The organism is Leptospira ellinghausenii (genome assembly GCF_003114815.1).
In the GTDB taxonomy this organism is placed as follows: domain Bacteria; phylum Spirochaetota; class Leptospiria; order Leptospirales; family Leptospiraceae; genus Leptospira_A; species Leptospira_A ellinghausenii.
This window is the reverse complement of the sequence record NZ_BFAZ01000003.1, coordinates 57,672-115,342: the sequence shown is the minus strand read 5'-3', so window position 1 is coordinate 115,342 and position 57,671 is coordinate 57,672. Positions and strand designations below refer to the sequence as shown.

56 protein-coding genes (2 of these 56 cut by a window edge) are annotated in these 57,671 nt (G+C 38.4%); 22 read left to right on the top strand and 34 right to left on the bottom strand.

Annotated features, from left to right (window positions below):
- The 4 genes from DI076_RS02805 to DI076_RS02790 form a co-directional block, all read right to left on the bottom strand.
- Positions 1–108: the start of an LIC_12586 family protein gene (locus tag DI076_RS02805; RefSeq protein WP_108958519.1), read on the bottom strand. The gene continues 2,082 nt to the left of window position 1, outside the view; 108 of the gene's 2,190 nt are visible here — the first part of the coding sequence; the start codon lies at positions 106–108; its stop codon lies off the left edge, out of view.
- Positions 109–114: 6 nt separating this feature from the next.
- Positions 115–804, bottom strand: coding sequence for a tetratricopeptide repeat protein (locus DI076_RS02800; RefSeq protein ID WP_108958518.1), 690 nt, complete (start codon positions 802–804; stop codon positions 115–117).
- A complete protein-coding gene (locus tag DI076_RS02795; protein WP_174705007.1) occupies positions 804–2,819 on the bottom strand; it encodes an ATP-dependent helicase in 2,016 nt (671 codons plus the stop codon). Before DI076_RS02795 ends, DI076_RS02800 begins: the two co-directional genes overlap by 1 nt.
- A gap of 67 nt (positions 2,820–2,886) precedes the next feature.
- On the bottom strand, positions 2,887–3,483 hold the full coding sequence (locus tag DI076_RS02790) for a glutathione S-transferase family protein (RefSeq protein ID WP_108958516.1): 597 nt from the start codon (positions 3,481–3,483) through the stop codon (positions 2,887–2,889).
- A gap of 132 nt (positions 3,484–3,615) precedes the next feature.
- On the opposite strand from DI076_RS02790, the gene DI076_RS02785 reads away from it, so the two are divergent.
- The 5 genes from DI076_RS02785 to DI076_RS02765 all read left to right on the top strand — a co-directional run bounded on the left by DI076_RS02785 (position 3,616) and on the right by DI076_RS02765 (position 7,628).
- Positions 3,616–4,158 (top strand): NUDIX hydrolase, encoded by a 543-nt coding sequence (locus DI076_RS02785; RefSeq protein ID WP_108958670.1) that lies wholly within the window; start codon positions 3,616–3,618, stop codon positions 4,156–4,158.
- Between the two features lie 158 nt (positions 4,159–4,316).
- Entirely contained in the window at positions 4,317–5,105 is a 789-nt protein-coding gene (locus tag DI076_RS02780) for a FecR family protein (RefSeq protein WP_108958515.1), read from the top strand.
- Positions 5,106–5,112: 7 nt separating this feature from the next.
- Positions 5,113–6,096: an LBF_2017 N-terminal domain-containing protein gene (locus DI076_RS02775; protein ID WP_108958514.1), complete on the top strand. Its 984-nt coding sequence runs from the start codon at positions 5,113–5,115 to the stop codon at positions 6,094–6,096.
- A gap of 61 nt (positions 6,097–6,157) precedes the next feature.
- Positions 6,158–7,399, top strand: a complete 1,242-nt coding sequence (locus tag DI076_RS02770; protein ID WP_108958513.1) for an MFS transporter — start codon at positions 6,158–6,160, stop codon at positions 7,397–7,399.
- Between the two features lie 43 nt (positions 7,400–7,442).
- Positions 7,443–7,628 (top strand): hypothetical protein, encoded by a 186-nt coding sequence (locus DI076_RS02765; RefSeq protein ID WP_100727218.1) that lies wholly within the window; start codon positions 7,443–7,445, stop codon positions 7,626–7,628.
- Here the strand turns inward: DI076_RS02765 and DI076_RS02760 are convergent, their stop codons facing one another.
- Genes DI076_RS02760 through uvrC form a run of 4 tightly spaced genes read right to left on the bottom strand, consistent with a single transcriptional unit; the run spans position 7,629 to position 15,402 of the window.
- Positions 7,629–9,266, bottom strand: a complete 1,638-nt coding sequence (locus DI076_RS02760) for a phospholipase D-like domain-containing protein (RefSeq protein WP_108958512.1) — start codon at positions 9,264–9,266, stop codon at positions 7,629–7,631.
- Complete coding sequence (locus DI076_RS02755; protein ID WP_439957261.1) at positions 9,263–10,687, bottom strand: LA_2168 family protein; 1,425 nt, start codon at positions 10,685–10,687, stop codon at positions 9,263–9,265. Before DI076_RS02755 ends, DI076_RS02760 begins: the two co-directional genes overlap by 4 nt.
- An 8-nt stretch (positions 10,688–10,695) precedes the next feature.
- On the bottom strand, positions 10,696–13,521 hold the full coding sequence (locus DI076_RS02750; RefSeq protein ID WP_108958510.1) for an LIC11755 family lipoprotein: 2,826 nt from the start codon (positions 13,519–13,521) through the stop codon (positions 10,696–10,698).
- Between the two features lie 36 nt (positions 13,522–13,557).
- Positions 13,558–15,402, bottom strand: coding sequence for an excinuclease ABC subunit UvrC (uvrC, locus tag DI076_RS02745; protein WP_108958509.1), 1,845 nt, complete (start codon positions 15,400–15,402; stop codon positions 13,558–13,560).
- Between the two features lie 75 nt (positions 15,403–15,477).
- Here uvrC and DI076_RS02740 point away from each other — a divergent pair, with 75 nt between their 5' ends.
- Both DI076_RS02740 and lepB read left to right on the top strand, forming a co-directional pair.
- Positions 15,478–17,973 carry a methyl-accepting chemotaxis protein gene (locus DI076_RS02740; RefSeq protein WP_167396497.1) on the top strand — a complete coding sequence of 832 codons (2,496 nt, stop codon included), beginning with the start codon at positions 15,478–15,480 and terminating at the stop codon, positions 17,971–17,973.
- The gene (gene lepB / locus DI076_RS02735; protein WP_108958507.1) at positions 17,966–18,496 is read left to right on the top strand and encodes a signal peptidase I; all 531 of its coding nucleotides are present in this window, start codon (positions 17,966–17,968) and stop codon (positions 18,494–18,496) included. The genes DI076_RS02740 and lepB overlap by 8 nt, the downstream gene beginning before the upstream one ends.
- 11 nt (positions 18,497–18,507) lie before the next feature.
- Here the strand turns inward: lepB and DI076_RS02730 are convergent, their stop codons facing one another.
- Positions 18,508–20,181: a GAF domain-containing sensor histidine kinase gene (locus DI076_RS02730; RefSeq protein WP_245918231.1), complete on the bottom strand. Its 1,674-nt coding sequence runs from the start codon at positions 20,179–20,181 to the stop codon at positions 18,508–18,510.
- A 176-nt stretch (positions 20,182–20,357) separates the two neighbouring features.
- On the opposite strand from DI076_RS02730, the gene gap reads away from it, so the two are divergent.
- From gap to DI076_RS02695, 7 genes are read left to right on the top strand one after another with little or no spacing between them, the layout of a single operon-like run.
- Entirely contained in the window at positions 20,358–21,365 is a 1,008-nt protein-coding gene (gene gap / locus DI076_RS02725; RefSeq protein WP_100727225.1) for a type I glyceraldehyde-3-phosphate dehydrogenase, read from the top strand.
- Position 21,366: 1 nt separating this feature from the next.
- Positions 21,367–22,557, top strand: coding sequence for a phosphoglycerate kinase (locus DI076_RS02720; RefSeq protein ID WP_108958505.1), 1,191 nt, complete (start codon positions 21,367–21,369; stop codon positions 22,555–22,557).
- A 1-nt stretch (position 22,558) separates the two neighbouring features.
- Positions 22,559–23,308 (top strand): triose-phosphate isomerase, encoded by a 750-nt coding sequence (tpiA, locus tag DI076_RS02715; RefSeq protein ID WP_108958504.1) that lies wholly within the window; start codon positions 22,559–22,561, stop codon positions 23,306–23,308.
- A 9-nt stretch (positions 23,309–23,317) separates the two neighbouring features.
- Positions 23,318–23,650, top strand: a complete 333-nt coding sequence (gene secG / locus DI076_RS02710) for a preprotein translocase subunit SecG (protein WP_100727228.1) — start codon at positions 23,318–23,320, stop codon at positions 23,648–23,650.
- Positions 23,610–24,278: an LIC_12096 family protein gene (locus DI076_RS02705; RefSeq protein ID WP_108958503.1), complete on the top strand. Its 669-nt coding sequence runs from the start codon at positions 23,610–23,612 to the stop codon at positions 24,276–24,278. The genes secG and DI076_RS02705 overlap by 41 nt, the downstream gene beginning before the upstream one ends.
- A gap of 37 nt (positions 24,279–24,315) precedes the next feature.
- On the top strand, positions 24,316–25,434 hold the full coding sequence (locus DI076_RS02700; protein ID WP_174705013.1) for an LIC_12097 family sensor histidine kinase: 1,119 nt from the start codon (positions 24,316–24,318) through the stop codon (positions 25,432–25,434).
- The gene (locus tag DI076_RS02695) at positions 25,431–26,423 is read left to right on the top strand and encodes a response regulator transcription factor (protein ID WP_108958501.1); all 993 of its coding nucleotides are present in this window, start codon (positions 25,431–25,433) and stop codon (positions 26,421–26,423) included. Before DI076_RS02700 ends, DI076_RS02695 begins: the two co-directional genes overlap by 4 nt.
- A 6-nt stretch (positions 26,424–26,429) precedes the next feature.
- On the opposite strand, the gene DI076_RS02690 is transcribed toward DI076_RS02695, so the two are convergent.
- The 14 genes from DI076_RS02690 to rpsF form a co-directional block, all read right to left on the bottom strand.
- A complete protein-coding gene (locus tag DI076_RS02690; protein ID WP_108958500.1) occupies positions 26,430–27,497 on the bottom strand; it encodes a hypothetical protein in 1,068 nt (355 codons plus the stop codon).
- 3 nt (positions 27,498–27,500) lie between these two features.
- On the bottom strand, positions 27,501–28,754 hold the full coding sequence (locus DI076_RS02685; protein WP_108958669.1) for a nicotinamide-nucleotide amidohydrolase family protein: 1,254 nt from the start codon (positions 28,752–28,754) through the stop codon (positions 27,501–27,503).
- Between the two features lie 5 nt (positions 28,755–28,759).
- Positions 28,760–30,535 carry an arginine--tRNA ligase gene (gene argS, locus DI076_RS02680; RefSeq protein ID WP_108958499.1) on the bottom strand — a complete coding sequence of 592 codons (1,776 nt, stop codon included), beginning with the start codon at positions 30,533–30,535 and terminating at the stop codon, positions 28,760–28,762.
- Between the two features lies 1 nt (position 30,536).
- Positions 30,537–30,791, bottom strand: a complete 255-nt coding sequence (locus DI076_RS02675) for a hypothetical protein (protein WP_108958498.1) — start codon at positions 30,789–30,791, stop codon at positions 30,537–30,539.
- Complete coding sequence (recO, locus tag DI076_RS02670) at positions 30,788–31,537, bottom strand: DNA repair protein RecO (RefSeq protein WP_108958497.1); 750 nt, start codon at positions 31,535–31,537, stop codon at positions 30,788–30,790. Before recO ends, DI076_RS02675 begins: the two co-directional genes overlap by 4 nt.
- Positions 31,538–32,002 (bottom strand): rRNA maturation RNase YbeY, encoded by a 465-nt coding sequence (gene ybeY, locus DI076_RS02665; RefSeq protein WP_108958496.1) that lies wholly within the window; start codon positions 32,000–32,002, stop codon positions 31,538–31,540. It lies immediately after the preceding gene.
- Complete coding sequence (locus DI076_RS02660) at positions 31,999–34,365, bottom strand: HD family phosphohydrolase (protein WP_108958495.1); 2,367 nt, start codon at positions 34,363–34,365, stop codon at positions 31,999–32,001. The genes ybeY and DI076_RS02660 overlap by 4 nt, the downstream gene beginning before the upstream one ends.
- Positions 34,362–35,369 (bottom strand): PhoH family protein, encoded by a 1,008-nt coding sequence (locus DI076_RS02655; RefSeq protein WP_108958494.1) that lies wholly within the window; start codon positions 35,367–35,369, stop codon positions 34,362–34,364. Before DI076_RS02655 ends, DI076_RS02660 begins: the two co-directional genes overlap by 4 nt.
- A 1-nt stretch (position 35,370) precedes the next feature.
- The gene (gene aspS / locus DI076_RS02650) at positions 35,371–37,176 is read right to left on the bottom strand and encodes an aspartate--tRNA ligase (protein WP_108958493.1); all 1,806 of its coding nucleotides are present in this window, start codon (positions 37,174–37,176) and stop codon (positions 35,371–35,373) included.
- Between the two features lie 11 nt (positions 37,177–37,187).
- Positions 37,188–38,531 carry a replicative DNA helicase gene (dnaB, locus tag DI076_RS02645; protein WP_108958492.1) on the bottom strand — a complete coding sequence of 448 codons (1,344 nt, stop codon included), beginning with the start codon at positions 38,529–38,531 and terminating at the stop codon, positions 37,188–37,190.
- Between the two features lie 21 nt (positions 38,532–38,552).
- Positions 38,553–38,999 (bottom strand): 50S ribosomal protein L9, encoded by a 447-nt coding sequence (gene rplI, locus DI076_RS02640; protein ID WP_108958491.1) that lies wholly within the window; start codon positions 38,997–38,999, stop codon positions 38,553–38,555.
- A 9-nt stretch (positions 39,000–39,008) separates the two neighbouring features.
- The gene (rpsR, locus tag DI076_RS02635) at positions 39,009–39,293 is read right to left on the bottom strand and encodes a 30S ribosomal protein S18 (RefSeq protein ID WP_174705011.1); all 285 of its coding nucleotides are present in this window, start codon (positions 39,291–39,293) and stop codon (positions 39,009–39,011) included.
- 72 nt (positions 39,294–39,365) lie between these two features.
- Positions 39,366–39,803 (bottom strand): single-stranded DNA-binding protein, encoded by a 438-nt coding sequence (locus DI076_RS02630; protein WP_015678373.1) that lies wholly within the window; start codon positions 39,801–39,803, stop codon positions 39,366–39,368.
- Entirely contained in the window at positions 39,796–40,071 is a 276-nt protein-coding gene (gene rpsF / locus DI076_RS02625) for a 30S ribosomal protein S6 (protein WP_100727290.1), read from the bottom strand. Before rpsF ends, DI076_RS02630 begins: the two co-directional genes overlap by 8 nt.
- Positions 40,072–40,222: 151 nt before the next feature.
- Between rpsF and DI076_RS02620 the strand changes: the two genes are divergently transcribed.
- Complete coding sequence (locus DI076_RS02620) at positions 40,223–40,945, top strand: hypothetical protein (RefSeq protein WP_108958489.1); 723 nt, start codon at positions 40,223–40,225, stop codon at positions 40,943–40,945.
- Here the strand turns inward: DI076_RS02620 and DI076_RS02615 are convergent.
- From DI076_RS02615 to DI076_RS02605, 3 genes are read right to left on the bottom strand one after another with little or no spacing between them, the layout of a single operon-like run.
- Positions 40,900–42,042 carry a CapA family protein gene (locus DI076_RS02615; RefSeq protein ID WP_108958488.1) on the bottom strand — a complete coding sequence of 381 codons (1,143 nt, stop codon included), beginning with the start codon at positions 42,040–42,042 and terminating at the stop codon, positions 40,900–40,902. The two genes, DI076_RS02620 and DI076_RS02615, sit on opposite strands and share 46 nt — an antisense overlap.
- A gap of 3 nt (positions 42,043–42,045) precedes the next feature.
- On the bottom strand, positions 42,046–42,834 hold the full coding sequence (locus DI076_RS02610) for a hypothetical protein (protein ID WP_108958487.1): 789 nt from the start codon (positions 42,832–42,834) through the stop codon (positions 42,046–42,048).
- Positions 42,831–44,825 carry a tetratricopeptide repeat protein gene (locus DI076_RS02605; protein WP_108958486.1) on the bottom strand — a complete coding sequence of 665 codons (1,995 nt, stop codon included), beginning with the start codon at positions 44,823–44,825 and terminating at the stop codon, positions 42,831–42,833. Before DI076_RS02605 ends, DI076_RS02610 begins: the two co-directional genes overlap by 4 nt.
- Positions 44,826–44,863: 38 nt before the next feature.
- Here DI076_RS02605 and DI076_RS02600 point away from each other — a divergent pair, with 38 nt between their 5' ends.
- Genes DI076_RS02600 through DI076_RS02575 form a run of 6 tightly spaced genes read left to right on the top strand, consistent with a single transcriptional unit; the run spans position 44,864 to position 50,731 of the window.
- A complete protein-coding gene (locus DI076_RS02600; protein WP_108958485.1) occupies positions 44,864–46,120 on the top strand; it encodes a hypothetical protein in 1,257 nt (418 codons plus the stop codon).
- On the top strand, positions 46,098–47,228 hold the full coding sequence (locus DI076_RS02595) for a cysteine desulfurase family protein (RefSeq protein WP_108958484.1): 1,131 nt from the start codon (positions 46,098–46,100) through the stop codon (positions 47,226–47,228). Before DI076_RS02600 ends, DI076_RS02595 begins: the two co-directional genes overlap by 23 nt.
- A 7-nt stretch (positions 47,229–47,235) precedes the next feature.
- Entirely contained in the window at positions 47,236–48,591 is a 1,356-nt protein-coding gene (locus tag DI076_RS02590) for a CHAT domain-containing protein (protein WP_108958483.1), read from the top strand.
- Entirely contained in the window at positions 48,588–49,616 is a 1,029-nt protein-coding gene (locus DI076_RS02585) for a hypothetical protein (RefSeq protein ID WP_108958482.1), read from the top strand. The genes DI076_RS02590 and DI076_RS02585 overlap by 4 nt, the downstream gene beginning before the upstream one ends.
- Positions 49,613–50,182: an RNA polymerase sigma factor gene (locus DI076_RS02580; RefSeq protein WP_108958481.1), complete on the top strand. Its 570-nt coding sequence runs from the start codon at positions 49,613–49,615 to the stop codon at positions 50,180–50,182. Before DI076_RS02585 ends, DI076_RS02580 begins: the two co-directional genes overlap by 4 nt.
- 18 nt (positions 50,183–50,200) lie before the next feature.
- Positions 50,201–50,731, top strand: coding sequence for a hypothetical protein (locus DI076_RS02575; RefSeq protein WP_108958480.1), 531 nt, complete (start codon positions 50,201–50,203; stop codon positions 50,729–50,731).
- A gap of 139 nt (positions 50,732–50,870) precedes the next feature.
- Here DI076_RS02575 and ychF read toward each other — a convergent pair whose 3' ends face one another.
- The 6 genes from ychF to DI076_RS02545 are packed head-to-tail and all read right to left on the bottom strand — an operon-like array spanning position 50,871 to position 55,931.
- Positions 50,871–51,968 (bottom strand): redox-regulated ATPase YchF, encoded by a 1,098-nt coding sequence (gene ychF / locus DI076_RS02570; protein WP_108958479.1) that lies wholly within the window; start codon positions 51,966–51,968, stop codon positions 50,871–50,873.
- A 49-nt stretch (positions 51,969–52,017) separates the two neighbouring features.
- Positions 52,018–52,509: a hypothetical protein gene (locus tag DI076_RS02565; RefSeq protein ID WP_108958478.1), complete on the bottom strand. Its 492-nt coding sequence runs from the start codon at positions 52,507–52,509 to the stop codon at positions 52,018–52,020.
- Positions 52,499–53,218, bottom strand: coding sequence for an RluA family pseudouridine synthase (locus DI076_RS02560; protein WP_108958477.1), 720 nt, complete (start codon positions 53,216–53,218; stop codon positions 52,499–52,501). The genes DI076_RS02565 and DI076_RS02560 overlap by 11 nt, the downstream gene beginning before the upstream one ends.
- On the bottom strand, positions 53,202–54,077 hold the full coding sequence (locus DI076_RS02555; RefSeq protein WP_108958476.1) for a DUF2797 domain-containing protein: 876 nt from the start codon (positions 54,075–54,077) through the stop codon (positions 53,202–53,204). The genes DI076_RS02560 and DI076_RS02555 overlap by 17 nt, the downstream gene beginning before the upstream one ends.
- A 3-nt stretch (positions 54,078–54,080) precedes the next feature.
- Complete coding sequence (locus DI076_RS02550; RefSeq protein ID WP_108958475.1) at positions 54,081–54,677, bottom strand: LIC_11883 family protein; 597 nt, start codon at positions 54,675–54,677, stop codon at positions 54,081–54,083.
- 9 nt (positions 54,678–54,686) lie between these two features.
- A complete protein-coding gene (locus DI076_RS02545; protein WP_108958474.1) occupies positions 54,687–55,931 on the bottom strand; it encodes an exo-beta-N-acetylmuramidase NamZ family protein in 1,245 nt (414 codons plus the stop codon).
- A 51-nt stretch (positions 55,932–55,982) separates the two neighbouring features.
- Between DI076_RS02545 and DI076_RS02540 the strand changes: the two genes are divergently transcribed.
- Positions 55,983–57,209 (top strand): lipoprotein LipL46, encoded by a 1,227-nt coding sequence (locus DI076_RS02540; protein WP_108958473.1) that lies wholly within the window; start codon positions 55,983–55,985, stop codon positions 57,207–57,209.
- A gap of 7 nt (positions 57,210–57,216) precedes the next feature.
- On the opposite strand, the gene DI076_RS02535 is transcribed toward DI076_RS02540, so the two are convergent.
- Both DI076_RS02535 and DI076_RS20265 read right to left on the bottom strand, forming a co-directional pair.
- Positions 57,217–57,585 (bottom strand): response regulator, encoded by a 369-nt coding sequence (locus DI076_RS02535; RefSeq protein WP_174705006.1) that lies wholly within the window; start codon positions 57,583–57,585, stop codon positions 57,217–57,219.
- Positions 57,582–57,671 carry the final stretch of a sensor histidine kinase gene (locus tag DI076_RS20265; RefSeq protein ID WP_245918229.1) on the bottom strand. It continues 540 nt past the right edge of the window, so 90 of the gene's 630 nt are visible here — the last part of the coding sequence; its start codon lies off the right edge, out of view — the gene reads right to left on this strand; its stop codon occupies positions 57,582–57,584. The genes DI076_RS02535 and DI076_RS20265 overlap by 4 nt, the downstream gene beginning before the upstream one ends.

Below are 57,671 nucleotides of genomic sequence, written 5' to 3'. Positions count from 1 at the left end.
AGCTATAAATGAAAATAGAACCCGTTTGTTTTCACGGATTCTATTGAGTAAGAATTCTAAGTTTTGTTTCCACTCAAGGAAACGATGTGTTGGGAAAAAACGGTCCAAAAAATCTTAGAGTTTGCCCTCCGGCTGTAACACTTCCAAACATTCTTTTTGAATGGATTTTAACGTTTCATTGTTAGGAAATTCTTCCAAACCAAGGTTTGCTACTTGTAATCCTTTTTGGTAAAAACCAGTGTTTTTGTATTCGAAACCCATTTTGAGATAGGTCTTTGCAGCCGTCTCATAATAGAATTCGTCTTTTTTCTGATTTCCTTTTGTGTAAGTTTTGGTAAGAGTTGCAAGTGCTGGGTAATATTCTCTTTCTGCCACAAGGGATTGAACTACAAGTTTTTTACGTTCCATTAGGTTCGTATTTTTATCGAGTTTTTCCGATTGGTTTAAGAACTGGATGGCTTTACTATATTCGTTTTTTCCGATATAGGCTTTTCCCATTGCCAAATTCCACTCAGACAATTGCACAGGATTTGCTTTTGCCTGGTTCACTTGGTTGAGAGTTGTGATCGTTTCTTCATAACGACCTAAATCGAGTAATAACTTTCCCTTTTTGATGATTAATTTGTCACGGGATTCGTCAGAGAGTGTAGAGGATTTGAGATCAGCATCGATTGCTTCGATTTGGGCCAAATGAGACCCTGTGTTGATTTTGGAAACTCCTGGGCGGATGGTTTCCTTGTTTGATGCGCAATTTTCAAATGCCACTACCAACAATAGGAGGGTGAGTGGGAGAATCGATTTCATTAGCCTACCTTTAGTTTGTCTAATTCCTCTAAGAAATTCTTAGTTTCTGTGTCTCTATCCTTCGTTTCCATCGGGAAAAAAAGAACAGCGTCCTGAGACAGCTCGTTTAAAAACCGAGAGGGGGCACTCTCGATTTGCTCCCCAAATTTGCGTCTTGTACGAGCCGAAGTCAAGTACAATTTTCGCCTTGGGCGAGTCATACCCACGTAGAGAAGGCGTCGTTCTTCATCGACCACTTCCCCTTCTTCTTCTATAACACGTGAGTTCGGTAAAATTCCCTCTTCTAGTCCCACTAAAAATACTAAATCGTATTCGAGTCCTTTGGACTGGTGCATCGTAAGGAGTTGCACCCGCCTGTCCTCTTCATCTTCCTTTGGTTCGTCTTCCATAAGGAGGACTAATCTTTGTAGGAAGTCAAAAATCGTGGCCTTGCCTTCCCTGCCCTCTTCTTCTTCAAAAAAGGACAACATGTTTACCAGTTCACTCAAATTGTAGATCCGGGCTTTGACCACCTTCTCTTCGGTCTCTTCCATGGAAATTTCCCGCTCAAATCCGATTTGGGTGATCATTTCCCGAAGGACTGGAGCTAGTTTCGGAGACATGGCAAACTTCTTTTTGAAAGCATCCACCATTTCTACAAATTGGTAAATTTCTTGTCTGACCTTAGCCTTTACTTCGGGCAAATAGTCTGGACTCTCAATCATTTTATGGAAGATTTCATACAACGAAAGTTTGTGGGTAAAGGCTTCTTCCTGCAGTTTTTGCATAGTGCCAGGACCAATCCCCCGTTTTGGGTAATTGATGATGCGAAGGAGGGAGTAATCATCCTTCGGGTTTGCGACATACCGAAGGTAGGAGATACAATCTCGGATTTCTTTGCGGTCAAAAAAATTATAACCACCTACTACTTTGTAAGGGATGCTACGGTTTCGAAGTTCCTCTTCAAAGGGTCTCGATTGAAAGTTCGTACGAAAGAGGATGGCAATTTCTTTTCCCTTAAATTCATTTTTGATGAGTAAGGTTTGGATCCGCCCGGCTACAAAGATGGCTTCTTCCCTTTCATCAGCGGTTTCATAGTATTCCACTCGTTCGGCGGAAGGGATTCGGCTGTACAAGGTTTTTTCCTTTCGGCCTTTGTTGTTTTGGATGAGAGAGTTTGCTGCTTGGATGATGAGTGATGTGGATCTATAATTTTCGAGAAGTCTCACCACTTTCGCATGAGGGAATTCCCTTTCAAAATTGAGGATGAGTTGGACATTGGAACCACGAAACGCATAGATACTTTGGTCGTCGTCCCCTACCACACAAAGGTTATCACTGTTCCCTCGAAAAAGAGATAAAAACTCATATTGGAGTTGGTTTGTATCTTGGAATTCATCCACAAGGAAGTATTCGTGTTTCCTTTGGTAATAGGCCGCAATTTCAGGAAACTCAGCTAACAGCCGTTTGGGAAGTAATATCAAATCATCAAAGTCGATTGCATTTTTTTCTTTGAGTCCTTCTTCATACAGGGAAAAAACTTCAGCAGCCACTAAATCAAATTCACCAGAGAGTCCATTGTCCTTGGGGTGGACTTGCGTATTTTTGGCATAAGAGATACGGCGAAGGATTTCTTTTGGGGGAACTTTTTTGGGATCCAGGCGTTTGGATTTTAAAAGGTCGGAAACAAAAGCTTCTTGGTCTGTCCCGTTAAAGAGTAAAAACGTTTCGTTGTAACCAAGTTTTGTGATGTGTTCTTTTAGGATCTTTAGGCCTAACGAATGGAAGGTAGAAAGTGTGATCCCTTTCAGTTTTTCCCTCGGAACCATCTTTCGGAGGCGCTCTGCCATTTCTTTTGCACTTTTGTTGGTAAAAGAGAGAGCAACGATTTTACTGGCTGGGATTTTCACTCCCTCCACCATATGAGCGATCCGGTTGGTAATAACACGGGTTTTCCCTGACCCCGCTCCTGCAAAAACAAGAAGGGGACCTTGGATGGTGGAAACTGCTTCCATTTGTGCCGCATTCAATTTCATAGGGAGTCCAGTAAGGGACATAATCCAGTGAAATCAAATGGGGTCGAGTAAAAAAGGTTTGGGAAGTTTACTTAGGTGCCGTTTCCATCCAAGATTTATTTGGCCCATGGAAATTCAGAAAATTGACAAAAATTTCCTCTTCGAGAATGGGCAAAACAGAACGAAATCGCATCCAATCCAAAGTGGAATACAGCGCGATCTCAGATAAACCTACTTTTCCATCGGAAAAGAAGTGATTGCCACTTAACTCTCGTTTGATGAATTCTAAAATAGAACTGATCCGAAGTGCATTTTTGGTTAAGTAAGGAGCGGCATCCGGTTTGATTCCCTCCTTATTCAAATAAAAGAGGAGAATGGCATTGTCAAGAGCTTGGTCAATGGCTGTGAGTAGATTGGCTTCTCTGTAAAGATGGTCACCAGCTTTCGGACGAAACTTACCATGACCTTTTGTTTCCAAAATATAATCAGTGATAGTATGGCTATCCCAAATTTTGACATCGTCTGTTTCCAAGTATGGAACTTTCCAAAGAGGATTTTTTTCTCGTAGTTCTTTTTGCCCAGATTCTGTCATCGTATCAACCAGTTGGAAAGGTATCCCTAGTTCTAAACAGAGGAATCGAATTCGTCTGACATAAGGGGAAGTGATGCTACCGTATAATTTCATAAGGAAAGGTTTTCAAACTATGCTTCTTCTAGCAAGGAGTAAGATTGAAACTTCTAAAAAAAGCTAGTCAATCCTTCGGACCCAAGATTGGATTGGAGATGGATTAAAACTGCACTAAAGGAACAAAAACAATTGAAAGAACGAAAAAATTGGAAAGACCTATTCCCTACTCCCATTTATACTTTGGCATCTTTCGATATCAAACTACCACGTTCGGAAAAAGAAAAAACCTATTATGTATTAAAATCCAGAAACTGGGTGAATGTGGTTCCCGTCACCAAAACTGGTGAAATTTTACTTATCAAACAATACAGACATGGGATTGGTGAAGACAGCTTAGAAATTCCTGGTGGCATTGTGGATGAAGAAGGACCAGATAGTGAGCTAACATCCGTCATCCGAGAGTTACGTGAAGAAACAGGTTATGCAACTGATCCAAACAAAATCAAATTATTGTCAAAATTTTCTGGCAATCCAGCCATGTTCACCAACTGGTCCTATTCTTACGTAGCCTATGATGTGGAACCTGTGCATGATGTAGAGTTTGATGAAGGGGAAGATATTGAAATTGTATTAAAATCGCCAAAAGAAGTCAAACGGCTGTTACTTGACGGAACAATCCATCACCCCCATATGGCGGCCGCACTCGGGATTTATTTTTTACTTGAAGGTTAGAAACTAACTTTGATAAGGAACAATTTGGAGAGGGTTCGGATGTTTTGGATCAATTCTTTAGATCATTCGAATGCTTTGATGGAAAACTTCGTTTAGAAAAATCCCCAAGATTTACGAAATCGCTGGAAATTTAAACAGAAGTTTGAGAAAGTATGAATATGAGAAAGTCCATCGTACACACTATCCTAGTACTTATCATAATGTTCTGCCAATTCCCTGTCATGGCAGAACCAGATGCGGCATTGGAACCCATCACCATCACTGTCCAAAAGGGAGAAACTCTTTCTCTCATTTCGGAACGCCACCTTTCTGATCCGAAACGTTGGCCAGAACTCTTGAAATACAATAAAATTCCAAATCCCGATTTGATCAAACCAGGTCTCTCTCTTGTAGTTCCTGTTTTTTTAAGAAAGTCAGTGGTTGGTGTTACTGAATTTGTGATGGGACAAGTGGAATGGAATGGAACTGGTGGAAAAGGACCTTGGACTCCACTCAAACTTGGCCAAGAATTACATCCGAATGACCAAATCAAAACCAATGGAAAGGGAAAAACGGACATCCACATCAACCAGGTGGGAATGGTACGCATCTTAAACAATAGCCATTTTGAAGTGAGAGGGGAAGATAAAAAAGGTGGGCCTGTCACAGTGGCACTTTTTAAAGGTAGCCTTGACGCAAAAGTGACAAAAAGTGATCCGCCAACGACGAACCATAAATTCAATATTGTTAGCCCGTCTTCTACTGCCGGTGTGAGAGGGACTGAGTTCCGAGTGGAACTCGATGAAAAATTGAGTTCAACAATCTCTTGTTTTGAAGGTGTTGTGGATGTAAATGCACAAGGGAAAACGGTAGAACTGACACAAGGAATGGCAACCTTCGTCGAAAAAGGAAAGTCACCTGTCCAACCTTATAAAATTCCAGAAGCACCTCGTATCAAAGAAGAATAGAAGGGATATGAAACAAAATCTAACTGTAATTCTCACTTTATTAGTACTGATTTTTAGTGCCGTAGATTCTAAACCAAAAAGGGAACTAAGAATCCTCATCGATGCGGAAGCCGATGCCAATTTTGAATTGGAACTTTGGCAAGAAAAACCAAGCGAAATGGAAGCATCGATAGCGCCAAAACCACCAGAGGTGATTCAATTCAAAGGGAATCGAATCACTGTGACTCCAAAAGATGACTTCGAATACTTTCGTGTTCGCAGGTTAGGTGAATATGGAGCGAAAGGATTTTGGACCCAAGTGTTCTCTACAAATGTAGACCCTGGTTCTCCTTTGTCTGTTCCAAAAGAATTTGTAACAAAAAAAACATTTGAACCAAAACCAGTTCCGAAAAAACAAGTCTCCGTAATCTCTAACGATAGTTTTGTGATTATCAAAGAAAAGGAAGTTGGTTCTAGGTATTTAACGAGAGACCATATCAATGTATCACCTAGCGATGATGCTTCGGGAATTGCGGAAGTTCGTTACCGAGTGAATGATGGGCAATGGAATTCTGCAAAATCTTTAGCTTCGATTCCTTTTACAGAAGAAGGAGAATACAAATTATTTTATTTCTCTGTGGACAGGGCTGGAAACAAAGAACCAATTCAAATAGTAGAATTTACTAAAGATACGAATCCTCCAACTTCCAATGTAGAGTGGATGGGTACGATGACAAAAGGAAAAGGGAATACAAACTTTTTATCCCCAACTTCTGCAATCCGATTGGTAGCAAAAGACAATCGAAGTGGAGTTAAAGATATTCTGTATTCGATCACCTGCCAATCAGGAACTCAATCTGAGTTTAAATCCTTTACAACGGATATCTCCGTATTAGGTTTAAAATCTGAATGTAAAGGTTCCTTCCAATTGTTTTATTATGCAGTGGACCAAGTAGGAAATGAAGAACCAGTAAAAACTTTAAATTTCCAATTGGGAAGTGAATCGAATTAATCCTAATCCGCAATTTGTGAATTGCACCTTGATTTTGTAGGATAACATTGGCTGAATAGAGATGAAAAAAAATCTTTCTTTAGCCATTTTCCAACATAAAGACTTTCGGTTTTTTATTGTCGCTCGGTTTTTTATGGTCCTTGCGATTAATATCCAAGCAACAATCGTTGGTTGGCAGGTTTATGAACTTACAGGTAGTGTGTTGGATCTGGGCCTTGTTGGATTGTTTGAAGCCATTCCTTCCATCCTTGTCTCTCTTTATGCGGGCCACCTAGCAGACCTTAGAGACCGCAGAAATATCATTGTTGTATGTCTGTTTTTTTTATTCGTCTGTTCCCTCACCTTATTTGCATTCACTGGTCCATTGTTTTATCTTTTGGAAACTTATAAGGCATATCCGATATTTTTAGTGATATTGGTCTCTGGGATTGCTCGAGGATTTATTTCCCCTGCTATTTTTAGTTTTGTTACTCAACTTGTGCCAAGAGAACATTACCCACATTCAGCAGCTTGGATGGGAACATCTTTCCAAGCTGGTGCCGTCATTGGTCCAGCTCTTGGTGGAATTGTGTATGGGAGTTTAGGAATCCACTGGGCTTATGGACTAGATTCTATTTGTATTGGTTTACCCTTCCTGTTATTCTTTTGGATTAAAAAACGAAGTTTACCAGAAACAAAAGTCAAAGAACCACTTAAAGATAGCCTGCTCAAAGGTTTAAAATTTGTTTTAAAAAATGAGATCATGTTAGGTGCCATGGCACTCGATATGTTTGCTGTTTTATTTGGCGGAGCCGTTGCTCTTCTTCCTGTATTTGCAAAGGATATTTTATTCGTTGGTTCGGAAGGACTCGGGTATTTGCGCGCAGCACCTTCCTTTGGTGCTTTGATTATGGCCTATTACCTAACTTACAAACCACCACTTGAAAAATCAGGTAAGGTTTTACTCTCTTGTGTATTTGGATTTGGGATCTGTATGTTGGTATTTGGTTTATCCCATTCATTTTATCTCTCTCTTTTCGCTTTATTTTTATCAGGTGTATTCGATAGTGTTTCGGTCGTAATCCGTTCGACCATCATGCAAACGATGACTCCGGAAGATATGCGTGGGCGAGTGAGTGCTATCAATAAAGTGTTTATTGGTTCCTCCAATGAAATTGGTGCATTTGAATCAGGAATTTCTGCTAAATTTTTAGGGACAGTTGGTTCTGTTGTGTTTGGAGCCACCATGACGGTATTCATTGTGATGTTTACGTATCGGCTGGCACCCAAACTAAAAGAACTAGAGCTAAAAAACTGGGTTTAAAAATGCTTGGAAATTCTCATTTCCATGACAAATTGGACAAGCCATGTCCGATTTGATCCATGATTCAAAACTTCCCGAAGATAAAAAACACACTCTAATCCTTCTCATACAAACGATGTTAAATGATGTGAACAAACAGATCACACATTTAGGAATCAATAACTACATGAAATTGCAAGAGGATATCGCCAAAATTTTGGTTCCCATCATAGAAGATAAAATGGAATGACTAGTCATTAGAACATAACAAAGATTGATTCTGTTTTGCCTGCAAACGGTTTAACAGAAATACTATCCATCTTGGAATGGTATTTTTTTGTCTTGTATGGCAAAAGGATATGGTTCGTTTCTCTGTATGAACCCACATCCAAAGATTTTTACCCTGCCTAAAGTTTGTCCTTCCCACTGCAATGGAATTTGGATCAATTGGAATCAATTCTTTCGGATTACTTCCATCCCAAATGGAAATGGAATGGATTTTTTCTCCATTGGAAAGACTCACACGTGTTCCAAGGAAGTAATTTTGTAAACTTAAGGATATATCCGTTCCTTCACTCATTTCCCATATTGGATCTGGTTCGACTTTTTCCCAATCAAACCTTCCCCATTCCTTTTCCAAACCATTGTTTTTTGGAATCCCAACCCAACCTAACGATTGTTGGTATGGTTTTGCAAGGGCATTAGAGTTAGAGTCAAAATTTCCTGTTTCTTGGAAAAACAAATTTGTTTCGTACAAGGGATTATAAAAACGTTTGATCATAAAAGAATGTAACTCCCAAGTTTGGTCTGTATCGGCAGAAACATTGGACGCTATGAGTGGAATGGCATTTGATTCAATCCGTTTCCACTCCTTTAAAAATTCATTCGTAATGAGAGGGTGACTCATTTTGACAAATACTTCTTTGTTATTGTCCCTTGCTGATACAGAATAATTATAAGACCCAACATATACATCCCTTTCGTCGATTACCATTGTTTTGTGGTGTAAGAGTCCACCTTTGTATGCATTCTCTTCATACACAAAGTCGACATTTCCATCTTCCCAGATTTGAGATGGGAAAGGCAAATGTTGGCTTAGATAAATCGCTTCGGGATTTGTTTGTTTCGGTGAGTTATAAATTCCCCAAACCCGCACCCCTCGTTTTGATGCTTCTAATAACTTTAAACTTATGACCGGATCGAAGTGAGAATAAATTAAATATTGGATGGATACTTTTGCCGAATCAATTGCCTCAAGGATCTGAGCTTGGATTTCAAACCCTGCGTCAGGTGAAAATATATATTTTAAGCCTCCAACTTCGACAGTTCCCAAAAGATTTTTACCCTCCAATGTGTAAACAAGTGCATCGTATTCTGGAAGTTTAAGATTTTGGATCCAATAGACATTGTGATCTGTTTCCAATCCATGCGAAGTAAAATTTCCTGTACCAAGGAACATTCTTTTTCGATCGAATAACATAATCTTTGTATGGTGAATCCCTGAACCTTCCCAACGTTGTACTTTGAATCCAAAAGACTCTAGTTCCTTGTAATCCTCATCTTTGTCGCCATAAATTTGGATATTCACTCCAGTTCTTTTTTTGGCATACAGGGCAGAGATGATTTCATAGTCATCAATCGAATAAACATACATACGAATGGATTCCTTCGACTTTTGAATTTCTGAAAGAATCACATCTCTTACGATTCTCTTTTTTTCTTTTGTCACATTCCGACCGGGATAAGAGAAATAAATTTCACTCAGTGGACTTGGAAATAAAAATGCAGACAGATCTAGTTTTGATTTTGGTGAATGGCAATGCAAAACAAACCATACACTAATGATTGGAATAAAAGGAATGAACTTTTTATCTCTATCTATTTTCAAATTTGGTACCTTCCATAGACATATCCAAAATTAGAACTGATACCCATGGATTCCGGTAGATATAACTGAGAAAGCCCAACTCCTAACTCAAACCCTTCCTCACTTTTAAGTGCCACTTCCAACATACCTTCAGCCACAAAAAATTTCTCAAATTGTCTTTTTTGAAAATGGATCCGACCATCTAACAAACCATTTTGGTGGTAAGGCACAAAATAATTTCCGATTAACTTAACAATGACTTGTTGGTATTGGTATGAAAGTACCAATTCCGTTAAATACCCGAAGGCTCTTCCTTCGATGAGGGCAAAGTTCTTCTCATACCCCGATTCAGTGACGGCGGCCGATGGAAACATTCGAAATATCTGTGATAAATAAGGTGTTTGACTCGGGTGTGTACCCATTGATACATAACCTTCTTTTACAATTTGATGGTTTTGATTTGTTTCTGCAGTATCGGAGAGAAAATGAGAACTTCTTATTTTAAATTCACCTAACTTTAATTCAGTGCCAATTTGGATTGCCTCACCTGCAATTGGAATGGTTCCCGGTTTCTCTGCGATTTGGGAACGAGTCCTGTCACTCCCCTTACACCACAAAAAATCAAATGCAAAGGATAAGGTTTCAAATTGTATTCCAAATCCAAAATTCCCGGAAAAGAGAGAATCACCATCTGCAGAATTCTTCTTTGTTTCACTTGGATGGTCTTTTGTGTTAGGCCCAAAACCTCCTAGTTCCAAGTAGTGAAAACCAAGTCGTAAAGAATTAGATTCACCATAATGGATCCCGAAACTATGCCTCCTATGATGAGAACGACTAAACCCTTCATTCTTTTTTTCGGATGTCAAAAATTCCGAAGAAGATTCCGTACGAAGTAAACCATGAAATTGGTCTTTCGAGAGGAGAAGTGATCCAGAATAAAAATCCCAAATCATAAATTGAAATGTAAGATTGGATTCAGGTTTTATTTCTAAAAATAAACCTTCGCCTCCATCGTATTGAGTGGAAAAACTTTTAGGTGAAAACAAGTGTTCCCTTCGGCCCACCCCTAAAAAAAACAATTTGGATTGGTAACCTAAAAAATGATTTTTTCCTAAGTAATAATTTCGTAACCCGGTTTCTGGTCCTGTTGTGAGTTGGACATCAAGGTTCCAGTGGATTTGGTTTCGGTTATTCTTATCTTTTAAACCAACAAAACCTGATTCTCCTGAGCTTCGATTCAAATAGGCATCGTTACGAAATACTTGCCCCCATCTTTGGTTATGAAAATCCCAATTGGGAACTTCCAATGGTTTGGTGTTTTGGTTTTCTTTTAAAAATAATTCATAGCCATAAATGCCAAACTCAAGACCAATTCCATACACTCTTGTAAAAGGAATAAAATTCAAGACTAGGAAATTGAAAATAACGAACGTTAGATAAATTAACGGTTTCAATTTTCCTCACGATAGACTTCAAAGTCATCTGGAGTGGTTCCTTCTGCATTCGTTTTTAACCAAATGTATTCTCCGGTGCTTACAGTCTTATGAAAGTTTGAGGGACTTTCCTTATGTCCGAAAGATGAAATGAGAATGGAAACTCCATTACTCTTTTTTCTCAGTTGGAGGAATTCACCAGAAGAGATTCCATTTCCGATGGTCTGTGTTGTGACAACGGTGATCAATCGATCCGATTCTGAATGAAAGATCGGTAAGTACCAATCTTTACCATCAGGATCCACAATCCAGGCACAACTGGAAGGTGGTAAAACGGTATCGTTTGTTATAAATCCTTTCCCATTTTTACCAATAGGAATTTCATTCGGAAACCGGGATTGGTAAGAAACCAAATCATCCGTTGAAGTTTCATCTTCTATTAAATACAAACTTAAATCCTCTGTATTTCCAGAGCGATTGCATACATAAACCCATTCATTCTGCGAGAGAAAAGGATTCGGATAAATGGCTTCGATTTGAATTGGTCCTTTTTTCTCTAGAAATCCAACTGGTTTGATGAGATTTGGATGAGTGAAATAAGAATACATCTGTTCTTCGGGGTGACCAAAGAGAACATTCGTTACATCTAAGTTAAACTGTAAGCTAAACAACGGTATCACAGAGATTGCCAATTTCTGTCTTTGGTTTCCAAAAAAAATTGAACCAAGATTTCCTAACGCGGAATTTGCCAAGTAACCTGCTTGGTCTTTTAATTTAACAATTTCCAAACTGGCAGTTTTTTCAGAACCTGGACTCCTCCATAACCCTGGACAAGGAATCGAACTTACCATTGAGGATGAAAAAAGAATGGGTGTAATTTCGGGGTGAAGGGAACGAGAACCATCATATGATTTTTCTTTTAATAGGCTATCATTCCAGACAGTTAAATGGTTGTTAGATGTATCTTTGTCGGTATACAACAAAGATTTAAATGATTCACCAAAAAAACCAGAGGGTAAATGGTAAATATTTTCACCGTTACATTGATTTGGTTCGTATCCAAACGTTTCCATTTTTCTACCACTCTGTTTCCAATAGAAATAGTCTTTCTTTTCACTCGATTGAAAGGAACCAATCCCCTCTTCCCCTTCAAAGAATCCGAAATCAAGAAATGGATTTGGGTTTTGTGCAAATTCTAAGAGGGAACTGCCTATCAATTGTATTTGGTTTGATTCGTGTACACCTGGGCTTAGCTGGAATCCAAATGAAAGTAATTTGGAATCACTCGTGATTCGGGGATGTGGAAACTCTTTCTCTTGGACAACAATGGAAAAACGATTTTGGTTTCCTTTCCTGAGCAAATGGTAACGATTTGGATCAAACTGGAAGGAAAAACTCTCTTCTGTTTTTCGATTTTGGATGGAAAAGGGAGGGATTTGGAAGACTTGTTTGGGGATATAAAATGGTTTTTTTCGTTCTAAAAGATTCCAACCTAACCAAAGTTCCCTAGTGAATAGGAATATTCCATTCTGTTTTAGAATTTCTTCCTTTGCTGAAAATGGATAAACATCTCCATTCAAAATCCAATTTAAAGAAGATAAATCACAAGAAGTTCCTTCATTGCGAAATTCAAAATAAGCAGGTAAAGGGAAGTTTGGTACTGATTCGTTTCCCGGATAAAATTCAGTGAGTCGGATCTGACTTGGATTACACTGAGGGATTGGATTTGTCTCGGCATTTTGTTCTAGGTAGTTTGGTATACCAGGATTACCACAAAACGATTCTTCACTTTCCCATAGATTTTTTTGGTCACGACAAGAAGTGGTTCTCCACTGTTTTGCAAAATATTCCCCTCCTTGTTTAAAATCGAACGAGTTATCATACAAAATCGATTCCCCAAATCGGATGGTTTCCTGTGTTCCCAGCTGAGATAAAAATTGTTTGGAAATGTTGATTCCTTGGAATTTTGGATGGTCGGATAAGAGTAAGATTCCATGTGGTAACATCACACGGCTACGTTTTCGAAAGTCTTCCGATTGGAATGTGATTGTGACTCCCTCTTTTTCCCTTTCGAGTGTTTCCGCATAGGGACAAATGACCTTGTCTTTTGTGTTCTCCCATTCTAAATAACGCACATAATCAGATTCTGAATGACGGAAGATTTCAGAGATGTTAGGTGAATCAATCTCACAACTGGAAATCCAAGATTGGTTCTGGCTTAACACCAAATCGAGAATCTTCTCCACATTAGGGCATGGAAATTCGAATACAATCGTTGGGGTTTGATTTTCCGAAACAGAAAGCGAATACGAACGGTAAACAACCTCACATTCTGTATTCGATTTTTGCAAAAAAATAGGATGAGGGATTGCAAAACTTTGGTACGTCACAAGGCCTGTTGAAAACACTTGTTCTTTCCACTCTAAAACGGGAACCATCTCTCTTCGTTTTTCTTTCCATTTCGCAAATGTCTTGAAGGAGAGATTCCAACCCTTTCCAGATTCTAAAAACGTAGGATATTCTGATTTTAGATTTTTTAAAAGAGAAAACCCGGTTTTCCAACGATTGGAACTTTCCTCATCTAATTTGGAACAAATTCTGAATTTTGCACCTAACTCTAATTTGTACAATGAAATGGGAAGTGAATACACACAAAAAATCCCATTTTCATAATGAAACACTTCCTTTGAATCTGGCAGACTGAGTGACGAATCCTTCGATCCATATTCAAAAAATAATTCAGGAATCTCACCTAAGGAATCATCATAAAAGTAAAACGGAGATTGGTTTTGTGAAGAACAAGAAACTACGAAAATAATAAAGATGAGTAAACATTTTTTCACTTAACCTCTCCTTGTCAAAGAAGGAGTTAAGAATCTTTATTTCGGTTCTATTTTTTTTAAAGATTGAATGTTATTATAAATTTTTTCAGCAAGCACTGGCCCAATGCCTTGTACATTTTCCAATTCTTCTTTTGATGCATCCGTGACTTTTTTTTTCGATTGGAAATAGATTAGGATATTTTTCCTTCGACTTGCTCCGATATCAGGGATATCATCCAAAATGGATTTGAGTGCTTTTTTCTTCCTTTGTAATCTTTGGAAGGTAACACCAAACCTGTGGGCTTCATCTCGTAAATTACGAAGAAGTCGCATCATAGGCGAATGGATATCAAAACTATAAGGGTGTTTTTCCCCTGGAAAATAAATCTCTTCTCGTTTTTTTGCAAGGCCTACCATTGGAATATGCCCTAGATCGAGTGCATTCGCCGCTTCGGCAGCTCGTGATAATTGGGTAAGTCCTCCATCGATCACAATCAAATCAGGCAGTGGTTCTTCTTCGTTCACCAAGTGGCTTAACCTTCTTGCAATCACTTCATGGATCATACCAGGATCGTTGATTCCATCATAACCTCTCATTTTATAATGGCGATACCCTGATTTATATGGTTTTCCTTCTACAAACATCACACCACTGGCAACAGGAGAACTCCCTTGGAAATGCGAGATATCATAACACTCAATTGTCCTAGGTAGCGTTGGTAAATTTAACTTTTCTTGTAACTCCTTCATAGCAACAGTTTGGTCACGAAGTTTTGTTGCGAGGATCCTTTCTGTTAAACTCAATTCCGCATTTTTTTCTGCTAGGCGAAGTAAGGATTTTTTCGGACCCATCTCAGGGAATTTTAATTTAATGGATGTGCCGTATTTTTCGAGAATTGTTTCTAAGAACACATCGTGATTGCCTTTTGCCGACGTTGGTAAGTACACAACACTTGGTAAGATGGTGACGTTTAGATAATAATCACGCAAAAAAGAGTTAAAAGCTTCTTCATCATCTGAAAAAGAAAGGCCAGTCAATGGGAAAGATTTTTTTCCTTCCAACCTACCACCTCTCACTTCGAGTATGACAATCTGACCTTCATCGTCTCGTCTGCTAATGCCTAAAATATCTTCATCTCCACCATCCAAACTGACAACTGTTTGTTTCTCTCGGATTTGATTGATTTTTTCAATCCTTTGTTTGAGAAATCCTGCTCGTTCATATTCCATTTTTGTGGAAGCAGTTAACATCGCAGATTTTAAATCGGCAACAAGGCGATCTTTTTTACCTTCTAAAAATCGAAGGATTTCATCCACTAACTCGGCATAAGTTTCTTTTGTGATATTTCCCTGGCAAGGTCCAAGGCAACGTCCCATATGAAAATTGAGGCAAGGCCTTTGCGGTTTTGAAAGTGGAAGTTTTAGTTTCGTTTTTCTAACTGGAAAAATGCGATGGATGAGCTCTAGTGTATCCCTAGCTGCTTTGACATCCGTAAATGGCCCAAAGTATCTGTCTCCATTGTCTTTTACTTTCCGAGTCAAAAACACCATTGGGTAGTCTTCACTTGTGGAGACACATAAGAAGGGATATTTTTTATCATCTTTTAACCTAACATTGAACTTAGGGTTGTATTTTTTGATGAGTGTGGCTTCGAGCAATAAGGCTTCTTTTTCTGTCCTTGTTGCAATCCAATCCAAATCATACAATTCAACATAAAGTGCTCTTGTTTTTCTGTCTTTTTGGTTAGGATTGAGATAGGACCTAACTCGTGATTGGAGTTTCAGGGCTTTTCCCACATAGATCACTTGCCCCAATTGGTTTTTCCAAAGATAACACCCTGGTAAACTGCCTAAGTTTTTTATTTTTTCTTGGATGGTTTTGAGTATAAGGGCGTCTTTCATAAAGAGGAACCGTCAGGAATTTTACGTTTACAATTCTTAGACAATCTGTATCCCTAGGGTATGAACATACGGAAAATGATCAAATTTATAATTTTTGGTCTTGAAGGATTTAACTATTTAATTGGATTCCCGATTTTACTGTCATATATTTATTTTTTTACACAATGGACCAGTGAAGAACTTCAAATCATTCTAATTTCTACTGCGATCGTTGTCTTTTTCATTATAAGCTTTGCTATTTCTTTTTATTGGATTCGTTTTTCACCCGTTTATAGAATATTCAATGGAACCGCTTCCAACACAGACAACCACAAAGCTTACTTTTGGCTCGATCATTTAGAAAAAGTCTCGATGATCGATGTCATCGTCCGTTATTCCGTAGGTTATGTTTTTGTACTCGGTGCCCTACTCTTTTACCAAAAAACCAAAAATTTTGTTCTACTCAGCGAACTTGCCATTGGACTTGGAATGACAGTTGCCTTTACGATTTTGTTCCAATCGATTTTTATTGGGTATGTAGAAACAAAATTTAATATAAAGGGAATTTTACTTTCCATTCGGTTAGATAAAAACTCGAGGATCAATACAAGAAAGTTATCGAGGAATTTAGGATTCCAAACTGTCCTCTCATTTTTAGCTGCTATTTTGTTACTTTTTATCATCAACTATAGAATGAACTTCAAACAAGAGTTAGACCTAGTTAACTCAAGTATGCAACAATCTGTAATGGATTCTGAATCCCTCATGCGACTCACTTTAGTTGATTTTCGTGATCGCCTTACCCTTTCGATTTTTACAGAGAACAAACTAAAAGACCAAATTGTGAAACGCAATTTAAACGGAATTCGAAATGTCCTAAACGAAATCCAATTAAAGAGCACAAACCATGCAGTTGAGGCATTGTTTTATTATAAACCCGATGATGGAATTTTTATCTCAACAAATGAATATGATCGTTCCAAAACCGGATCCATTTTTTACATTGAAGATGGAAACTTAGCAAGACAAGGACCACTTAGACATACAAGCATTCGTTCCAAAATTTCAGGAGATATTGTTTCCCCTTACACCTTACCCGTCTATGAAAACAACCAATTCCAAGGTTACGTAGGTGGATTTCTCAACATAGGCAAATTATCGAGTTTTATCTTAGGAAATTTAAAAATTGGAACATCAGGAAAAGTTGGATTTTTTGATGGTGATGGAACCATAGTTTATTTCTCGGACAAACGAGACATTGGAAAAAACGCCAAAACAATGTTAGTTTTCGATACTCCTTTCCAAACTCAGGAAGCACTTGGGTTTATTGATTCGACAGAAGATGGAACTCAAAAAAGAATCTTTTTTGTTAAAAACCCTGAATTCAATTATATCATCTATTGTATTTTTGAAAATTCAGAACTGTATGAAAAAACGTTAACAAGCCTTATGATGACACTTGGGATATCCATTTTGATCGTTGTCCTCATAGGAATTGTGACAGTACTTGTGATTGAATCCAAATTAAAACCATTAGAACGAATCAAGTTACGCATCAGTGAAATGGTAAAAGGAAACTTAAAATCCGATTTTTATGACTCGAGCCGTGATGAAATTGGAAGTATGGCAAATGCCATGTTTGAATTCCAATCCAAACTCCGCCAAATCGTCAACCAAACTCAATCAGTTTCCAATGAACTCACCAATACAAGTTCCGATATTTACGAATCCATGTTAACCCTTTCGGATGCAGCCCAAAACCAAGCGGCAAGTAGTGAAGAGATTTCTGCCTCCATTGAAGAAATCACTGCTGGGATTGAAAGTGTGGCACAACGTACGGAAACCCAATCTTTTACCTTAGTTTCTCTCATGAAAAAAATGACAGAACTCAACCAAGCTGTTTCCGAAATCGATAAAAAATTCCAAATTGCAGATGTACGTGTAGAAGAAATCACAAAAGATGCAAAAAAAGGGGAATCATCACTTGGTGAGATGAAACTTTCCATGGATAAAATTTACCAGTCATCTTCTGAGATGACAAATGTAGTGGAGATCATCCATACCATTTCCGAACAAATCAATTTACTGGCTCTGAATGCAGCCATTGAAGCGGCAAGGGCTGGTGCCAGTGGGCGCGGGTTTGCCGTTGTTGCTGATGAGATTTCAAAACTTGCTGACAAAACAGCAAAATCCATAGAAGACATCGAAGAACTCATCAAACAGAATGAAGTCGAAATCAACCAAGGCCAGGAAAAAATTGACCAATCAATTTCGATCTTAAGTGAAACCATTACGGGTGTGAATTCGATCAACCAAATGACAAAAGAAATCCGCATGGTTGTCCAAAAACAAATTGAGACCAATGAAGAGGTAAACGAAGGTGTCTCTCAAATCCGAGAACTTTCCGAAATGATCCGAGAGGCAACAGAAGAACAAAAAACAGCGATGATGGAAATTTCACGTTCCATAGCCGAAATCAATAACCATGCCCAAACTACGGCCATTTCAAGTGACGGCACAAAATCCAATTCACAAAACATGAACCAACTAACAGAAAGTTTACGAAAAGAGATCAATTATTTCCATGTCTAAGCCAAAAAATAAAGTCCCACTCAAAACAAAACTCATTGTGATTTTACTTCCGATGGGAATCGGTCTAGTCTCTGCTATGTTTGTGAAGTACAAGGTTCTCCTTCCTGTGGCCGTTCCCAATTCCTATATGGAACCAACTTTGAAAAAAGGGGACACCGCTTACTTCAATCGTTTTTACCGCAAAAGCCAACTGGGAATAGGAGATGTGGTCATCGCCACTTCCCCACTTGACCCGAATGCAACCATCATTGCGAGGATCATTGGCAAACCAGGAGACTCCATTTCCATCCAAAAACGATTGGTCTTTCGGAATGGAACTATCTTAGATCCCACAATCTTCCCCGAACCAAACACACAATTGATCTCTCTTATCCCAGCAGGTAAAACGGAACATGATGATATGAACCCAGTTACAGTTCCTGAAAAACATTTTTTTTTACTCACTGACAATCGCGAATTAGGAGTGGATTCGAGAACCCTCGGCACCATCCAAGAATCCCAAATCATTGCTGTTATGTGGTGATTTTGATTGTATTATTTTGTAATTCGCAGAGGAAGTTCGATCGAAAATTCAGTATTACCTGGTATGGAGTGAAACTGTATCGATCCATTATGCCTCTCGACGATCTTGCGGCAAATATCGAGTCCAAGCCCACTTCCCTCACCGAGTGCTTTTGTAGTAAAGAATGGTTCAAAAATACGGGCCTGGATCGATTCAGGGATCCCAGGTCCCGAATCTTGTATGTTAATACATACCCTATCCCCAAGATTTTTGCTTTGTATCTTGAGTGTCCCATGAAAGGACATCGCTTGTAAGGAATTGTAAATCAGATTGGTCCATAAGTGTAAAAGTTCTTCTGGATATCCTTCTATGAAAGGAATGTCATCATATTCCTTTATCAAAATAACATTTTTCTTAAATTGATTTTGGTACAAAGTGAGAACAGTCTCAATATTTTCTTTTATATTGACTTGGATTGGATTTTTGGAAATTTCAAATCGAACAAAGTTTTTTAAAGCAAACGTCATTTTACTAGCTCTTTCAACGGCTAGTAAAATAATATGAAGTGATTGGTGAACAGTGATCTCTTCCACAACTAAAGTGAGTATCTTCTCTACCTTGTCTTTTAAAAACAATTCCTGATACGACTGCAAAACATCCAAATCAAATCCAGCATCAATCAAATGGAAGGATAAAGAATCAGGAAGTCCTCTTGAATGGAGCCAAGATTCAATTCGTTTCCTTCGGCTCATCCGTTCTCTACCAGAAATGATTTCAATCCTAGATTTTAAAACTTGGATTAATTCCATAAATAAATTTTGATTCTTTTTATCTGGTAAGAGTTCTTTTAATTCTTTTTGGAATAAGGAATATTCGGACTCAAATAAAGACTCTTTTAAATTTTCCGCTGACGCTTGGATGGCTGCGATGGGGTTATTGATTTCATGTGCTATTCCAGCAACGAGTTGCCCAAGGCTTGCCATTTTTTCAGAAAGTATGAGTTGGTTTTGTGCTTTTTTTAATGTAGAGATTGTTGACTCTAACTCTTCATTCGAGTTCTTGAGTTTTTTAGTGCGTTCTTCAACCAGTTGTTCTAAACTTTCATTGAGCTCTCTTAATTCATTTTCTCTTGCGATCAATTCCTCATAAATTTGGTTTTTCCTTTGGTTACTGATTGTCAGTGCTATTTGATCACCTAATTGGCTACAAAAAATAATTTCATCCTCTTGCCACTTATGTATTTTACCGACATGTTCGAAACATAAAGTTCCAATCAGTTCTTCCCCCATCCTGATCACACCATCTAACATTGCTGTGATACCATTGGGTTTTAAATAGGTTTCAATAAATCCTTTGGTACGTGGATCCGTATAAGGATCGTTAGCATCTACATACTTTTCCTTCACTAAGTATTGGAATTCCTCTCGGAATTCAATTTCCTTCAAAATGGCACCGGCACTATGAAGGGCTTTGCTTAGAAGGTAAGTATCCACATTCAAAAGTTCATTTTTGGAATCATTAAAAAGCCAGACACCCACTCGTTCAATTCCAAGTCCTTCCGCCACTGATTTGGTGATGAACTTGGCTAAAGTTTGGATGTCGCCTGACCGGGCACTCGGATGAGAGGAGACTTGTGCCAATATGTTTTGTTGGAATCTGGCCCGATTTAGCTCTTTTTGAATCCGATCCATGCCGTTTTTAGACATCGAAAATAGCAAAAATCGTACAACCAGGAAGGTGGAACTTGCCATCAAAAATGTCAATTTCTAGGCTTGTGTTTGCTCCTATGCCCTTTAAAATGAGTGACATAGACCCCGAACTCGAAATTCTGTAATTAAAAAATCGTTTTATCTCTAGATACGAGCCTTTTAGGAGAAACTCAATGGTAAAAATCGCAATTAATGGTTTTGGTCGCATCGGACGACTTGTGCTTCGTTCCGGAATCAAAGACCCCAATTTAGAATTTGTCGCAATCAACGACCTAGTCACCCCAGACAACCTTTCTTATCTTTTTAAGTACGACTCAACTCATGGTCGTTTCAATGGGGAAGTTTCTCACACAGACAATGAAATCATCATCGATGGCAAAAAAGTAAAAACTTTCTCGGAAAGAGACCCAGAAAAACTCCCATGGAAAGAACTCGGAGTGGACTTTGTCATCGAATCAACTGGTCTTTTCACAGACCGAGTGGGTGCAGAAAAACACATCAAAGCTGGTGCCAAAAAAGTGGTGATCTCAGCGCCTGCAAAAGACAAAGACATTCCTACCTTTGTTATGGGTGTGAACCACGAGAAATATGATGCAGGAAAAGACAATGTTGTATCCAATGCATCGTGTACAACAAACTGCCTTGCTCCCATCACAAAAGTGGTTCTTGACAACTTTGGAATCGTGGAAGGCCTCATGACTACCATCCACGCGATGACGGCAACCCAACCAACGGTAGACGGACCATCTAAAAAAGATTTCCGTGGTGGTCGTGGTGCTGCACAAAACATCATCCCTGCCTCCACTGGTGCTGCCAAAGCAGTAGGACTTTGTATCCCTGAAGTCAATGGAAAACTCACTGGTATGAGTTTCCGAGTTCCCACTCCAGACGTATCGGTTGTGGACTTAACCGTTCGCACTGAAAAACCAACAAGCCTTGCCGAAATCAAAAAGAAAATGAAAGAAGCAAGTGAAGGTTCTATGAAAGGAATCCTTGGTTATACAGAAGATATGGTGGTATCAAACGACTTCCTGGGAGACATTCGTTCTTCTATCTTTGATGCAGATGCTTGTATTGAACTAAGCCCTACTTTTTTCAAACTCGTGTCTTGGTATGACAACGAAATGGGATACTCTAACCGAGTTCTCGACCTCGTACGTTACATGGCGAAAAAAGGCTAAGATGAAATTACCTCTTCTCGAAGATCAAAATCTAAAAGGAAAACGAGTCTTTGTTCGTGTGGACTTCAATGTCCCTGTAGAAAACGGAAAAGCAACGGACAAAACTCGGATTGAAAAAACCCTACCTACTTTGGAATTACTGATCTCCAAAGGAGCAAAGATCATTTTGGGAAGCCATCTGGGCCGACCCAAAGGTGGACCGGAACCAAAATATTCCATGAAACCTGTGTTTGATGTTCTTTCCACACTCGTCAAAACCAAAGTCAGTTTCTCAGAAGCCGTCATTGGTGCCCCTGTTGTGAAGTTATCAAATGAACTTGGGGAAGGTGAAATTTTACTTTTAGAAAACCTTCGTTTCCATAAGGAAGAAGAGGAAAATGCACCTAGTTTCTGTAAAGAACTGGCAAAACTCGCTGACGTTTATGTCAACGATGCATTTGGAACTGCACATAGAGCCCATGCTTCAACTGAAGGTGTGGCTCACCTCCTCCCTGCCTTTGCAGGACTTCTCATGCGTAAAGAAATTGAAGTATTAAGTGGGCTTCTTGCAAGACCAGAACGTCCGTTTGTGGCGATCGTAGGTGGATCAAAAGTCAGTTCCAAATTTGCGATTTTAAAGAACCTTCTCGAAAAAGTGGACCACCTCCTCATCGGGGGCGGTATGGCGTACACCTTTCTCAAATCCAGAGCTGTTCCCATCGGAAAATCCCTTGTAGAACCTGAATTTGAATCCCAAGCCTTCCAACTCATTGACCGAGCTGGTGTCCAAGGAGTTGACCTCCAAATCCCTGTGGACCACATCATCGCAGACAATTTTGATCCGAACGCAAAAACCAAGTCTGTAGACAAAATGGGAATTTTGGACGGATGGATGGGAATGGACATTGGGCCAAAAACCATCGACAATTATGTAAAAGCCATCAAAGAAGCAAAGACCATCTTATGGAATGGACCGATGGGTGTGTTCGAAATGGATAAGTTCTCCAAAGGAACGATTGAAATTGCAAAAGCCATTAGTAAATCCAAAGCGAAAACTGTTGTGGGTGGAGGAGATTCCATCGCTGCGGTAAACAAAGCTGGTGTGGCTGATAAAATCACTCATATCTCCACTGGTGGTGGTGCTTCCTTAGAATTTTTAGAAGGACGCACTCTCCCGGGAGTTCAATGTTTACTCCCAAAGGAAGACAAATAAGATGAGAAAGAAAATCATAGCCGGAAACTGGAAGATGAACCTAACGCTTTCTGAAGCGAAAACCATAACATCTGGTCTCAAAGTTGCCAGTGATTCTTCCTCTTATGAAGTGATGGTGTTCCCAAGTGCACTCCATTTGGAATCGGTTTCTTCCATCGCGAGTGGATCCAAACTCATTGTTGGGGCACAAAATGCGTACCAATCAGGTCTCACTGCAATGACGGGAGAAATTTCCCCTGTGCAACTCGCAGAACTCGGGATCAAAACTGTCCTTGTGGGCCACTCTGAAAGAAGACAATTCCTCGGAGAAACTTCCGAGTTTGACAATGCAAAGATAACCTACTTTTTAAAAGCCGGACTTCGTGTTGTCTACTGTGTGGGTGAAACTTGGGCCGAAAGAGAAAAAGGCCAAACCTTCTCTGTGTTAGAAGACCAAATCAAAAAAGGTCTCAAAGACATTACGAGTGACCTCTTTTCCAATCTTGTCATCGCATACGAACCTGTTTGGGCGATTGGAACGGGAAAAGTAGCAACTCCTGCGGAAGCGGAAGAAGCCCATGCATACCTTCGAAAAGAAATTGGCGGACTCTTTGTGGGAGCAGACCAAGTGGCTGAAAACATCCAAATTCTCTATGGTGGATCTGTGAAACCAGATAACATCAAAGAACTTCTCGCCAAACCAAACATTGACGGTGGCCTAGTGGGTGGAGCCAGTCAAAAATTAGAATCATTTTTAGGACTTTTAAAATAAGGAAATTATATGGGATTTTTTGCAGGAACCATTCTGACTCTATTTGTTTTACTTTCACTTTTCCTCATCCTTCTTGTGATGATCCAAACTGGAAAAGGTGGAAGTGCGGGAATGCTTGGCGGATCAACCGCTAGCCAATCCGTGTTTGGAGCTTCAACGGCTGACGTGATGACAAAAACGACAAGAGTTGCGGCGATTTTGTTTATAGTTTTATCACTTGCTCTTTCCTTTGTTTTTGCAAAGAAAGATGAAGTATTGGTACCAGATGTGGAACCAAGTTTGGAAACTCCGGTAGAAACTGATGGAACAACTCCCGAAGTACCGGCACCTAGCACTCCTTAGTCTTTTTTTACTGAGTGTCGGTCTCTTCGCTGAGGTCGACATTACCGAAAAAGAAAACCGATTAGACAAGGAAATCCTTAGCCTTTACCGAGACATCGCCAAGGCCAGGGAACTTTTGTCTTACGAACAACTTTCGTCTTTACCAGCCAATACCACAATTCAATTCATTGGATCTTATCCAAACCGTACAGGAATACGTATCCGTAAGTTCAAAGTCGATCCAGACCCTCAGAACAAAAATCGAATCAAACATTCAGAAGAAAAATCAATCTTACTCGAATTTAATGGCTCAGTACTATCTAAAGTAGAAATCCAAATCACTTCAGAAGACACGGAAATCGAACAAAAAACGAGAACAAAAATTACTGATACTACCCCTTTGGATGAATCCGTAAATGATATGGTCATCCAATTCTCAGGACTTGATGGATCTGAAAGTTTCCCGCTTTCCTCTCTCCGAAATGATTCCATCAAACAAGAAAGGAATGATTTCAAAAAAGATTTTTATATCAAATTTTTATTGGATTTCCATAGCCAACTCATTTCGATTAGTGCACTCCAGAAAACAAATGGAAACCAGAGCCAAAAAAAAATGTTCAAACAATTGAACCAATCACTGGGCTATTAATTTGTCAGAAAACAGTCACAATGGTGATTCTCAATCGATGGAAAACATCGAAAAAGTCGCAGAAAAAGCCCGAGAATTGGAAGCCATTTATGATGTAGTACAAGACCCACTGGTTCTTATCGATTCCGATTTCAACATCCAAAGAGCCAATCTTGCTACCATTTTATTTGCAAAGAACAATAAATACGACGAGTTGTTAGATAAAAAATGTTACGAAGTATTGTACCAACGAACAGACGTTTGTCCATATTGCCCTAAAATTAATGTAAAATCAAAGGACAAAAACCAAACTTCGTCTGCTCCTATCACCAGAGAAATTTTTTTTCGTTCTGAAGACAAAAAACAAACACTTCTTTTAGAATTTTACCCCTACCCGAAACAAGAAGATTTGTTTTGGATGGTGGAAAAAATATCGGATGTCACAAAACAAAGGGACAAAGAAGAAGAATCTTTCCGAATGCGTAACCTCGCTTCCTTAGGAATATTAATTTCAGGAATTGCTCACGAGTTAAATAACCCTTTAACTGGGATTAGTCTTACTTTACAAAATTTAAAAGCAAATTGGCAAAACCAACCGCCAGAACAAATTGAAAAGAGATTGGATATGATAAAGAACGATATCTCTCGTGCTGCCATCATCGTATCAGATATTATTTCCTTTGCAAAAACGGATAAGGTCAAAGTCACTTTAGGTGATATCGTTGAAACCATTAACCGCGCAAAAGATACAGTCATTCGGCTTTATCCACACCTAAGTAAAAACATCAACTGGCGAATCACATGTGATCATGAATACCAATTCCCTTTTCATCCAGGAAAGATGGAAAGGTTGTTTATGAATTTGTTTCGTAACTCACTTCAAGCCTTTGATTACAGGCCTGGCGAAATCGCAATTGAGATTCGCAAAACTAAAAACTGGCTTCACATCATCGTGGAAGATAATGCAGGAGGAATTCCTGATGCTATCATCCAAAAGATCTTCGATCCTTTTTTTACGAGTAATAAATCGGGAACTGGTACCGGACTTGGACTTTCTATCTGTCATTCCATTGTGAAGGAACATGATGGAAATATCTCTGTTAAATCAGTGGAACAAAAAACAAGATTTACGATCTCTTTCCCGCTCACTAATGACATCACGGAGCCAAATTCATGAAACAATCCATTCTTATTGTTGAAGATATCCATTCGATACGTGAAGCCATCATGGATTTATTAAGTGTAAAATTCAATGTGTTTGGTGCTGAACATTTTGAAGAAGCCGTTTGGTATTTGTCAAATGAAAAAATTGACTTAACCATTACTGACATTCGATTACCTGGTAAATCTGGCATAGACCTAGTGAAACTTATCCAAAAAGAGTTTCCCAGTGTTCAATATGCTTTGATGACCGCATACAATATCAATGAATACATCAAATATGCAAAAGACCTTCAAATTTGGAACATCATACCTAAGTATAGTTTTTTGGATATCCATCTGATTGAAGTGATGGTAGAAAAATTATTATCAAATGATATCTTTGGAATTGAAAAGTATTTTGCAAAAGATTTCCAAGTATTAGACCAAAACATCAATAGTGAATTTGAAGAAGCACCTAACAATGGAATTGTTTATAAACAAATTAAATCAGACCAAGACAGGTCTATCCTTTGTGGTAAAATCTCCAAAAATTTAATCCAATTGGGAGCTCCAAAAGCGATCCAACAGGTACTTGAAGAACTAACTTCCAATGCAATGATCCGTGCTCCTCGCACAAACGAAGGAGAATACAAATACCAATTCGAAATTCCGAGCCATGATATGGTTGTTCCTCTCGATAATATCCAACTGATGCCTGAAGATTATTTTTTAATCGGTTATGGATCCACTGAGAGTACGATTTTTATAGTTGTTCGCGACCAGTTTGGATCCCTACGAAAGGAAGAAATATTACATCGATTGGACCGTCATATCAGTATTGATGAAACAACTGGTTTTCCAAAAGGTTTAGAAGACAGCCACGGAAGAGGACTTTATATCTGTAGAGAAATTTCAGACCAATTGATCTTTAATATCAAACCAGGTGTTTGTACAGAAACCATCGCTATGATCAACCGAGAAGGTAGAACTGGATTTAAGTCTTTATCCATTTACGAAGTATAAACAAGATTATAGCATTTGAAACTGTACTAAGTCCGTTTTTGTTTCCATATAAAAAACAGAATCTGTTTTTCCGGGGAAAAAACGAACGGGAAGTTCGGATGGTGAAATTCTTTTTTTGCGAATCAAATTTCCTTTTGGAGTATAAAACTGAAGTTCTGAATCCACAGCCGCCACAACAAATTGATCACTCGCAAAAATGGATTGGTAAACACCCACTTGTTTTGTTTTGATTTTTTCCCAAACCAATTTCCCATCTTCATAAAACTGCAATGAGTCTGGAGTTTGTAAAAATAGATTCCCATCGTTACTTGTAGCCAAGTACAATTGATGCGGGTAAAATTTGGCCAAAGGAAATTCTTCTACAACTTCACCTTTTTCATCTAAGATAAGGATCCAATCTTTATCATTCACCGAAAAATGAACCGACACAAACCTGCCATCGGGTGAGATAGACAATGATTTAAAAAATGAATTTTCTTTCTCTTTCGATAAATCAAATCCATATTTTAAATTGGCCTTTTCATCCAATCTGTAAATTTCTCCACCAGAAAACAATACAACACAACCTTTATTCTTAGTATCAAATCGGTAATCAGTCAAAAACCTACCATTTAATTCTTGTTTGCCGATTCTGTTTCCACTTTCATCGAGTAAAAATACTGTGTTATTATCTCCTGATAGATACAACACAGGTGATGCATAATAACCACTACGAGGGTATGAATTGATTGGTTTTTTCCAAAATAACTCACTACTATCTGAAAAAAAATTAACTTCATCTCCAATTTTTTCATATAACAAATATCCATTCCCTAATAGTGGAAAATCGATTAAATATTTAGGATCAATTTCTGGGCGGGAACTTGTTTTGAAGGAATAAAACTGTTTGTTGTATAAATAACCATTAATTGATTTGATTGGATCTTCTCCGAGCTTCGGAGGATTGGTACCAAATTTTCCTTCCAAATTCCAAATCCAAGTTTCACGTATACTCGGAACAAAATTCAAATCCACATCCCAACTAAAATAGAACAAAAGAAAAAATCCTATGGAATAAAATATGTTTTGAAGCATAACTTATATAACCCTATTTTTTAAAGATTGGTAAATCAAAAATATCGCAGTGTTACTTGCATTTTCACGTATTGCTTCTCTGTTCCCAGGAAACACATAACGGTGCACAGTGGTCTCTCCATTTGGTTCTTTGATTCCAATACAAACTGTGCCTACAGGTTTTCCTTCACTACCACCATCTGGACCCGCAATCCCCGTGATGGATACTCCATAATGTGTTCCTGTTTTTTGGCAAAGTCCATCAACCATAGCTTTTGCCACTTCTTCACTAACTGCACCATAAGTGTTTATGGTCTCTATGGGTATCCCAAGTAAATTGGACTTCATTTCATTCGAATACGTTAAAAAACCACCCATAAAATAGGAACTGGAACCAGGTTGTTCTGTCAATTTTTTGCCGAGTAATCCTCCAGTACAACTTTCCACAACAGAGATTGTCAATTTATCAGCTAATAAACGATCATGTACATTAATAAACACATCGTCTGAAATGATTTTTGGATATTGAGTTTCCAATCGATTGATGATTTGATCTAGTAAATTTTGATTTGTCGATTGAAAAATACATTTGATATAACCACGGTTAGCAGTGACACCCCATTCCGCCTCATGAAAGAACTCAGTTCTATTTGGTTCGATAAAATCATTTTGGAATAAGGACTCGCCAATGTTCCACAACCATTTAGTTTTTTGGAGTAAATTTTCACGTGGGTAAAGTTTTTTCAATTCAGGAACTAACCTACGTTTAAACATTTCAGTCATCTCGGATGGCACTCCTGGCATACATACCAAATAGGATTTTTCTCCTATAGATTCCACAAATCCTACCGCAATGCCTACAGAATTGTCTAAAGTTTTACAACCTTCAGGAACAAAAGTTTGGCGAAATACATTGGGAAGAATATCTTTATATTCCTTTCCTCTTGATTCATAAATTTTAGTGAGACGAAGTTTTGCTTTTTCGACAGAATAAGATTTTTTTCCGGTTAATTTCAAAACCGATTCCAGAGTATAATCATCTTCTGTTGGGCCAAGCCCACCTGTCATGATAGCAAGCACCGGTTTTTCTTTTGCGAGAGTTTGTAGTGATTGTAATTCAGAAAGAATCAAATTTGGATCATCAGGCAAAGTTATGAACTTTTTTACCTTCCATCCAAGTTCAAATAGTTGATTCGCTATCCATCCAGAATTTGTATCCAGACTACGACCCGCGGTTAACTCGGATCCAGTGGAAAGGATTACAATAAAAGGTGACATCATCCTTATACTTCTTCTTTCGACATTTTTTCAGGTGAAGAGATTCCAAGAAGTTCTAAACCTGAAGCAATTGCCAATTTCGTAACATAGATCAGTAACAATAATTGTTCCTTTTCCTCACCTACTTTCTCTTTGATACGGTTATCTTTATGAGAATAAAATTTGGTAAATGCCTTACTCAGAGATTGAAGATAGTTTGTTAGGCGATGCGGTTCCAGATGAGTTGCGGTATCATAAACTTCTTCCTGAAAACGGGAAACCCAAAAAAGAAGTCGAACTCGTTCTTCTTGTTGGAATTGTTCAACTTTTAAATCAGTAGGAAACTTCCATTCTGATATATTCATTTGTAATTCACGGAAGATGGAACAAACTCTTGCATGAGCATATTGGATATAAAATACAGGATTTTTATCTGATTCATCTTTTGCTAAATCCAAGTCAAAATCGAGTGGTGCATCCGAACTTCTCATTAGGAAAAAATATCGTCCCACATCTTTTCCATTTTTTCCTAGATAAGTTAACAAATCCCGCATAGTTTGGAAAATTCCCAACCGTTTACTCATTTTAACCTTTTCTTTGTTTTCGATCAGATTCACTTGTTGAGCAATGAGAACCATAAAACTTTCTTTTGATTTCCCGAAGGATTCCACTGCCCCTTTTAATCGAGCAATATAACCATAATGATCAGGTCCCCAAATATCGATAAGTTTGGTAAATCCTCTTTTGTATTTATCAAAATGATAGGCAATGTCAGCCATGAGATAAGTTGGCCTTCCATCTTCCCTACGAATCACACGGTCTTTGTCATCACCATAGTGGGTTGATAAAAAATGGAGTTTACCATCGATTGTGGCGACATCTTCTTTTTTCAAAAGGGAAGGCACATTTTCTACTTCACCTGATTCGTGTAAGCTTCTTTCGCTGTAGAACTTATCAAATTGAACACCAAATAAGTCTAAGTCTTCTTTTTGTCGGCTAAGGTTATACTCAACTGCATACTTGGATAAAAACTGAATACATTCTTCCCAATTTTTATTTTGGATCCAATCCGCAACTTGTTTTGAATGCTCTGAGTTTTTAAGTAATTCATTGGCAATGTCTTTAATGTATTCCCCTCTGTAACTTTCTTTGGGTAATACACGTTTTTCTATCAGTGAAAATATGGACTCGTCAGATTCTTCTTCTTGGAAGGAAATGTGATCCCCTTTACTTTCAAAAATTCGAATTAAAACTGCCACTCCGAGTAAATACACCTGGTTTCCGTAATCGTTTACATAAAACTCTCGTTTGACGGTATGACCTAAACTCAATAATAAGTTTGCTAATGCATCACCATAAGCAGCAGAACGAGCAGATACAATATTCATGGGACCAGTTGGGTTAGCGGAAACAAATTCTAACAAAATTGTTTCCAAATCATCTGTTTTTGCAAAGGAAACAACAGGTGACATGACTTTTGCAACATACCCAATTAAATACGAAGGACGAATTCTGAAATTGATAAAACCAGGCGGAGAAAAAGATACAAAATCAAAAAGGGAATCATTTTTGATTTCGGCAAGAACTCCTTCAGCAATGTCCTTCGGGTTCAATTTTAAAAGATTTTTATTCTCTAAGGCAAAGGGAGAGGAGTAATCTCCAAACTTTTCGTCCCTCGAATATTCAATTCGAATTTTAAAATCTTCAAATGGGATATCGACATTCAGCTTTTGTATATAAGACGTAACTGCAGATTCTAATTCTGCGAGGACAATATTCTTTAATAATTGATTGGCTTTCATTTTAATATTTAATTTCCATTTTTAATTTGTCTGAATTTTCCCATAGTTCAAAACTTTTGATTTTAAATCGTGATACAAAATTAGGAATAGATTCTTCTTTTTCTCGAAGGATCGCTTGGAAGATTTCATTCTTTGGTTTTGTTTTAGGATTAACGGAATTTTGTTTTAGATTTTCTGTTTTGAGTAATAATTGGAACAGAGCAAGGAAAACCGAAAAGGTCATCACAAGTAAGGTCGTTTTTGTTATAAAATTCATAAATCACCAATCGTTCGATAAAACTCAAAATAAGATTTTAACTCTTTTCCAAAAAGAGAACGTATAAATTGATTCAGGATCATATCACCTTCTCTGTATTCAAACTCTCTCGGAAAAATAACCAAAACATTTGAAAATTTCTTAGATAACATTGTGTGAAATAGTTTTAAAACAGGCAAATGATCTTTGGAAATGGGATGGCAATCAGAACATAAAAATTCACGGGAATCAACTGAAAAATAAGCCTTAGATTTTGTGAGGACTTCCTCCCCGCATGTATGGCAATAAAATTCCGAGGGGAAATGGCCCATATGGGTTAGTGCTCTGATTTTAAAAAATGGCAAAATTTCCTTTCGAAAACCATTTGTATTACTTGTTTCCAAACTACCAGAAAGTAACTGGAATAAAAAAGGATGATTTTCCCCTTCAGGATACAATTGAGAAGTAAGTTCCGTAATGTAGAAAACAAAAAGGGTTCCTATATAATCAGACTTTAGTTCATCAAAACGTTTGATCAAATGGATTTCTTTTGTCGATTTCCAGTCCTTCTCTGCTTGGTCGTAAAAATCTACTTCCACCAAACAACCAATTTCTGTTGAAATGATGGCACGTCGTTTGGATTTACGAATCCCTTTACTGATAAAATTCATTCGGACTTGGGATTCCCCGGCAAGACTAATCAGTCGGTCACTATCACCGATGTCTTTACTTTGGATGATGATTCCTGTTTCTTTTCGTATTGCCATTTACGTTGCAAATACCAAATCCAAACATTCATCTTCCATTTTTCTCATTAAAACTGCATCCTCTTCATTAGTTTCATGATCATAACCAAATAGATGTAAGATCCCATGCACAAGCAGACGATAAAATTCATCAATAACGGAATGACCTATTTCAATTGCTTGTTTTTTGCAAGTCTCCATGGAAATCACAACTTCGCCTAAAATTTGAACCGGTATTTTTAATGATTCGTCATACAATGGAAACGACAATACATCTGTTGTCTTTGATTTTCCTCGACGTTCCCCATTAATTTCCGACATCATTTGGTCATTCACAATGAACACGGAAAGTTCCAACGATTGTAAAAATTTGGGAGCCATGTGCTGTAAAATGAGTTCACAATTTTGGATGACTAACTCTGGATCGATTTCCACTTGGTCTGTTTCGTCATTCCAATTTGTGAAAACCTGAAGTTTAGGATTCATGATTTTGGTTTTTTAGTATTCGCTGTTTCCAATGCCTTTGTATCTTCTGGTTTCGGATATTTAGGTCTTTGGTGTAAACTGGAAAGTAAAACTTCTTTAAAACTTGCTTTGATGATTTCTAAATCACCAATGGTTAGACCACTTTCATCTAACTGGTTCTCTGCTAATTTTGAATTGATGATTTTACGTATTAGCTCATCCAAACTTTCTTGAGACACCTCATCTAACGAACGTGATGCTGCCTCTAGTGAATCAGCAATCATCACAATTGCGGTTTCCTTACTTTGTGGTTTAGGACCTGGGTATTGGAAATCTTTTTTGTTTATATTTTTCCGTGCGCTACTAGAGATTTCTTGTAAAGCTTTATGATAAAAGAATGCCATAGTGGAGGTTCCATGGTGTTCTGGGATAAAACTAATGATCTCCCGTGGAAGCCTTGCTTTTTTCGCCATTTCAATCCCATCTAACACGTGATCGATAACTGTTTTTGCGGCAAGTGCCGGATTATTTTTATCAATGTGTTCTGGTTTTGGAATTAAATGTTGGTTTTCCACAAAAAAACCAGCATTTGGAATTTTACCAATATCATGGAAGTACACTCCCACTCTCACGAGAAGTCTGTCCAAGTTTAAATTCTGAGCTGCTCGTTCCGAAAGTGCTGCCACCATAAATGTATGTGTGTAGGTAGAAGGTGCTTTGGTAAGAAGCTGTTGCAGAAGAGGATGACCTGTGTCCGCCAGTTCAATCAATTTAAACCGAGTTGGAATATTGAAAATATATTCATACAAAGGGAGTAAAAACTGAACTGCAGTGGCACTTGCAAATCCATTCACAAAACACATCACAGTAATTCGAAAGAGATTGGAATTAGTTAAGTCCTTAAAAAATCCAGCACCACTGGAAACAAAAAACTCTCTACCATCAAACAAATAACCCGCAGTTGTCACAAGGATTTGAACAAATGTGAGTAAAAACCCTGCTTTTAAAAAATCAATTCGTTTGAGTAACCTTCTGCCATAAATGGAACTCATCACAGCAACGGTGAACGCTAACATAAAAGATGTGGGATTGTAACGAGAGGCGAAGAACACTGCGAAAGACAAAAAGAATCCAATCGCTATGGAAAGTTGTTCGTCATATACAAAACCGAGAAGCAAACAAAGCATTCCCACGGGGACAAACATTCCAAAATAATATACTGCCGACAAATCACTGTCAGTTGCATAAAACACTTTAGATAACAAATAAATTGAAGCGATCACAATCCAAAGCGTAAAAAAGATGATGAGGTTACTCGAAAGGTCATTCAATCGGTTTGGCCTGTATCGAATCAAATAAAATCCCACAATGACTATAAGCACACACTGAGTGAGAAAAATAGAAATGATGGACGCAAGGTTTGCCCGAGTCGCATATAAATTCATCATATCCAGTTTTAGCTTCACTTCTGGTGTGATGACATCCCCTGCTCTAACGATGATTTCATTTGCTTGGATTCGGCTTTTTTGTACAACAACTGCAGTTGCCGCTTTTACCCTTGCATTTTCTGTTTCCTCTGGATTATAATTACAAGCAGGATAGGAATACACATAGTACAATCCAATCCTTGAAACTGCTTTGAGAAGTGAGTCAGAAACGTTTGGTAATTTTTCAGAAGCTAACTTAGACAAGACGGCAGTAACTGGCCCATCTTTATAGATTTGAGAACGAGGAATGACTAAATTCCCATCAATGATGGTGGTATGGTCTTGTGTGCCAATGTTACGAATTTTAGCTCCTGCTTTGTCTAGTTCCTTTGCAAAAGGTAAATCTTCTTTGACAATACAATACTTTGAAAATATCAAATTGGTGTATTGTTGTATGAAGTTTTTTAATTTGTCTTTTCTCGGATAATCTAAGATCGCTTGGATTTCTTCGTTTGTACGATTACGCCATCGTGGGATGCGGTCTTTCACAACAGAAGGATTGGATTTTCCCTCTTGGAGTAAGATGCGAAGGATTTCTAAATCCTCTGATAAATTGGTGTCAATTCCAGCAACTAGGACTCCGAAATCTTTGTCAAAAGCAAAGGGAACATTCGATTTTGCCTTTTGTTTTTCTAAATTCGTTTTTTCGATATCTTCATAGGAAAATTCTTTTACCGATTGGATGGTTTCAGGTGCAATTTTACCTTCGGAAAATAATCCATCTGGATCTGTATTGACCTTTGATTGCCCAAAAAAAGGAATCGAAAGTACGTATGTAACAAAAAGTAACGTAAGAAATACCAAAATGATTTGGATGTTACGAACTACAGAGACAGGTCTCACTTTTGTTAAAAAGTCAGTCACACTCGTCATAGAAGAATCAAAGATCGCTTTCATTGTTTTTTGTTAAATAGGCTTTCGTTTTCTTCAAATCGTCGGACAATCGATTCCACAATCGGGTGACGGGTAATGTCTTCCCTTCCGAAAAAAATTGTCTCTATTCCATTCAAATTTCGAAGAGTGTAAACTGTTTTTTCAAGGCCTGACCGACCATGGGCGAGGTCAATTTGTGTGGCATCTCCCGAAATTGCCATTTTGGAATTTTTCCCAAACCGTGTGAGGAACATTTTGAGCTGTGGCAAAGTACAGTTTTGGGCTTCATCTAAAATGATAAAGGAATGAGAAAGGGTTCGGCCTCTCATAAAGGCAATTGGCGCAATTTCAATTTTACCCACTTGTAAGTATTCACTCGTTTTTTCGAAACCGATACATTCGTGTAACGCATCATAGATGGGACGTAAATACGGGTTTACTTTTTGGGTTAGGTCACCGGGTAAAAAACCTAAGTTTTCTCCTGCTTCCACAGCAGGCCTTGTGAGGATGAGCCTGTCCACCTCTCCTGTTTGCATCATACGGCAAGCAGTGGCGATGGACAAAAATGTTTTTCCCGTTCCCGCAGGTCCCATGGCGATTGTGATGTAGTTTTTATGAAGGCTATCGACAAAACTTTCTTGGTTTTTGGTTCTTGGAAAAATGGGTTTTCCTTTGAAGGTGACAAAAATTTTGTCTTTCGGTGTCCAAGATTCTCCTTCCTTTTGGAAGTCAGGGGAACCAGGTGTTGGCCATCCACCACTCGAGTCTTTTACCTTATTCACCAAGTAATCGATGTCAAAAAAAGAATATTCGGATTTGTCTGGTCTTCGTTTGAAGTTTTCTTCTACTTTCTGAAAGGTATCAAGGGCTACTTGAACGTGGTCTTCACTCCCTTGGATGATGAGAGATTTTCCACGAGGGATGAGTTTTACATTCAGTCGGCTTTCCCATAACGGGAGTTTGCTGTCGCTAATCCCACATACCGTTTGGTAGAGGGATTCTTCCTGAAATGTAAAACTTTCATCCATATTAAATTGTGACTACCCTGAGTTTCAGTTCTTCTAATTGTTTTGCTTCTACTGGGCCTGGCGCTTCACTCATCATACAAGTTCCTTTTTGTGTTTTTGGGAACGCAATGACATCACGGATAGAGGTTCCACCAGTGAGTAACATCATGATGCGATCCACACCAAAGGCAATCCCACCATGAGGAGGAGCACCAAAGGATAACGCATCGAGTAAAAATCCAAACTTGGATTTTGCATCTTCTTCTCCAATCCCAATCGCCTCAAGTACGAGGCTTTGGATTTCTGGGTTGTGGATCCTGATGGAACCACCACCAATTTCTGTTCCATTCAAAACTAGATCATATGCTTTCGCACCAATCGAAGAAAGGTCAACTTCTTTCCCAGCCTTCCAATCCCTTAGTTTTTGAAAGTCTTCTTCTTTGGGAGATGTAAATGGATGGTGGAGGAAGGTCCAAGTTTTTGTGGTTTCATCCAACTCAAACATAGGAAAGTCAACCACCCAATGGAAACTATAAGGAACCTTAGGTGGATCGTATTTTTCTGATAATTTCAAACGTAAGGCACCAAGGGACGCATTCACAATCTTAGACGAATCTGCCCCAAAAAATACCATATCTCCTTCTTTCGAACCCACAGCTTTAGCAATCGCTTCTAAGGTTTCAGGAGTGAACCGCTTTGTGATCGTTGATTCTAATCCATTTGCTCCATGTTTCATGTAAGCAAGACCTTTGGCTCGGAAGTCGCGAGAAAGCCAAGCCGTGAGGTCTTCGATTTCTTTCCGTGAGATGGTCGAACCACCGGGAACACAAATGGCTTTTACCACACCACCACCTGCAATGGCACCCGTGAAGACTTGGAAGTCACATGATTTCACAAGTTCTGATACATTCACAAGTTTCATTCCAAAACGAATGTCAGGTTTGTCTGAACCGTATTCTTCCATCGCCATATGGTATGGCATGGTCATAAAGGGAGAGTTTACTTCTAATTGGAATACTTTTTTTAAGGCATACGCCCACATAGCTTCGATTTCACGACGGATGTCTTCTTCAGTGACAAAAGAAAACTCCATATCCAGCTGTGTGAATTCAGGTTGGCGGTCAGCGCGTAAGTCTTCGTCCCGAAAACATTTTACGATTTGGAAGTATCGTTCCATTCCCCCAATCATGAGAATCTGTTTGAAAAGTTGTGGTGATTGTGGGAGTGCATAAAACTCACCGGGATTCAATCGTGATGGGACAAGGAAGTCACGTGCCCCTTCAGGAGTTGATTTATTGAGAATGGGAGTTTCTATTTCCAAAAAGGAATGTTGGTCAAGGTATTCCCGTAGAGCAAATGTTAGTTTGTGTCTTAACACCAAACGATCGCGAAGTTCTTCTCTTCGCATATCCAGGTAACGATACTTCAAACGAATTTCTTCCCCAGAAGGATCAAACTCATCTAAGGTAAAAGGAGGAGTTTTGGATGTATTTAAAATCTCGATTGCTTCTGCTATGAGTTCGTATTTCCCAGTTTCCATTTTGGGATTGATGGATTCTGCATCCCGAAGAGAGAGTTTTCCTTTCACTGCAATCACATACTCGGAACGAATTTTTTCGACTTTTGAAAAGTCATCTCCGAGGATTTCTTTTCTTGCCACAATCTGTAAAATACCGGAACGATCCCTAAGGTCGATGAAGATCACTCCTCCTTGGTCGCGGTAACGGAAAGCCCAACCTGAAAGGAATAATGTTTTACCAACCGAAGCATCTGAGACACTCGTTGCTCTAATTCGATTTTTGTATTCTGATGTTACCCAGTGATTCAATTGAAAACCTCTTATAATGGAACGTTATCGAAACGACTGATTTTCGGATTGAACATCAATGGAAAATCGGCCGTTGCTCCCGCTCTGTTTTTGGCGATGATGATCTCAGCCATCCCCCTTTTGTTTGGGTCTAGCTCTTCGGGAGGTTTCACCATTTCTTCCCGATAAATAAAACATACAATATCCGCATCCTGCTCAATAGCACCTGACTCCCGTAAGTCGGAAAGTTGTGGCCGTTGGTCTTTCGAGCGGTTTTCAATGGAACGGTTCATCTGCGATAATGCGATGATGGGGCAACCCACTTCCCGTGCCATTTGTTTAAGTCCTCTGGAAATATTGGCAACCTCTTGTTGGCGTCCACCCATAGCAGCTTTCGGATCACTCATGAGCTGCAGGTAATCCACGATCACAAGACCCACTTCTTCTGTGGTTCGAAGTTGGCGAAGTCTTGCCGAAAATTCTTGGATCGTCAAATACCCTGAATCATCGATGTAAAGACTTGCCGAAGTGATATTTCCAATACTGTCTTTTAACTGTGTCATCTGTGCGGAGGTAAGTGTTCCCGCTTTTAACGCATAGGAATCAATCCTTGCGTCAGCACTGATGAGTTTGAGAAGGAGTTCGATACGACTCATCTCGAGCGAGAAAATAACAACTGTTTTACGTTCTTTCAATGCGGCATTTGCTGCGATGTTCAAAGCAAATGTTGTTTTCCCATTTCCAGGACGTGCCGCAAGGATCATAAGTTCGTGTGACTTAAGACCTGTGGTTGCCATATCAAGCCCAGTAAAATGTGTTTTTAAACCGTTGATTCCACCAGTTCCGTTTTGGCTTGCCGCCACCACATTTTTGATGTAATCGATAAGTGCATTGGCATCGTCTTTGACTTTCCGTAACCCTTTGGATCTCTCTTGGCGAGAGATGTCCATAAGGGACTGTTCCACAAGACTAAAAACGGAATCGTTTTCGCCAGGTTCAAGTTTGACTTTATCAATAGCTTGGTTTAATGCTTCAACATACTTCCGTCTGTCGGAAACACGTTTCACTCGACGAACGTAATACTCTAACGGTTGAAAGGGGACAGTATCTTTGTAAAGTGAGGTAATGTATTCCAAGTCGCGAGATTCGTCTTTAAACAGACGTTTTTCTCGCATTTGGTTTGTGACCGTAACTAGGTCAATGTTTGTCCCTTCATTAATGAGGTCTGTGACCGCTTCGAAGACTCTTCTATGGGTATCCATATAAAAGTCATCGGGGCTCAGACCTAAGTCTTCCTGCCCGGCTACCCCTCTCATGAGTAGGTAACCGATTAAGTTCTTCTCAGACTCTATCTCCTGAAGGGGGTTAGAATTCATCGAAAAAGCGTTAGTGTAAGACTATGCTTGGCCGACGACTTTCACTACGATTTGAGGCACAACACCTTCAGCCAAACGAACTTTAATTTTGAACTCACCAACTGATTTAATTGGCTCGCCTAACTCAAGTTTACGTTTGTCGAGTTCCACACCAGTGTTTTTAATTGCGAGAGCAATATCATTCGCTGTTACAGAACCAAAAAGTTTGTCGTTCTCACCCACTTTCACTTTCACTTCGTATGTTTTACCATCAATCGAAGAAGAAAGTTCTTTCATCACTTTTACACGTTTGTCACGTTTTAATTCAGCGAGTCTTTTTTGGTGGATGGCTGCTTTTGTGTTTCCGTCGTTTGCACGTACGGCAAGTCTTCTAGGAATGAGAAAGTTACGTGCATAACCATCAGCAACTTCTTTAACATCCCCAGCATCACCAAGATTTAATACGTCTTTTTGTAATACAACTTTCATCCGTAACTCCTACAGAACTTTAAACGGTAATAAACCGATGGATCTGGATTTTCTGATTTCACGAGCAAGGGCTCTTTGGTGTTTGCCACAAGTTCCTGTGATCCTTCTTGGAATGATTTTACCACGGTTGGTTACAAATCTTTCTAAAATATCTACTCGTTTGTAATCGAGTCCTGCAAGTAACGCTTTGTCAGCGCAGAACTTACATACTTTCTTTTTGTATTTTGCGTTTTTACGACCGAACTTACCTTCTCCGTCTTTACCACGGAAACCACCTTTTTCGTCGTCATCCATCCCGTCCATACTGTCACGGGAATCTACTCTTGTATCATCAATATTTGTCGTTTCACTCATTGTCATCACCTATCAAAAAGGAATGTCGTCATCACCGGCTGGATAATCATCATAACCACTACTTACGCCGGAATCATAAGAATTGGAACTGTCAGATCGGTCTCCGGATCCACCACCTTGTCCTTGACCACCTAATAGTTGTGCGGTCTCGACATATACGCGGATCTTTGAGGCTTTTTTGCCTTCAGGAGTTTCCCATGACTGTTGTTGGAGTCTACCTTCGATTGCTACTTGTTTCCCTTTGCCAGCATATTGTTTCAATATGTCAGCAAGTCGGCCCCATGCAACGCAGTCGAAATAATGAGTTTCCTCTTTTTTTTCGCCGTTCGTCACATAAACTCTGTTATTTGCAATTGAAAAATTGACAACAGAACTCCCGTTCACCGATTTAAATTCCGGATCACGAGTCATACGACCGATGAGTAGTACTTTGTTTAGATCGTTAGCCATTTGCCCTTATTACGAGGGTTTTTAAGATGTTGGCATTGAGTTTAAATTCATGCTCAATCTTTATAACTTCTGCGGGAGATCCAGAACACTTAGTGAGTATAAAGTGACCTTGTTCGTCTTGTCCAACGGGATGCCAGAGTCTTTTTGAACCCCAATCCTCTTCGCCTTGGATCGTGAAGTTGTATTTGGAGAGAAGTTCCTTAACGGCAGACTTCGTCTCTTCTACATTCCCTTCACGAAGAATATTCGTGATTTCGTAGTTTCTCATATTTCTCCTATGGGTATACCTACATAGAAACACTTGTAGGTAGAAGAATTTGTTAGTTTCCACTAGGGTTTTGGTTATGGGGCCTTGGGTCAATGGAATTTCTTCTTGGAGCCTTGAATCCCTTCGCATTCTATGTAATTTCTGACTGTTTATGGGTGAAAAATCAAATTTTCCAGAAGTTTGGGGCCTGGGCCTGGGTCTCTTTTTAGCACTCTATGCTGGTTTTTTAAACCACATCACTCCCAAAGAACCCGCACTCGACAACCATTCTGGATTTGAATCCACACTACTTGGTCTCGAGATGGCTGAAACGCCAAAACAAGTCCAGGATCTCATTGGAATCCCTGACACCATCGATTTTTTCCACCTATCCACAGAATACCGTCGAGTTCACTATTTTGACTTTGGATTTATCTTTTGTTATCTGGCGTTTTTAACCTACACAGGGCATTACGCAGGTCGTAAAGTGCGTCCTATCTTTCTCAAAATTTTTATGGGAATGATCCTACTTCTTGTGATTGCAGGGTTTGCTGACCTCATTGAAAACATTCTCATACTCAATGTCTTAGATGCAAAAACTGCAGAAGAAATGACACCTTCCTTGGAGTATCTTAAACCCACTTCCCAACTCAAATGGTTTTGTTTGTTTTCCTATGTGGCAATTGTTTCCGTATATTTTTGGTTATACGAAAAAGGATGGATTTTAAAGAGTGCTGCCCTTTTATTCTTTACTGGATTTTTTTTGCAGGTGTTTTCCATCATCCGCACCAATTTACTCGAACTCAGTTTTCCCTTTTTTGCATTGGGTATGGTGTGCAGTTGGTTCCACTACGGTTTCAGTTTGGCTTTTAGTTCCTTATCAAAAAAAACATAACCCCTTCCCCCTGAAATCACAAGTTCCGTTCCAAGTTGTTTACAAAGAATGGCATATTCTTTTAAAAACGTTTCTGCTTCTTTTGGACCTAATGGAAAAAAATAATGATCCCCTGGGAGGTTTTGGTGTTTTCCAAACACGGGAATCACTTCAACAAACAAAAGTTTGTCGCCATCAAAATGAGTCACTACAGAAATATTGTGTTTTAAGTATTGGTTTTTGGATCCAAAGAAAAAATTACCAAGTGAATACACGACAATCCCCTTGGGGAATACTTCGATCCCTTGTGGGACATGGGGATGGTGGCCAATGATCACCTTATAACCTGCATTCACCAAATATTTGGCTGCGTTTCGTTCCGTGTCCATGGGAGTAGGATTATATTCCACTCCCCAATGTACGGATAATACATTCACTTGCCCTGGTTTCGTTTTTTTGATGACCTTTTCCGCGGTGGCCACACGGAAATAGGCGGCACCCGGGGAATTGGTTCCAGAAAATAACCTGGTTTCGCCTGTATCCGAAAAGGAAAACAATCGAAATTCAGTATTACCCTTTTTCACAAGGATAGGCAACAACGCATGGTCGGTGTTTTTTCCTGCACCTGTGTGGAAAATTTTAAATTCATCTAACAGATCTAAGGTTTCAAAAAGTCCATTTTCACCAAAATCCATTGTATGATTATTTCCCAAAAACACTCCATTGATGCCGAGAGCACGTAGAACAGTGAGATCCCTTCTTTCCCCAAAAAACACATAGGATTTTCTTTGGTCTGCTGTAGGTGCTTTGTGTAATATAGGTGTTTCTAAATTGATAAAACGAAAGTCAAATTGGTCGAGGTAATGAAAAAAACTCCGAAAGGGAAAAAATACATCCTCAGAACGCATGGAATCCCGAACTCCCCAATTGAACATCACATCACCACCAAACCAAAGTTTAGTTGAATTGGAAATTTGTAGAGCCTCACCAGTTTCTGTTTGAAACTGATATAAGTACTTGATTGGCAATTCCAATGGATCTTCCAAATGTTCTGGAAAATCTGCAGAAAAAAGAAGGATCGGAAATAATAGAAGCGAAACAAAAAACCGATGTTTCATCTCTTAAAAACGAAATACTTGTGGAGATACTTCGGTGATCTGTGATTTTTTCAATTTGATTTGGATGAGAACATTTTCCTTTTCCGTATCAAGGCTCACAACCTTTGTTGTGATTTCTTTTGGTGGGTGTATTTGGTTCACACTTGTTTTCACAATGGCGATGGCTTTTAGTCCTCGTTTACCACTCGTTAATTCCAATCGGTCCAAATTACCATCTTTAAAAAAATATTCGTAATCCCCATCTGCTTTAGAAAGAGCAACCCTAGTTTCACTCAGATTGAATTTTGCCTTTGGGTTTTGGATTTCATTTATATAATTCCCTGTAAGGTATGCATAAATCACAGGGAAGGGAATTGTATATTTTTTGCCCGAGTTTGGATCTTGGATGAGGATATCACCCATCGGTAAGGTTTGGATTTCTTTTGTACTTGTTGGTTTGATTTGGATTTGGTTTTCGTTTGCTATGAGTTCAGTAAAAACCATTCCAAAAAAACTATCCATCAATTGGATTTTAATTTGTTTTGAATCTTTGGCATAAAATACCTTTCCATCCAAATTTACATTTTCTTTCTTAGGGACAAAGGTTTGGATCTGCATAGAAAATTCTGATTTAAAACTAGGGAAATCGGGATTTTTGTCCAAAACCTCTTTTAAAAAAGACTGAGAGGAATTGTCCTTTGCAGGTAAATACTTTCCATTTGCTTTACCTATAAAATTTGGATCTTCTACTTCTGCCGATTGGCAGCTGAGTGAAAGTAAAATGGAAACAATTGTTAAATAACGAGCGTTCATTCTGAAATTTCCTTTTCCACTCGTTTGATTTTTGACACCAGGTCCTTGTTAGACGTCTGTTTGTCTTTGGAAAGTGAAAGTTTAAAAAATTGTACGGCATTGACTGGGTCTTTTTTTGCTAAATACACATCACCCAGATGTTCATAAATCACCGGGTCCTCAAACCCTCGTTCCAAAGCCAATGAGGCTGCAAAGTTTAGATGTAATAAAGCTAAATTAAAGTCTTTTTTTCGGTAATACACCCAACCCAAACTGTCCTGGTAGGCAGGATTATCTGGTTCTAAGGTAATTGCCTGAGTTAACAGTTGTTTGGCCTCTTCAGGAAACATATCTTTTTCAGCATACAAATAACCTAAATAATTCATAGCATTGGATGCATTTGGATTGAGAGATATGGTTTTTTTAAGATCTGATTCTGTTTCAGGGAATTGTTTGAGTTTATCGTAAGCAGTCGCTCTATAAAAATAAAAATTTGGATTGGTTGGATCCATTTGGATGGCTTGTGTATAATCGTTAATACTCTCTTTGTACTTTTCCAATTGGAAATAAGACAATCCTCGCAAATAATAATGAGTTGGATTCGGATTTTCCGAAATGGTTTCGGACAAAATATCCACAGAGACTTTTTCTTTTTTTAAATTTCCTTGCAGATACAAATAGGCCAAACGGAATCGCATTCGGAATTTTTTTTCAAGGTCCGAACTCAAAACATTTGCTTCTTTCATGGAAAGGATAGCGTGGTTCCACTGCCCTAACATCTCTTGGCAGTTTGCAATTTTTTCTAAGTAACTTGCTTGTTCTTCCACTTGAGTTGGCTTTAATCTTTGTTTCCCTCGTTTGAGGATTTTTTCGGCAAGCCCGTATTGCCTATATTCGTAAGCATATTGTGCGGTTTCTGCATTGATTTGTTCGTAATCGGGGTCATTCAATTTATCAGCTAACTCAAGGAAAGCGACACGTGGTGACAACCTGCCAGGATTGGCCTTAATAAAATTTCGAAGTTTTTCATCTAACCCAATGGTACGGCCGTTCACCAATTGGTATAAAATGGGGATGATACCATCCTTTGGAATTTTTTTCTCGTTTTTTAGAGTATCAAAAAACTGAGGTGCTAAATCACGAGCTTCTAAGAAATAAATTTCAGCTAACATGTGCGAGGCGTCAATGTCTCTCGAATTTTTTTCCCTGATTTGTTCCAAATAAAATTTGGACATCTTAAAATCGCCTAACACAAAATAAATTTGCGCTAACCGAAACAACACTTCCATATCATTTTTATTGACTGAATTGTATTCGTTATATCGTTTGATGGCAATTTTTGGGTAATCTAACTTGTAATTAAGCTCACCTAATGATTTTGCTGTGATGTATTTGTATTTGGAATGATTGTCCCTTCTTTCAATGACAAAAGAAAGAGCAGTGTAATACAATAGGGATTGATTCCACATCTTTCGTTCAAAGTACAAATTTCCAAGCAGATACAAAAAATCAGGATCATTGGGAAAAGAGACCAGATCATGTTCCAATACTTCTGTTGCCTTTGTTAAGTCTTGTTCCCGAAGACGGATCCTCATTTGTAAAATAACAAGTTCTTTTGTGACTTCTTTAGTATTCTGTTTTGCAATTTCAGACCATTCCCAAGCTTTACCTGGATATCCTAACTCCAAATAATTTTGTGCTTGGATTTCCGCTGATTGGGCACTTGGACCTTGTCCTTTCTCTTTTAAACAAGTGTGGTATTTGTCTAAAAAAGACACAGAGTTCTCAAACCCAAGTTTTGCCTCGGCTGTCTTTTTACGGTTGTTTGCTTGGTATCCATCTATTTGTTCGTAAATGGCCCGAGAGAGTAAGTATTCGCTTGGAACTCCAGGCTCAAGGAGGGAACAAACTTTCTCTTTGGGGTTTGGATCTGCCTGGTTTGGAAAAACAGAAAGAAAACATAAGAAAACAAAGAGGAATTGGTAGTTTAGAGTTTTAATTGCTTGAAACATCAGTAGATTCCGGCAAAGATCGGGTACAGGGACAATCCTTGAACCAAATCTTCCGAGAAAATTTAAAATACATTCTGGCTGTTCTCCTCGTGTGGGCAATCACTTTCCCATGGATTCTGAGAAACAAGGACACGATCCTTGCCAAAATTACCCTCACTTACAATTCGTTTTTTGGTTATCCCAATCCACGGATCGCCCACTCTCTGATTGCCAAAGGGGATGCAGTTCTCGAAGGCAGAAAGGAAGGTGGCACGAGCCTCCTCCAAACCATCAGCCAATTTTTTAGTGCTGAAGAAAATGGAAAAGGCACCATTCTGCCACTAGACCTAACCCTCATGGAAAAAGCCTGCCTCTACTTTCGTAGCAAAGAACATGTGGAGGACCATTTTTTAGAACTCACTTGGCGGGAAAAAGCAAGTGATTGGGGGTCTCCTCTTTTCCAAAGAATGGCACCACAAGGGGAATTAACACTCGGTCCCAATCCCAAAGAGTATTGGAACTCACACATTGAAGCCGTGTTAACGGCTCTTGATTATTACAAACGTGCCTTACGATTTTCAGGTCCCGAACTCATCGCACCTAAAAAAATAGAATCAGTTGCTTGGGCCAGTTGTAGACCAAGTGAAATCCTACTCGCCTACAAAACACATATGGTCGAAACAGAAACCTATGTTCTAAAAAAACTAACAGAACTTGAAAAAGTACCGAGTGGCCTAAGTGCAGTTCAAAAACGAAGTGTGGTTTTATCTTCCATCAAACGAAGTGATTTTTCAGAAGTTTCGGCAAATGATTATTTGGAATCCTTACTTAGACAAATCCTTCTAACAGGAATGAAAAATTTTTCACCGAGAGAAATGGACGATATTTACGAACGAATCTTATACTTTGTTGGCGCCGATGAAAGAGAGTATCTAAAGTTTAAATTTCGTCGAGCCGAACTGTATTTCCAACTTGGCAGTGAAGAAGAAAACTATTACCAAAAAGCGGCCAATGAATTTAAAGAATCTGCTAACATCCAACTAGCTTCTGAAATAGAAGATATCAATTTACCTGCTTTACTTGTCCATGAGTTTGAAGCAAAACTAAAACAAGCAGAAAGTTATCACAAACTAAAAGAAAATAACAAAAGTTTGACTATCCTTGATTCATTAAAACCAAAACTGCGAAACGTCGACGAACGAAGTGTCGGTGGAAAAAAAGATGAAATCTTAAAGGCATACCATAACCTAACCAGGTCCGTTCTCCGCAAACTCGGACGTTACGAAGAAGCAGATGAAATCCCATTTAACGAATGATATAAAGTATTTTGATTATAACGCGACTCACCCACCTTACCCAGAGATTTTAGAGTCATGTTTAAAAGAATACTTAGAAAACTTTTACAATCCTTCGGGAATCACACGTTATTCTCTTAAAAACCAAGGTAAAATCGAACAAACAAGAAAGTATCTGAGCCAAGTGACAAATGGCAAGGAAAAACAGTTTATCTTTTCCTCCACTGGAACTGAGGCAAATTTTTTACTCATCCAGAGTTTACGAATTTTATACCCGAACTTAGATTCGGTAATCGTGTCTCCCTTTGAACATGCGAGCATGTACGCTGCTTTAGATTCCTTTGGATTTTCACCCATATTGGTACACGCAAACAAATCGGGAACTATCGATCTGAATCATTTGGAAAGGTTATTAAAAGAAAACCCAAAACCTGTCATTTGTTTGTATGCTGGAAATGAAACAGGAGTGATTCAACCTGCAAAGTTAATTCATGACTTAGCCAAAGAACATGGCCAACTTTTTTATAGTGATTTGATGCAAGCATTCTGCAAAATCCCTGTACCTTTTGACCTGTTTGATGGTTATACATTCTCTGGCCACAAAATCGGTGCAGGTATGGGAGCCGCCGTTACCTACTTACCGGCTGAAAACAAAAACTTTCGTCTGTTTGGTGGTGGAAACCAAGAAAATGAACATAGAGCTGGAACTGAAAATACATTTGCAATCAATTGTCTACAGAAAGTAACAGAAATCCAACTCACCAACTTAGAAGAAAAAAACATAAAACTAAAAGGTTTCCAAAAAATTTTAGAAGACCAGTTAGAATCCTTTGGTTGTGAAATCATCGCGAAAAATGAAAACAGACTCCACAATACAACCTTTCTCATTTTACCCATCCAAACTGTTGATTTTTTCCTTCTGGGATTAGAAGAAAAGGGAATCATTGTATCCACGGGAAGTTCCTGCAAATCAAGAGCCAGAGAAGCTTCAAAATCCCTACTTCAAATGGGTTATTCTGAGGAAGAAGCACTTAGAGCAATTCGGATTTCTACTGGCAGTTTTACAACTTTAGAAGATCTTAATTTACTAATTGACCAAATCAATATACTCATCCAAAAATTAAAATGAAAAACTGATGAAAATCCGTATCATTTCGAAATACTCCGACCAAGGTATCTCCGATGGTGAATGTTTTTGGGAAGAAAAACATTCCCAATTTGGATCCGTTGAAAAAACGACTCCATTTTCAGGGCAATTACTTAAGGAATTTCAAAATGACTGGTCCATTTTTGTAGAACGAATTTTATCTCAAAATCCAAAAAAGGAAGAATTTTTAGACAAACTAGGTAAAAAGTCGGATAGTCTAGAACAAATCGTATTTGGTGAATCCCTTCCCTTTTGGAGGACTCCTGGATTTCGAGGCACCATTGAGTTGTTAGTTGATCCAGAATTTTCTCCAATTCCTTGGGAAATCTTAAAATCTACAAATGGATTTCTATTCCAAGATAAAAATTTCAAACGAGGGATTCGGATCCAAAAAAACCAAAGGGAAATCTCAAAAAAAACAAATGTTGCATTGATCATCTGTAATCCCGTCATCCCCAGTTTAGAAAACACAGTAAATGAAGAATGTGCTAGCTTATATCCAATTATCGAAGAAAAACTTCCACTTAGAATCCTCAAACAAAACCACCTAACAAAAATTCGATTCATCGAGGAACTAAATTCAGTTAAATATTTACATTATGCAGGCCATACTGAAAAAAAAGGAATCCCGATTGGAAAAGATCAATTCATTTCCATGAATGAAATAGCTTCAAGATCATTCAGTCATCTAGACCTAGTTTTCTTTAATAGCTGTTATTCTTCGTTTGACTCCATAAACCAAGCTGGTTTAACAACTAGTTTTCTAAAAGCTGGTGCCAAACAAGTCATTGGATTTTTATATCCAGTGGAAACAAATGTAGCCAAGGAAATAGGAATTTCCTTTTGGAAATATTTTTTAGAATCTAAAAATGCAGAAAAAAGTTTAGAAAAAATAAGGAAACAATTACAAAAAGGATCTGGAAAAGAGATTATAACAGCGATTAGTTTAGTGCAATTTTCTACTTTGACACCAAACCCGCTTCCAAAAAGAATATTAAGCATTGTCTCAAGTTTATTACTGATTTTATGTTTTCTACTTTTCACAAAAGAAACTCAAAATGAAAACCCAATTGGAACTCAAGTCCAATTGGAAAACACAAAGGGAAAATCTGTAAATGAGAACTTGTTGGTGTCCCAACAAAATAACCAGCCCAAAGACCCATTGGTACTAAAAATCCAAAAAATCACTCATCCAGAATTTCGAAAAAAAGCACTTCTCTTTTTAGAAACAAAACATGAGTTACTTGACGAAACTCAAAAACGAGAAATCTTAGAATCGATCCTTTCAGAGGGATCTTCTGAAGAAAAAATGTATTATGAATTCAAAACAAGGAGTGGGTTTTGAAATATAGGGGTTTCTTTGTTTTAGGGTTTTTCTTTTTTTTAAATCCGATTTTACCCCAATGGTTTACTAAACCAGCGACTTTTGAATCCATCTGGTCAAAATTCCAAATAACTCCGAATATAGTTTCGGAAGCATATACCGTTTCGAGTTTTCCCATTTTACGTGAAGTCGAATCAAAAGAAAATGAAGAGTATGATTATTATTTCCAACTTTGTAAATTCCAGGAAATTAGAGAACTCACAGAAATCCTTTCCTACCTTTCCTTTTATGATGCATTATTACAAATCAAACGATGTGCAGAAATCACTAAAAGTGATGCAGTTAATTTAGAAAAACAAATTAAAAAAAAACTATTTGAGCTTACCGTATTTCCAAAATTAGAAATTTTATCATCCGAGATTTCCAATGCCGACAATTTAAATTTAGTACGTGAATTACAATCGGAATGGGAAAAAACAGTGTATCTCTATTCCAATTTTTATAAACCTCATGAGGTTCTATTGTTTGGAAAAGAACGAGAATATACAGTAAGTCTCAATCGTATTCTGTATTCTGATATGCCAGAATCCAAAAGAAGATCCTCTTTACTTCGATTATTACAAGACATCAAAACAAATCAAAAATCCACCTACCAACTGTTTTACTTTTCAAAACAAAACCCTTGGAATCTCGCAGACTTAAAATCGGAAAATGAGAAGTCTAAATCCTATTTTTTACAAATCCTTTCCTCATGGAAAAATGAACCTCTTTTTACCGATGGGCAAAAGCTACAACTGAACGATTTACGAATTTGTTTAGAAAAACTCCCAACGGAGGAAAAGAAAATTCGAATATTCGGTTTTTTTGGTTTTTTCTCCGATTATGGACGATTCTCAGTAGAAAACCCAATTTTTGAAACAAAAGAAAACCTAACAAAGCTGTTATACATCCGCCAAACATTATTCCAATCCCATCATTTTCAAAAAAGATTAGAAAATGTAATGATAAGTTGTAAAAATTCCGTCGAATCAAAGAAAGAACTATGAGTGATGAGATACGGAGTTTAATCGATAATTGTTTACTCGGAAAAAGAGAAGCATGGCAAACACTCATCCAAAAATTCCATCGCCTGATCATTGGAACTTGCGCACATTACGTACCAAGAGAAGAAGTGGTCGATACTTCGCAACTTGTGTATTTAAAACTCACGGAAAATGACTACCAATTATTGCGTAAGTTCAAAGGGGAAAGTTTACCTGCCTTTATTATCTATTTAAACGAAATTGCCAAAAACATCAGTATGTCCCAAACACGGAGCATTCGCCGAACCGAATATAGAGAAGGGATTTCTCTCGATTTGAGTATTGATATTCTGGATGAAAGGTTAACCCAAGAGGATGTTTATTTTGAATGGGAAGAAAAAAAGGAATTTTATGATCTCATCGAAACATTAGATGAACCCCACAAGGAAATCCTCATCTTACGCCTCAAAGGATATAAATTCAAAGAAATCGCTGAAATTTTAGAAGTTCCCATCGGAACAGTACTAGCAAGGGCCAATCGAGCCAAAGAAAAGATAAAAAAATTACAATCCAAGGAAATAAAGCCGTAACGGGGGGACATCAATAGTATGGAGACAAAAGATCCGAATCCATTTATGAACCGACTCAAACTGAAAGAAGCCATGTATCTCATGTCCCAAGGGGAAGACTTGGATCCTTCCACCTTAAATAGGATCTTACAAACCGTGGTTCCAATCCCTGATTCCAAAATCCGGATTTACCTGCAGTTCTTAAATGATTCATGGAAGGTGCTCATGAGTGACTGGGAAAATACCACTCTACATACCTCCCAATTGGCTCTCCGAGGGCAAGGAAACCTTGGTGCTTTCCGAGTCCACAGACAGGTAGCAGGAAGGGATCTGGATTTTGTTTTCCAACCAAACCCAGAAAAAAACCAAGTTTTTTTATCAGTGGAAGCATCCAATGCAGACAGGTTGTCTGCCAAATTATTTTTGGATGGAACGCCAGTGGAAACCTTACCTAAACTAGGAACCCAATCGATGTTTGACTCCCCCATCACTTTGGATTCTAGCCCAGAACTTGCCATTTTTGAATCTGGCAAAGAAATCGGTAGGTATCATTTTATGTTACAATCATAATTTTTTTGGAAAGTGTGCAATAAATAGGAAACAATAGGCAATTGATAGGTTGAGAAGTGGATCTACCTTTCGGTAACTACTTTCTTTTTCCAAACTAGTTCACACTTAAAGACATCCCGGCGAAAGTCGGGATTTTTTTTTAAGCATTCACCCGGAAATAAATCACATCTCCATCTTGAACAATGTATTCCTTTCCTTCCACACGGAGTTTCCCTTCTTCTTTTACTTTTGTTGCATCTCCCGTACGATCTAAGTCCTCATAACGCATCACTTCCGCACGGATGTAACCTTTTTCAAAATCAGAATGGATGACACTCGCTGCAACGGGACCAGAACTACCTTGTTTGGTTGTCCAAGCTCTTACTTCCTCGACACCTGCGGTAAAAAATGTAAGTAGGCCTAATAGTTGGTAAGAAGCACGAATCATACGAGAAAGACCGGATTCTTTTTCTCCAATCTCTTCTAAAAATGCCAATTGGTCTTCTTTTTCAAGTCCAGAGATTTCTTCTTCAAAACGACCACATAAAACGACTACAGGAGCTCCTTCTTTGTTTGCAAAGTCAGTGATGGTTTTAACAAGTGGGTTGTCTGTTGATTTTACATCCGAATCAAGAATATTAGCCACGTATAACACGGGCTTAATGGTAATTAAATTGAATTTTTTTGCGATTTTTAGTTCTTCTTCGTTTAATTCAACAGTAGAAGCCCGGTTCCCTTTCTTAAGTGCTTCCAAAATTTTATCCATCACGGATAAAATTTCTGCTGCTTCTTTATTTCCAGTTTTGGCAGTTTTAGAAACTCGTTGTTGTTGTTTTTCTAAACTGTCCAAATCAGCAAGGATGAGTTCGTAATTGATGACAGTGATGTCTTCGATAGGATCAACTTTTCCATGAACATGTGTTATATTTTCATCTTGGAAGGCACGCACAACATGGCAAATCGCATCGACTTCCCTGATGTGGGATAAAAATTGGTTTCCAAGCCCTTCTCCTTGGCTTGCCCCTTTTACAAGGCCTGCAATGTCCACAAACTCAATCATTGTGGGAACAGTACGTTTTGGTTTGTAGATCTCTGCCAGGCGGTTTAACCTTTCATCAGGAACTTCCACAACACCAGTATTTGGTTCGATGGTACAAAAAGGATAATTTGCAGCCTGAGCGCCTGCCTTCGTGAGTGCGTTAAAAATAGTCGACTTACCGACGTTCGGGAGACCTACAATGCCACAATTCAAAGCCATAAGGATAGGTTTTTTGAACCAAGCCTTAGGGACAAGGAAAAATGTTGTCTTAGTTTTGAAATCCTGTTTCTAAATAAACAGAAGTGAGATAATACAAAGAAATACAGATAACTGTGAGATAAAAACCCAAATAGAATTTTCCAATCCGTTTCCAAGGAAATCTGTCATTCAATTGCAAAGTACTGACAATCCAATCGGGACTTGGATTTAAAGGTAACTCAACTTCTTTCCCTGATTTTCTCCAAACATGTTTTTTTTCCTCAGGCTTCAATTGATAAAAAGGAGAATCCAATCCCATCTCAGAAACAGACAATAATATACTTGGAATTTCAAAGTACTTAAACCGAATCAAACCAGAAAATCCAGTAAAAATGGCCAAATAATTGATCACTACAATTAAGGGACTTGCCGTATAACGAGAGCTAAACAATAAATACAAATAAATTACTAAAAAACTAATCGAGATCAATTTAGAAACAGACGTGAGATTTTTATAGAGTTTTTGTTCTTTTAGAAACAGAAGAAATGGATCACGATTCATAGTGGATTTGATTTGCCGAAGGAATTTGAGATTTAGAAATTGAGGGCATTCGTACTATCCAATCAGAAGGAAGACCTGTCTCTACCATATGATTTTGGCCCTGTAAGTCAGTAAAGGAAAATCGATACGCATGGAGATACATTCGTTTTTCTCCCTTCTCTTTTTTCCCGTACAAGGTATCTCCAAGGACAGGAAAACCCAAAGAAGAAAGCATAACACGAATTTGGTGCCTTCTTCCAGTTAATATTTTTGCAAGTCCAAATGATACATTCATTTTTTCATCGGAATCAAGGATGGTAAACTCTGTGATTGCTTTTTTACCACCACTCCTTACGATACTGACTTGTTTATTTCCATCTTTGATAAAACATTCCATCCGGTATTCTTTCTTAATTGGAATCCCATCACATAAAAAAATATAGGTTTTTTCTGCACTTTTTAATAACTGGTCTAGTTCCAGGTTTTTGTCTTTATTTTTTCCGAGTAAGACAATTCCACTCGTACCAAGATCCAATCGATTGACAGTCCTTAGTTCAGGAATTTGTAAATGATTTGCAAGTAAACGAGTAAAGTCCAATCGATTTGGGTCTTTTGTTTCATGGACAGGAATTCCTTCCGGTTTTTCTGCGAGTAAAAAATCCTCACATTCAAATAAGATACGGGTGGTATATTGATTTCCTAATGGAATGAAGTTAGGCGGAGAATTCAATCCAAAGACCACCTAAACTTCTTATATTGATGACTCCAGTTTCAAATAATAAGTATTGACCCTTGATCCCAACTAGGGTTCCAACAACTGGTGTTTCTTTTGTGAGTTTTAAAGATTTAATTTTAGAAGGATAAGATAAAATCGGGTATTCGATTTCCATCATTTCTTCTGTAAGGATTGGTTTCCAGATTAACTTTTGTTTGGTTTCGATGGGAGAAAAAAATTCATTTTTTTCTAAATGGTTTAAAAATTTGACAGCTTCTTTTTTGAGATCAATGATTCCCGGATCTCCTGCTACCATTTTTTGCCAGGATGTTTTATCTGGTAAAAATTGGCTGAGAAAATGTTCTAAAATACCTGCGTCCCTTCTCGAACTCACTTCCAAAATTGGGATTCCGAACTTAGCACCTTGGTCCACCCAACGGTTTGTGACAGGATTTTCTTTTGTGATTCCAACTTTCATACCACTGGAATTGGCAAAGTACACAATGTGTTTTTTAAAACAATGAGTATTCCCCCATTCAGCATCACGGCAAGTTCCCTTATGATGGTGGCATGTTTCCGGGCGCATGATACAAAGATCATTTTCTGCTAATTTTGAAAAACAAACAAAACAATAACCTTGGTTAAATGACTTTTTAGTTTTTTTTCCGCAGTGCATACAGCGAATTTCATCATTTGTGATAAGCGAAATTTTTTTACCAAGAAAGGATTCGATTGGTACATCTGAGGTTAGTTCTTTTCCTTCAATTGTTTTTGTTTTTTTGTCCTCAGAATAATTTGCGTATTCCCAAAAATAGGATACAGGTTTTGTCCCTTTATGGGACATCTTACGAACATAACCTTGGAAACTTGGCATGGGCTAAAAAGTAAATTCCTTCACTTCTTCTGGAAAAAATTCATCATTCACTTTCACAAAATAAAGTTGGGCAAGAGATGGTGATTCTTCTGTTTTCTTCCATACAAAGATCACTATCATTTTTTGGTACAGGTAATGTGAGATTTGTCCTTTGGGTGAATAAAAAAGAGACAATTGGTTTTCACCTTCACCAAGGTAAATCACTGTCCCATTTAAATTTCGTGACTTCTCCTTGGATACTTTGATTTGGATTTTTCCACTTGGGTTCAAATCTTCAGGATCCCTTCCCGTTGCAAATTCTGCGTCACTCACTTCGGACTCGGTTTCCACTTGCTCGGTAGTCCCTGTTACATCCAAAAAATTACATGGGAAGTCTCCTGGCATGTTTGGAAAATCATCGGAACAGGATTGGTAAGTGACTTCTTTTTCATCAAATTTTGTATGAGTTACCATTACGGTGGAACGTATGGTTGCATAGGCGACAGACTTTAATACTTTTGCCGTTTTTTGTTTGGGTATTTGTTTGATTTTGGTTTCCGATGCGTAAACCACACCTAACAAAACAGTAATGGCTAATAAAAAAGTGAATTTAAACTTCATTTTGGATCCTTAGTAGATTAAGTAGGGCTCAATTCTTTTTCGTTCTTTTTCTTCATCACTAAGATACGTATTATGAAACTCAACATAGGTTTTTCCATCGTTGATGGCAGAACGAAAATGATCATTCCCCCATAATTGGTCAACCCAGTGGTTTGTAGAACCTTTACTCCATTTAAAATCATTTGGATACGTTTCTTTCATAAGCCGAATGAGTTCATACGCAAGTAACATAGGATCATAATCGGGTCTAACTAAATTCATCCGTAAACCAGAACAAATTTTTCCTTTATGGGGACCAAAGGTGGGCTTAAAATACACGGTTGAAAAATAATACGATTTGTTGCCGATGGCACTTAGTTTTGAAGCAAGTTCTTCCGGATTTGTCATCCATGGTGCACCAAAATACACAAAAGGCGCTTGGGTTCCTCGTCCGACTGATATATTCACGCCTTCGAGTAACACAAGAGATAAATAATTCCTTGCAGAATCCACCATTGGTAAGTTAGGTGAAGGTGTTGTCCAAGGGATCCCTGTATCTTCAAAGTACATCCCACGTTTATAACCTTCCACTGGAATCACATCCAAATCCACAGTTTCTTTTAAATATTCCTTATTATAAAAAAGGGCAGCTTCTCCAGTTGTCATCCCCGTAATGAGTAAGGAAGGAAATTCTCCTGCAAAGTTTAGGTGTTTAGGACTCATCTTTTCTCCCATAGGTGGAAGGTGCATCGCCACATGGATATGATCGAGAACGATGAGTTTGGTTTTTGTATTTTTTAATGCATCCATCAGACGTTTGAGTACACTTAAATAGGTGTAACAACGCATCCCCACATCTTGCACATCAAATAAAACAAAATCCACTTCCTTCACTAAGTCTCTTAGTTCGGAATCTTTGATTCGATAAATATGATAGAGAGGACGATTAAAAGTTGAGTCCATAGTAACAGGAGTTTGGCTAAATTCTTCCTCTAAACCAAGAAACCCATGTTCCAAACCAATCAAATGTTCTAATGTTATTTTGTGTTTTTCGAGAGATGAGATGATCTTTTTTGGATTTGTTCCAATTCCAGAAGGGTTTGTCGCAAGCATCAATTTTTTTCCCGCCATGGTAGGAAGGATTTTTTCGTAAAAAATGTCCTGGGACAATCGAACTTTAGAATCAATTGGGTGAACACGAAACTGCGGAACCGTGTTCCCTTGGCAAGCAAGGACAAGAAACGAGAGAGAAAACCTAAAAAAGTAATTGGTCATGTAAGTATATGTTTCTATAATATAGCAAATCTTCAAGGAGAAATGTCCTTCATGCTTCATCGACTTCGAATTGCTCCCTATACTGGGATTCTAGTCCTCACCATCTTGGCATGTGCTGGGTCCAATTCCGCGCAAAAAAACCCGTCTTTACCTGACAATGTGGTCACTGCAATGGGAGAGGCTCCCATTTACCAAGGAGACTTGGCCCTAGCCCGTAACAAGGCACTCAAAGATGCAAAACTCAATGCCATCCGTAAACTAGTGGGTGAACAAATCACAGAAAAGTCTGGAGTTTCTGATGGGCAATCCCTAGGATCCAAACTCTACGGGAAAACCGATAGTTTTGTCAAAAAATACGACATCATCAGTGAAGAACAATGGAAATTGGACACCCAAGACATGATCCGTCTCAATGTCCGTTGTGAAGTAGAAGCAACAAAACTTTCTACAGCTGTGGATGCTCTCCTTGATGATGTAGGAAACCCAAGGATTGCTGTCCTCGTGCAAACCGTTGTGAATGGAAAATCTTATCCCATTGGATCAGCAACTAATATTGCCGAGGCGGAACTGATTGAAAAACTCCGTGCCAAAGGGAATAAAGTTGTGGATAGTTCCCAACTCACTGCCCTCCTCAAAAAAAATCCAAGCCTTGCCAAACTTGATCTTACCTCTGTAGAAGAAGGTAGCCCACTTCTCACTCTGGCACAAGACTCAGGTGCGGAAGTTTTGATCATTGCAAAAGTGACAACCACTGACCAAAAACCAGTAGTATTACCTGGTGGTAAAAAAACAGATTTTTTAAGTTCTGCAGCAACAGGCCCCTACCGCATCATCCAATTATGGGGTGATGGAAAAATCTTTGGATCAGGAAGTTTGGAAGGCCGAGGTGCTGACATCACACAAGAAGTTTCCAGAGAACAAGCTGTGAAAGATTGGGCAAACCTTGTTTCTGTAAAAGTGGGAAAACAAATCAAAGACGAATGGTTTAAACTCACAGAACAAAACACTGTGATCTTAAAGTTCAAAGGACTTGCTTTGGAAGATGCAATCAATTTCAAAAACGATTTGATGGAATACACATCGGTAAAACAAATCAATGATCGGAAAACAGAAATGAATGGATCAGAATGGGAACTCACTTACCCAGGAAAAGAATCGATGTTTGCAGAAGAGCTCATGTACAAAAAGGATTCTAGTTTCCGTTTTTTGAGTAGTAAAACACTTAACATCAACAGTTCCAAACGTGGAGTTGTGGAAATCGAATTTAAAAATAAATAAATTTATTTTACTCCACATCGCCTGCAGAGAAAAACTGACGAATCTCTGCAGGGTCCAATGGTTTTGAAAAATAACAAGCTACTTGTTTTTCTTCAATCGCTCTCAGCATTTCTTTCGTTAAATCATAACCAGTTAACAAACAAAAAATAACATTTGGGCGTTCTAACTTGGCTCTTTTAATAAATTCAAGGCCACTCATGCCAGGCATGCGCATGTCACTGATCACATACTTGATTTCTTTTGTTTCTAGAAACACTTCCCAAGCTTCTTCCCCAGAACCAGCTATTAATACTTCAAAATCCTTTCGAAACATCTCTCGAAAAAGATATAAATTAATTACTTCATCATCGATGTATAGTAATTTAGGTTTTCTCAACGAGTCTCCTCAATAGGATTTGGAAAAGTTATCATAAAAGTTGTTCCTTTCCCCCATTCTGATTCGACTTTAATATTTGCTGAGTG

Bases quoted from the DNA above. Each gene is read 5' to 3' on its own strand.
- DI076_RS02800 (WP_108958518.1), bottom strand. From the start codon at position 804: ATGAAATCGATTCTCCCACTCACCCTCCTATTGTTGGTAGTGGCATTT.
- DI076_RS02795 (WP_174705007.1), bottom strand. From the start codon at position 2,819: ATGAAATTGAATGCGGCACAAATGGAAGCAGTTTCCACCATCCAAGGT.
- DI076_RS02790 (WP_108958516.1), bottom strand. From the start codon at position 3,483: ATGAAATTATACGGTAGCATCACTTCCCCTTATGTCAGACGAATTCGA.
- DI076_RS02780 (WP_108958515.1), top strand. From the start codon at position 4,317: ATGAGAAAGTCCATCGTACACACTATCCTAGTACTTATCATAATGTTC.
- DI076_RS02775 (WP_108958514.1), top strand. From the start codon at position 5,113: ATGAAACAAAATCTAACTGTAATTCTCACTTTATTAGTACTGATTTTT.
- DI076_RS02770 (WP_108958513.1), top strand. From the start codon at position 6,158: ATGAAAAAAAATCTTTCTTTAGCCATTTTCCAACATAAAGACTTTCGG.
- DI076_RS02765 (WP_100727218.1), top strand. From the start codon at position 7,443: ATGTCCGATTTGATCCATGATTCAAAACTTCCCGAAGATAAAAAACAC.
- uvrC (WP_108958509.1), bottom strand. From the start codon at position 15,402: ATGAAAGACGCCCTTATACTCAAAACCATCCAAGAAAAAATAAAAAAC.
- DI076_RS02740 (WP_167396497.1), top strand. From the start codon at position 15,478: ATGATCAAATTTATAATTTTTGGTCTTGAAGGATTTAACTATTTAATT.
- lepB (WP_108958507.1), top strand. From the start codon at position 17,966: ATGTCTAAGCCAAAAAATAAAGTCCCACTCAAAACAAAACTCATTGTG.
- DI076_RS02730 (WP_245918231.1), bottom strand. From the start codon at position 20,181: ATGTCTAAAAACGGCATGGATCGGATTCAAAAAGAGCTAAATCGGGCC.
- gap (WP_100727225.1), top strand. From the start codon at position 20,358: ATGGTAAAAATCGCAATTAATGGTTTTGGTCGCATCGGACGACTTGTG.
- DI076_RS02720 (WP_108958505.1), top strand. From the start codon at position 21,367: ATGAAATTACCTCTTCTCGAAGATCAAAATCTAAAAGGAAAACGAGTC.
- tpiA (WP_108958504.1), top strand. From the start codon at position 22,559: ATGAGAAAGAAAATCATAGCCGGAAACTGGAAGATGAACCTAACGCTT.
- secG (WP_100727228.1), top strand. From the start codon at position 23,318: ATGGGATTTTTTGCAGGAACCATTCTGACTCTATTTGTTTTACTTTCA.
- DI076_RS02705 (WP_108958503.1), top strand. From the start codon at position 23,610: ATGGAACAACTCCCGAAGTACCGGCACCTAGCACTCCTTAGTCTTTTT.
- DI076_RS02700 (WP_174705013.1), top strand. From the start codon at position 24,316: ATGGAAAACATCGAAAAAGTCGCAGAAAAAGCCCGAGAATTGGAAGCC.
- DI076_RS02695 (WP_108958501.1), top strand. From the start codon at position 25,431: ATGAAACAATCCATTCTTATTGTTGAAGATATCCATTCGATACGTGAA.
- DI076_RS02690 (WP_108958500.1), bottom strand. From the start codon at position 27,497: ATGCTTCAAAACATATTTTATTCCATAGGATTTTTTCTTTTGTTCTAT.
- DI076_RS02685 (WP_108958669.1), bottom strand. From the start codon at position 28,754: ATGTCACCTTTTATTGTAATCCTTTCCACTGGATCCGAGTTAACCGCG.
- argS (WP_108958499.1), bottom strand. From the start codon at position 30,535: ATGAAAGCCAATCAATTATTAAAGAATATTGTCCTCGCAGAATTAGAA.
- DI076_RS02675 (WP_108958498.1), bottom strand. From the start codon at position 30,791: ATGAATTTTATAACAAAAACGACCTTACTTGTGATGACCTTTTCGGTT.
- recO (WP_108958497.1), bottom strand. From the start codon at position 31,537: ATGGCAATACGAAAAGAAACAGGAATCATCATCCAAAGTAAAGACATC.
- ybeY (WP_108958496.1), bottom strand. From the start codon at position 32,002: ATGAATCCTAAACTTCAGGTTTTCACAAATTGGAATGACGAAACAGAC.
- DI076_RS02660 (WP_108958495.1), bottom strand. From the start codon at position 34,365: ATGAAAGCGATCTTTGATTCTTCTATGACGAGTGTGACTGACTTTTTA.
- DI076_RS02655 (WP_108958494.1), bottom strand. From the start codon at position 35,369: ATGGATGAAAGTTTTACATTTCAGGAAGAATCCCTCTACCAAACGGTA.
- dnaB (WP_108958492.1), bottom strand. From the start codon at position 38,531: ATGAATTCTAACCCCCTTCAGGAGATAGAGTCTGAGAAGAACTTAATC.
- rplI (WP_108958491.1), bottom strand. From the start codon at position 38,999: ATGAAAGTTGTATTACAAAAAGACGTATTAAATCTTGGTGATGCTGGG.
- rpsR (WP_174705011.1), bottom strand. From the start codon at position 39,293: ATGGATGACGACGAAAAAGGTGGTTTCCGTGGTAAAGACGGAGAAGGT.
- DI076_RS02630 (WP_015678373.1), bottom strand. From the start codon at position 39,803: ATGGCTAACGATCTAAACAAAGTACTACTCATCGGTCGTATGACTCGT.
- rpsF (WP_100727290.1), bottom strand. From the start codon at position 40,071: ATGAGAAACTACGAAATCACGAATATTCTTCGTGAAGGGAATGTAGAA.
- DI076_RS02620 (WP_108958489.1), top strand. From the start codon at position 40,223: ATGGGTGAAAAATCAAATTTTCCAGAAGTTTGGGGCCTGGGCCTGGGT.
- DI076_RS02615 (WP_108958488.1), bottom strand. From the start codon at position 42,042: ATGAAACATCGGTTTTTTGTTTCGCTTCTATTATTTCCGATCCTTCTT.
- DI076_RS02610 (WP_108958487.1), bottom strand. From the start codon at position 42,834: ATGAACGCTCGTTATTTAACAATTGTTTCCATTTTACTTTCACTCAGC.
- DI076_RS02605 (WP_108958486.1), bottom strand. From the start codon at position 44,825: ATGTTTCAAGCAATTAAAACTCTAAACTACCAATTCCTCTTTGTTTTC.
- DI076_RS02595 (WP_108958484.1), top strand. From the start codon at position 46,098: ATGAAATCCCATTTAACGAATGATATAAAGTATTTTGATTATAACGCG.
- DI076_RS02590 (WP_108958483.1), top strand. From the start codon at position 47,236: ATGAAAATCCGTATCATTTCGAAATACTCCGACCAAGGTATCTCCGAT.
- DI076_RS02580 (WP_108958481.1), top strand. From the start codon at position 49,613: ATGAGTGATGAGATACGGAGTTTAATCGATAATTGTTTACTCGGAAAA.
- DI076_RS02575 (WP_108958480.1), top strand. From the start codon at position 50,201: ATGGAGACAAAAGATCCGAATCCATTTATGAACCGACTCAAACTGAAA.
- ychF (WP_108958479.1), bottom strand. From the start codon at position 51,968: ATGGCTTTGAATTGTGGCATTGTAGGTCTCCCGAACGTCGGTAAGTCG.
- DI076_RS02565 (WP_108958478.1), bottom strand. From the start codon at position 52,509: ATGAATCGTGATCCATTTCTTCTGTTTCTAAAAGAACAAAAACTCTAT.
- DI076_RS02555 (WP_108958476.1), bottom strand. From the start codon at position 54,077: ATGCCAAGTTTCCAAGGTTATGTTCGTAAGATGTCCCATAAAGGGACA.
- DI076_RS02550 (WP_108958475.1), bottom strand. From the start codon at position 54,677: ATGAAGTTTAAATTCACTTTTTTATTAGCCATTACTGTTTTGTTAGGT.
- DI076_RS02545 (WP_108958474.1), bottom strand. From the start codon at position 55,931: ATGACCAATTACTTTTTTAGGTTTTCTCTCTCGTTTCTTGTCCTTGCT.
- DI076_RS02540 (WP_108958473.1), top strand. From the start codon at position 55,983: ATGCTTCATCGACTTCGAATTGCTCCCTATACTGGGATTCTAGTCCTC.